The sequence below is a fragment of the Mesorhizobium sangaii genome (assembly GCF_014207355.1).
GTDB lineage: Bacteria > Pseudomonadota > Alphaproteobacteria > Rhizobiales > Rhizobiaceae > Mesorhizobium > Mesorhizobium sangaii.
The window spans coordinates 149,738-205,629 of sequence record NZ_JACHEF010000003.1 but is presented as its reverse complement, the minus strand read 5'-3'; the positions used below and the strand labels follow the sequence as shown (position 1 = coordinate 205,629).

At 63.0% G+C, this 55,892-nt stretch carries 53 protein-coding genes and 1 pseudogene (2 of these 54 running past the window's edge); 27 read left to right on the top strand and 27 right to left on the bottom strand.

Translation table 11 applies throughout. The features are described 5' to 3' along the window. On the top strand, positions 1 to 247 hold the final stretch of the coding sequence (locus tag HNQ71_RS16020; protein WP_184873535.1) for a DUF1638 domain-containing protein. The gene continues 386 nt to the left of window position 1, outside the view; the window shows 247 of its 633 coding nt (coding positions 387-633); its start codon lies beyond the left edge, outside the window; the stop codon is at positions 245 to 247. On the opposite strand, the gene HNQ71_RS16015 is transcribed toward HNQ71_RS16020, so the two are convergent. After that, on the bottom strand, positions 244 to 1,167 hold the full coding sequence (locus tag HNQ71_RS16015; RefSeq protein ID WP_184873534.1) for an NAD-dependent epimerase/dehydratase family protein: 924 nt from the start codon (positions 1,165 to 1,167) through the stop codon (positions 244 to 246). The two genes, HNQ71_RS16020 and HNQ71_RS16015, sit on opposite strands and share 4 nt — an antisense overlap. A gap of 122 nt (positions 1,168 to 1,289) precedes the next feature. Here HNQ71_RS16015 and HNQ71_RS16010 point away from each other — a divergent pair, with 122 nt between their 5' ends. The 6 genes from HNQ71_RS16010 to HNQ71_RS15985 all read left to right on the top strand — a co-directional run bounded on the left by HNQ71_RS16010 (position 1,290) and on the right by HNQ71_RS15985 (position 5,987). Then, positions 1,290 to 1,865, top strand: coding sequence for a DUF4893 domain-containing protein (locus HNQ71_RS16010; RefSeq protein ID WP_184873533.1), 576 nt, complete (start codon positions 1,290 to 1,292; stop codon positions 1,863 to 1,865). An 86-nt stretch (positions 1,866 to 1,951) separates the two neighbouring features. Beyond that, positions 1,952 to 2,734 carry a formyl transferase gene (locus HNQ71_RS16005; protein WP_184873532.1) on the top strand — a complete coding sequence of 261 codons (783 nt, stop codon included), beginning with the start codon at positions 1,952 to 1,954 and terminating at the stop codon, positions 2,732 to 2,734. A 202-nt stretch (positions 2,735 to 2,936) separates the two neighbouring features. Beyond that, complete coding sequence (locus tag HNQ71_RS16000) at positions 2,937 to 3,239, top strand: virulence factor (protein WP_184873531.1); 303 nt, start codon at positions 2,937 to 2,939, stop codon at positions 3,237 to 3,239. Beyond that, a complete protein-coding gene (locus tag HNQ71_RS15995; RefSeq protein WP_184873530.1) occupies positions 3,232 to 3,843 on the top strand; it encodes a methylenetetrahydrofolate reductase C-terminal domain-containing protein in 612 nt (203 codons plus the stop codon). Before HNQ71_RS16000 ends, HNQ71_RS15995 begins: the two co-directional genes overlap by 8 nt. Continuing rightward, entirely contained in the window at positions 3,840 to 4,931 is a 1,092-nt protein-coding gene (locus tag HNQ71_RS15990; protein WP_184873529.1) for a methylenetetrahydrofolate reductase, read from the top strand. Before HNQ71_RS15995 ends, HNQ71_RS15990 begins: the two co-directional genes overlap by 4 nt. Positions 4,932 to 5,012: 81 nt before the next feature. Continuing rightward, positions 5,013 to 5,987: a methyltetrahydrofolate cobalamin methyltransferase gene (locus tag HNQ71_RS15985; RefSeq protein WP_184873528.1), complete on the top strand. Its 975-nt coding sequence runs from the start codon at positions 5,013 to 5,015 to the stop codon at positions 5,985 to 5,987. Positions 5,988 to 6,066: 79 nt separating this feature from the next. Here the strand turns inward: HNQ71_RS15985 and HNQ71_RS15980 are convergent, their stop codons facing one another. Further along, on the bottom strand, positions 6,067 to 6,309 hold the full coding sequence (locus tag HNQ71_RS15980; protein ID WP_246461590.1) for a hypothetical protein: 243 nt from the start codon (positions 6,307 to 6,309) through the stop codon (positions 6,067 to 6,069). 89 nt (positions 6,310 to 6,398) lie between these two features. Here HNQ71_RS15980 and HNQ71_RS15975 point away from each other — a divergent pair, with 89 nt between their 5' ends. The 3 genes from HNQ71_RS15975 to HNQ71_RS15965 all read left to right on the top strand — a co-directional run bounded on the left by HNQ71_RS15975 (position 6,399) and on the right by HNQ71_RS15965 (position 10,039). Beyond that, positions 6,399 to 8,468, top strand: coding sequence for an ASKHA domain-containing protein (locus HNQ71_RS15975; protein ID WP_184873526.1), 2,070 nt, complete (start codon positions 6,399 to 6,401; stop codon positions 8,466 to 8,468). Between the two features lie 186 nt (positions 8,469 to 8,654). Continuing rightward, the gene (locus HNQ71_RS15970; RefSeq protein WP_184873525.1) at positions 8,655 to 8,840 is read left to right on the top strand and encodes a hypothetical protein; all 186 of its coding nucleotides are present in this window, start codon (positions 8,655 to 8,657) and stop codon (positions 8,838 to 8,840) included. A gap of 245 nt (positions 8,841 to 9,085) precedes the next feature. After that, entirely contained in the window at positions 9,086 to 10,039 is a 954-nt protein-coding gene (locus tag HNQ71_RS15965; protein WP_184873524.1) for an alpha/beta hydrolase fold domain-containing protein, read from the top strand. A 3-nt stretch (positions 10,040 to 10,042) separates the two neighbouring features. Here HNQ71_RS15965 and HNQ71_RS15960 read toward each other — a convergent pair whose 3' ends face one another. Then, the gene (locus HNQ71_RS15960; RefSeq protein ID WP_095087339.1) at positions 10,043 to 10,942 is read right to left on the bottom strand and encodes a LysR substrate-binding domain-containing protein; all 900 of its coding nucleotides are present in this window, start codon (positions 10,940 to 10,942) and stop codon (positions 10,043 to 10,045) included. A 220-nt stretch (positions 10,943 to 11,162) separates the two neighbouring features. On the opposite strand from HNQ71_RS15960, the gene HNQ71_RS15955 reads away from it, so the two are divergent. From HNQ71_RS15955 to HNQ71_RS15950, 3 genes are all read left to right on the top strand, one after another. Beyond that, positions 11,163 to 11,348: a hypothetical protein gene (locus tag HNQ71_RS15955; protein ID WP_184874366.1), complete on the top strand. Its 186-nt coding sequence runs from the start codon at positions 11,163 to 11,165 to the stop codon at positions 11,346 to 11,348. A 339-nt stretch (positions 11,349 to 11,687) separates the two neighbouring features. Then, positions 11,688 to 11,822, top strand: a complete 135-nt coding sequence (locus HNQ71_RS35505; protein ID WP_013894968.1) for a hypothetical protein — start codon at positions 11,688 to 11,690, stop codon at positions 11,820 to 11,822. Between the two features lie 347 nt (positions 11,823 to 12,169). Beyond that, positions 12,170 to 13,108 (top strand): GlxA family transcriptional regulator, encoded by a 939-nt coding sequence (locus HNQ71_RS15950; protein ID WP_425352300.1) that lies wholly within the window; start codon positions 12,170 to 12,172, stop codon positions 13,106 to 13,108. A 16-nt stretch (positions 13,109 to 13,124) separates the two neighbouring features. Here the strand turns inward: HNQ71_RS15950 and HNQ71_RS15945 are convergent, their stop codons facing one another. From HNQ71_RS15945 to HNQ71_RS15875, 15 genes are all read right to left on the bottom strand, one after another. Further along, entirely contained in the window at positions 13,125 to 13,916 is a 792-nt protein-coding gene (locus HNQ71_RS15945; RefSeq protein WP_184873523.1) for an ATP-binding cassette domain-containing protein, read from the bottom strand. Then, on the bottom strand, positions 13,913 to 14,686 hold the full coding sequence (locus HNQ71_RS15940; protein WP_184873522.1) for an ABC transporter permease: 774 nt from the start codon (positions 14,684 to 14,686) through the stop codon (positions 13,913 to 13,915). Before HNQ71_RS15940 ends, HNQ71_RS15945 begins: the two co-directional genes overlap by 4 nt. An 89-nt stretch (positions 14,687 to 14,775) precedes the next feature. After that, the gene (locus tag HNQ71_RS15935) at positions 14,776 to 15,726 is read right to left on the bottom strand and encodes an ABC transporter substrate-binding protein (RefSeq protein ID WP_184873521.1); all 951 of its coding nucleotides are present in this window, start codon (positions 15,724 to 15,726) and stop codon (positions 14,776 to 14,778) included. 161 nt (positions 15,727 to 15,887) lie between these two features. Further along, complete coding sequence (locus HNQ71_RS15930; protein ID WP_184873520.1) at positions 15,888 to 16,232, bottom strand: peptidase inhibitor family I36 protein; 345 nt, start codon at positions 16,230 to 16,232, stop codon at positions 15,888 to 15,890. Positions 16,233 to 16,319: 87 nt separating this feature from the next. Next, a complete protein-coding gene (locus HNQ71_RS15925) occupies positions 16,320 to 17,168 on the bottom strand; it encodes a DUF1194 domain-containing protein (protein ID WP_184873519.1) in 849 nt (282 codons plus the stop codon). Between the two features lie 95 nt (positions 17,169 to 17,263). Then, a complete protein-coding gene (locus tag HNQ71_RS15920) occupies positions 17,264 to 19,825 on the bottom strand; it encodes a GcvT family protein (protein ID WP_184873518.1) in 2,562 nt (853 codons plus the stop codon). Between the two features lie 160 nt (positions 19,826 to 19,985). Then, positions 19,986 to 20,744 (bottom strand): FkbM family methyltransferase, encoded by a 759-nt coding sequence (locus HNQ71_RS15915; RefSeq protein WP_184873517.1) that lies wholly within the window; start codon positions 20,742 to 20,744, stop codon positions 19,986 to 19,988. After that, positions 20,741 to 21,973 carry a hypothetical protein gene (locus tag HNQ71_RS15910; RefSeq protein ID WP_184873516.1) on the bottom strand — a complete coding sequence of 411 codons (1,233 nt, stop codon included), beginning with the start codon at positions 21,971 to 21,973 and terminating at the stop codon, positions 20,741 to 20,743. Before HNQ71_RS15910 ends, HNQ71_RS15915 begins: the two co-directional genes overlap by 4 nt. A 23-nt stretch (positions 21,974 to 21,996) precedes the next feature. Beyond that, positions 21,997 to 23,427: an aspartate aminotransferase family protein gene (locus tag HNQ71_RS15905; RefSeq protein WP_184874365.1), complete on the bottom strand. Its 1,431-nt coding sequence runs from the start codon at positions 23,425 to 23,427 to the stop codon at positions 21,997 to 21,999. A gap of 104 nt (positions 23,428 to 23,531) precedes the next feature. After that, positions 23,532 to 24,539 (bottom strand): NAD-dependent epimerase/dehydratase family protein, encoded by a 1,008-nt coding sequence (locus HNQ71_RS15900; RefSeq protein WP_184873515.1) that lies wholly within the window; start codon positions 24,537 to 24,539, stop codon positions 23,532 to 23,534. After that, complete coding sequence (locus HNQ71_RS15895) at positions 24,536 to 24,967, bottom strand: EamA family transporter (protein WP_184873514.1); 432 nt, start codon at positions 24,965 to 24,967, stop codon at positions 24,536 to 24,538. The genes HNQ71_RS15900 and HNQ71_RS15895 overlap by 4 nt, the downstream gene beginning before the upstream one ends. Before the next feature lie 124 nt (positions 24,968 to 25,091). Further along, entirely contained in the window at positions 25,092 to 26,444 is a 1,353-nt protein-coding gene (locus tag HNQ71_RS15890) for an FAD-binding oxidoreductase (RefSeq protein ID WP_184873513.1), read from the bottom strand. Positions 26,445 to 26,446: 2 nt separating this feature from the next. Further along, positions 26,447 to 27,880 carry a UbiA family prenyltransferase gene (locus HNQ71_RS15885; RefSeq protein WP_184873512.1) on the bottom strand — a complete coding sequence of 478 codons (1,434 nt, stop codon included), beginning with the start codon at positions 27,878 to 27,880 and terminating at the stop codon, positions 26,447 to 26,449. A gap of 227 nt (positions 27,881 to 28,107) precedes the next feature. Next, positions 28,108 to 28,371 carry a hypothetical protein gene (locus HNQ71_RS15880; protein ID WP_167392187.1) on the bottom strand — a complete coding sequence of 88 codons (264 nt, stop codon included), beginning with the start codon at positions 28,369 to 28,371 and terminating at the stop codon, positions 28,108 to 28,110. Positions 28,372 to 28,547: 176 nt separating this feature from the next. Continuing rightward, entirely contained in the window at positions 28,548 to 31,037 is a 2,490-nt protein-coding gene (locus HNQ71_RS15875) for a mechanosensitive ion channel family protein (protein WP_184873511.1), read from the bottom strand. Positions 31,038 to 31,244: 207 nt separating this feature from the next. Here HNQ71_RS15875 and HNQ71_RS15870 point away from each other — a divergent pair, with 207 nt between their 5' ends. The 5 genes from HNQ71_RS15870 (at position 31,245) to HNQ71_RS15850 (ending at position 38,014) form a co-directional block, all read left to right on the top strand. After that, the gene (locus tag HNQ71_RS15870; protein WP_184873510.1) at positions 31,245 to 32,504 is read left to right on the top strand and encodes a sarcosine oxidase subunit beta; all 1,260 of its coding nucleotides are present in this window, start codon (positions 31,245 to 31,247) and stop codon (positions 32,502 to 32,504) included. 10 nt (positions 32,505 to 32,514) lie between these two features. Next, the gene (locus tag HNQ71_RS15865; protein ID WP_184873509.1) at positions 32,515 to 32,811 is read left to right on the top strand and encodes a sarcosine oxidase subunit delta; all 297 of its coding nucleotides are present in this window, start codon (positions 32,515 to 32,517) and stop codon (positions 32,809 to 32,811) included. Further along, positions 32,808 to 35,816 (top strand): sarcosine oxidase subunit alpha, encoded by a 3,009-nt coding sequence (locus tag HNQ71_RS15860; RefSeq protein WP_184873508.1) that lies wholly within the window; start codon positions 32,808 to 32,810, stop codon positions 35,814 to 35,816. Before HNQ71_RS15865 ends, HNQ71_RS15860 begins: the two co-directional genes overlap by 4 nt. Next, positions 35,809 to 36,396: a sarcosine oxidase subunit gamma gene (locus HNQ71_RS15855; RefSeq protein WP_184873507.1), complete on the top strand. Its 588-nt coding sequence runs from the start codon at positions 35,809 to 35,811 to the stop codon at positions 36,394 to 36,396. The genes HNQ71_RS15860 and HNQ71_RS15855 overlap by 8 nt, the downstream gene beginning before the upstream one ends. Before the next feature lie 175 nt (positions 36,397 to 36,571). Next, a complete protein-coding gene (locus tag HNQ71_RS15850) occupies positions 36,572 to 38,014 on the top strand; it encodes an MFS transporter (RefSeq protein ID WP_184873506.1) in 1,443 nt (480 codons plus the stop codon). A gap of 42 nt (positions 38,015 to 38,056) precedes the next feature. On the opposite strand, the gene HNQ71_RS15845 is transcribed toward HNQ71_RS15850, so the two are convergent. Next, entirely contained in the window at positions 38,057 to 38,761 is a 705-nt protein-coding gene (locus HNQ71_RS15845) for a nitroreductase (RefSeq protein WP_184873505.1), read from the bottom strand. A gap of 225 nt (positions 38,762 to 38,986) precedes the next feature. Between HNQ71_RS15845 and HNQ71_RS15840 the strand changes: the two genes are divergently transcribed. From HNQ71_RS15840 to HNQ71_RS15820, 5 genes are all read left to right on the top strand, one after another. Beyond that, positions 38,987 to 39,529, top strand: a complete 543-nt coding sequence (locus HNQ71_RS15840) for a cupin domain-containing protein (protein WP_184874364.1) — start codon at positions 38,987 to 38,989, stop codon at positions 39,527 to 39,529. Between the two features lie 102 nt (positions 39,530 to 39,631). Next, positions 39,632 to 42,085 carry a GcvT family protein gene (locus HNQ71_RS15835; protein WP_184873504.1) on the top strand — a complete coding sequence of 818 codons (2,454 nt, stop codon included), beginning with the start codon at positions 39,632 to 39,634 and terminating at the stop codon, positions 42,083 to 42,085. Further along, complete coding sequence (locus HNQ71_RS15830) at positions 42,082 to 42,987, top strand: homocysteine S-methyltransferase family protein (protein ID WP_184873503.1); 906 nt, start codon at positions 42,082 to 42,084, stop codon at positions 42,985 to 42,987. Before HNQ71_RS15835 ends, HNQ71_RS15830 begins: the two co-directional genes overlap by 4 nt. Beyond that, on the top strand, positions 42,980 to 44,161 hold the full coding sequence (locus tag HNQ71_RS15825) for a pyridoxal phosphate-dependent aminotransferase (RefSeq protein ID WP_184873502.1): 1,182 nt from the start codon (positions 42,980 to 42,982) through the stop codon (positions 44,159 to 44,161). Before HNQ71_RS15830 ends, HNQ71_RS15825 begins: the two co-directional genes overlap by 8 nt. Next, positions 44,158 to 46,608: a GcvT family protein gene (locus HNQ71_RS15820; protein WP_184873501.1), complete on the top strand. Its 2,451-nt coding sequence runs from the start codon at positions 44,158 to 44,160 to the stop codon at positions 46,606 to 46,608. Before HNQ71_RS15825 ends, HNQ71_RS15820 begins: the two co-directional genes overlap by 4 nt. Positions 46,609 to 46,653: 45 nt before the next feature. Here HNQ71_RS15820 and HNQ71_RS15815 read toward each other — a convergent pair whose 3' ends face one another. Genes HNQ71_RS15815 through HNQ71_RS15785 form a run of 7 tightly spaced genes read right to left on the bottom strand, consistent with a single transcriptional unit; the run spans position 46,654 to position 53,215 of the window. Further along, positions 46,654 to 47,241, bottom strand: coding sequence for an NAD(P)H-dependent oxidoreductase (locus HNQ71_RS15815; RefSeq protein ID WP_184873500.1), 588 nt, complete (start codon positions 47,239 to 47,241; stop codon positions 46,654 to 46,656). Then, positions 47,241 to 47,822: an NAD(P)H-dependent oxidoreductase gene (locus HNQ71_RS15810; protein WP_184873499.1), complete on the bottom strand. Its 582-nt coding sequence runs from the start codon at positions 47,820 to 47,822 to the stop codon at positions 47,241 to 47,243. The genes HNQ71_RS15815 and HNQ71_RS15810 overlap by 1 nt, the downstream gene beginning before the upstream one ends. After that, complete coding sequence (locus tag HNQ71_RS15805; protein WP_184874363.1) at positions 47,822 to 49,225, bottom strand: FAD-binding oxidoreductase; 1,404 nt, start codon at positions 49,223 to 49,225, stop codon at positions 47,822 to 47,824. Before HNQ71_RS15805 ends, HNQ71_RS15810 begins: the two co-directional genes overlap by 1 nt. Further along, positions 49,225 to 50,526 carry a cytosine deaminase gene (locus HNQ71_RS15800; RefSeq protein WP_184873498.1) on the bottom strand — a complete coding sequence of 434 codons (1,302 nt, stop codon included), beginning with the start codon at positions 50,524 to 50,526 and terminating at the stop codon, positions 49,225 to 49,227. Before HNQ71_RS15800 ends, HNQ71_RS15805 begins: the two co-directional genes overlap by 1 nt. Positions 50,527 to 50,530: 4 nt before the next feature. Further along, positions 50,531 to 51,382, bottom strand: coding sequence for an ABC transporter permease (locus tag HNQ71_RS15795; RefSeq protein WP_184873497.1), 852 nt, complete (start codon positions 51,380 to 51,382; stop codon positions 50,531 to 50,533). Further along, positions 51,369 to 52,199, bottom strand: a complete 831-nt coding sequence (locus tag HNQ71_RS15790) for an ABC transporter ATP-binding protein (protein ID WP_184873496.1) — start codon at positions 52,197 to 52,199, stop codon at positions 51,369 to 51,371. The genes HNQ71_RS15795 and HNQ71_RS15790 overlap by 14 nt, the downstream gene beginning before the upstream one ends. Positions 52,200 to 52,210: 11 nt before the next feature. Then, a complete protein-coding gene (locus tag HNQ71_RS15785) occupies positions 52,211 to 53,215 on the bottom strand; it encodes an ABC transporter substrate-binding protein (RefSeq protein WP_095087295.1) in 1,005 nt (334 codons plus the stop codon). A 265-nt stretch (positions 53,216 to 53,480) separates the two neighbouring features. Between HNQ71_RS15785 and HNQ71_RS15780 the strand changes: the two genes are divergently transcribed. The 4 genes and pseudogenes from HNQ71_RS15780 to HNQ71_RS15765 all read left to right on the top strand — a co-directional run bounded on the left by HNQ71_RS15780 (position 53,481) and on the right by HNQ71_RS15765 (position 55,440). Next, the gene (locus HNQ71_RS15780; protein ID WP_184873495.1) at positions 53,481 to 53,864 is read left to right on the top strand and encodes a RidA family protein; all 384 of its coding nucleotides are present in this window, start codon (positions 53,481 to 53,483) and stop codon (positions 53,862 to 53,864) included. 54 nt (positions 53,865 to 53,918) lie between these two features. Continuing rightward, positions 53,919 to 54,722: a creatininase family protein gene (locus tag HNQ71_RS15775; protein WP_184873494.1), complete on the top strand. Its 804-nt coding sequence runs from the start codon at positions 53,919 to 53,921 to the stop codon at positions 54,720 to 54,722. Between the two features lie 168 nt (positions 54,723 to 54,890). After that, the gene (locus tag HNQ71_RS15770; protein ID WP_184873493.1) at positions 54,891 to 55,145 is read left to right on the top strand and encodes a type II toxin-antitoxin system ParD family antitoxin; all 255 of its coding nucleotides are present in this window, start codon (positions 54,891 to 54,893) and stop codon (positions 55,143 to 55,145) included. Then, a pseudogene (locus HNQ71_RS15765) lies at positions 55,145 to 55,440 on the top strand (type II toxin-antitoxin system RelE/ParE family toxin). The gene HNQ71_RS15770 and the pseudogene HNQ71_RS15765 overlap by 1 nt, the downstream one beginning before the upstream one ends. A gap of 27 nt (positions 55,441 to 55,467) precedes the next feature. Here the strand turns inward: HNQ71_RS15765 and HNQ71_RS15760 are convergent. After that, positions 55,468 to 55,892: the 3' portion of a tyrosine phosphatase family protein gene (locus HNQ71_RS15760; RefSeq protein ID WP_184873492.1), read on the bottom strand. 85 nt of this gene lie beyond the right edge of the window; only the last 425 of its 510 coding nucleotides appear in the window; its start codon lies beyond the right edge, outside the window; the stop codon is at positions 55,468 to 55,470.

The following is a 55,892-nucleotide window of genomic DNA, read 5'->3' as shown; positions in this document are numbered from 1 at the left end:
TTTCCTGTGCCGTCAGTTCGACGCCTTCTTCATGAAGCCGCTCGGCCTCGACAAGCACCCGGAGCTGATCAAGGACTATTTCGGCAATTACGAGAAGCTGATCTACCTCGCCCAGACCAACGATGCGGAGTTGGACAAGGTGGCGGAAAAAGCCGCAAAACTGCTCGGCCTCGCCTATGAGCGCCGCGCAACCGGCTATGGCGACCTGACGGCCGGAATGGCACAGGCCGCGCTACACGCCGGCTAGGCGGTTCCCACTTCCGCCCGCAGCTCCGCAAGCACATCGGCAAAGCTTGTCCTGCAGACGAACCCCAGCCTGTCGCTTGCCCGCGAGGCGTCATAGACGCGGTCGATGGAGGCAAACATCGTCCAGCTTTTTCGCGCATAGAGCGCCGGAAATTCCGGAAAATAGCGCGCGACGACCGACGGGGCGTCGGCGATCAGTGCCGCGCAATCATCGGGCCGGAAAGGCGTCGGCGCCGACACGATGAAAATGTCGAAACCCAGCTGCTGCGCCTTTTCGAGGGCAAGGATGTGGGCAGCGGCCGCGTCCTCTACCGTCAACCGGCGAAACAGCAGTTCATTGGCCTTGGTGTTGGCATCCGACTGTTCGATTGCATGCGCCATGTCGTCGGCTTCGGGAAAGAAGCGGGCGGTGCGCAGCACCACCACCGGCAGGCCATGCTGGATATGATAGAGGCGGCAGAGATGTTCGGCCGAAAGCTTGGTGACGCCGTAGATGTTGCGCGGCTCGGGCGACATCGCTTCCGTCAGCCAGGCGGCCTTGCGAGCGCCACCCTTGAACCCGTCGCGTATCGCCTGCGAAATCATCAGCGAGGTCGTCGACGTGAAGACGAAACGCTCCACGCCGGACACCACCGCTGCATCGAGCAGGTTCAGCGTGCCTTGCACGTTGGTGGCGACAAAATCGCTGTTGGCGCGGTTCTCGATATTGGGCTTATGCAGCGCACCGCTGTGGATGATCGCCTCGATCCGGTTGTCACGGGCAGTGCGTAGGACAAGATCACGATCGGCGATCGAGCCGACTATCTGGGTCTCCCTCGATGGAACGGGATCGAGGCCGGTGACATCGTGGCCAAGGGCCCGCAGGCGCGGCGCCAGCGCGCTGCCCAGCCAACCCGACGATCCCGTGAGCAAGATTCGCATTCGTCACACTATGATTTTTGACCGTGACGCTGTTAAGCACGGATGACAGGCGCCAGCGACCCGATAAGTTATGCACCAGGTCCGCAGCGGCGCTGCTCGAGACGTCAACCGGGAGGCCTCCTATGATCCTTCGTCCACTGATCGCCGCTGTCGGTCTGCTCTGCTTCACCCTTCCCGCGCTTGCCGATGGTGAGGTACAGAAACTGATCACCGCCGCCGACAAGACACGGCTCGACAGATATGGCGAGACCCGCAAGGCGGCGCTGGCCGAAGCGAAAGCGGGAGATCCCGCCGAGGTCAAGCAGCTCGACGCCTTGCTGGCAAAACCGATGGTGGCGTTTTCCGACAAGGACCTGACCGGCAACTGGCAGTGCCGCACCATCAAGGCAGGCGGTTTGAGCCCGCTCGTCATCTATGGCTGGTTCAAATGCAAGGTGACCGACGATGGTTCCGGCTGGCGGCTTGAAAAGATCAGCGGCTCGCAGCGAACCCAGGGCCGCTTTTTCGACGATGGCGAGAAGCGCGCCATCTATCTCGGCTCCGGCTCCGTCAACAACGATCGGGCAAAGCCTTATGGCAACGGCCCACAGACCGACCAGGTCGGCTATGCCTTCCGCACCGGTGCCGGCGAATGGCGCATCGAACTTCCCGCGCCCTACTACGAATCGAAGCTCGACATCATCGAGTTCAAGCGCTGAGCGTGGTCATCAAGATTTAACCCCATTCCGGCACAAATCCGGCCAGCATGCGGCAGCCGGCCGCGTGCAAGGCAGGAAAGCGGGCCATGTCTTCACCGGTTGGAACCAGTGCGTCGATCGTCGTCGTGACCGGCGGCGGCCAGCATGTCTGGGCCATGATCAACGCAATCGCCGATCGCGTCGGTCCTGTCAGCGTCATTCTCGAGACCCCTGAATCCAAAAAGCAATTGCTGCGTGGTCGGGCTCGCCGCCAGGGTTGGGTCTCGGCCATGGGCCAGCTTGGCACGATGGTGCTGAGCAGGGTGGGCAAGCGGCTGCTGGCTCGCCATGGCGCGCGATTGATCGCCGAGGAGAGACTGGAGGTTGAGCCGCGACCAGGCCAGGAGATTATCCAGGTGGCCTCGGCCAATGGGCCTGAGTGCCTGCAGGCGATCCAAAAGATCCAGCCAGGCGTCGTGCTGCTCAACGGTTGCCGACTGATCTCGGCCGAGATGCTGCGCAAAATGCCCTGCCCGGTGCTCAACTATCACGCCGGCATCACGCCGAAATATCGCGGCATGAATGGCGGCTATTGGGCTCTGGCATCAGGTGATGCGCAGAATTTCGGCACCACCGTGCATCTGGTCGATGCCGGCGTCGATACGGGCGCGGTGTTGAAACAGGTGCGCGCTCAGCCCAAACGCGGCGACAGCATTTCAAGCTACGCGCTACGCCAGGCGGCGTTTTCGCGCGACATCTGCGTCGAAGCGGTCAGCGATGTGCTGGCCGGAAAACTTACCACCATCGACCCGGGCCTGTCATCGAAACAATGGTATCACCCGACGATCTGGTTCTACCTCTGGACCGGCCTCAGAACCGGAATCTGGTAGGTCTCGTCAGCCCGGAGCCGGACAAGGCCAGACGGCTTTTCGGCACGCCGACCCTGCCGCCGGTGCGCCCCGCGAACGAATAAACGCACCTTTCATTTTACGACATCCGAATGCGTCGCTTTTGAATGCGCGCGCGTCGTCCCATAACAAGCGGCCCAACTGCGCTTCCGGCAATGCTCGCTCCATCGAGGAGTGAGAATTCATGGCCGATCTGATCGTCGTCTACTGGCGCGACATCCCTGCCCAGGTCATCGTCAAGAAGGGCCGGCAGAACGCCAAGCGCGAACTGCCGCTGCGCTTCACCGAAGCGATCGACATGTGCGCCATGCGCACCGGCGCCGGCGGCACCGACGACTATCTGGCCGAATGGCGCAAGGCCGATCCTGTTCCGGTCGGCGATGATCTCGAAGCCGAGGTCGAAAAGGCTTTCCAGGACATCGACACGAAATACGACCGTGAGCGGCTGGTCGCTCTGGTCAAGTCGGGCGGCAAAGACAATGTCTGACACCCAGCCAACGGTTACCCAGGCCACTCTGGTCAAAAAGGCAGCGCCGAAATCCGACTACAAGCCGGCCGACGTGTCGCCGCAGCGCCGCGTGCAGCGTTCCTTCGCGGTCAGATTGTGGTCTGTGCGGCATTCGCGATTGCTCGAATGGTTCTATGCCAGATTCGCCGACATGTTCCTGCTCCTCCACCCCTTGTGGAAGGGCATCGGCTACGGTCGTGTCGAAGGGCCGGTCAAATTTGTCGAGAAGCGCGTCAAGGGCTTCATGTTCGACTGCCGCATGTGCGGCCAATGCATATTGTCCTCGACCGGCATGTCGTGCCCGATGAACTGCCCCAAGCAATTGCGCAACGGCCCGTGCGGCGGCGTGCGCGCCAACGGCAATTGCGAGGTCGAGCCTGACATGCCCTGCGTCTGGGTCAAGGCCTGGGAAGGCTCGCAAAACATGGTCCACAACGACAGGATCCTGACCGTGCAGAAGCCGGTCGATCAGTCGCTGCGCGAAACCTCGGCCTGGCTGCGAGTTACAGCGCAGGCGGCCGCCGCGCGCGAAGCCGCCGCTGCCGCCAAGAATGGGGCGGCAAACACCGGGGCATCGGCATGATCGGAAGCCAGCGCGACGAGAACCCGGCCGGCATCCATCTGCCGCTCGATCCCCTGCCCGGCCACACCTCGCGCGGCCGGCTGGAACGTGTCCTGCGGCGTGGTGAATTCGCGGTCACCACCGAACTCAACCCGCCCGACAGTGCCGACCCGGAAGACGTCTACAACCGGGCGAAGATATTCGACGGCTGGGTCGATGCCATCAACGCCGTCGACGCTTCGGGCGCCAACTGCCACATGTCGTCGGTCGGCATCTGTGCGCTTTTGACCCGCATGGGCTATGCGCCGATCATGCAAATCGCCTGCCGCGACAAGAACCGCATCGCCATCCAGGGCGACGTGCTGGGCGGGGCCGCGATGGGCGTCGCCAACATGCTGTGCCTGACCGGCGATGGCGTGCAGGCCGGCGACCAGCCCGGCGCCAAGCCGGTCTTCGACCTCGATTGCATGTCGCTCCTGGAAACCTGCCGCATCATGCGCGACAACGGCAAGTTCCTGTCCGGGCGCAAGCTGACGACGCCACCGCAGCTTTTCCTTGGAGCGGCGATCAATCCGTTCGCACCGCCGATCGACTTCCGTCCGCATCGGCTGGGCAAGAAGATCGCCGCCGGCGCGCAATTCGTGCAGAGCCAGTATTGTTTCGACGTGCCGATGTTCCGCACCTACATGCAGAAGGTGCGCGACCTCGGTTACACCGAACAGTGCTTCATCCTGGTTGGGGTCGGACCGCTGGCCTCGGCCAAGACGGCCAAGTGGATCCGCTCCAACGTGCCGGGCATTCACATCCCCGATTCGGTCATCAAGCGGCTGGAGGGCGCGCAGGACCAGAAGAAGGAAGGCAAGCAGCTCTGCATCGACATCATCAACGAGGTGAAGGAAATCTCCGGCGTCTCCGGCGTCCATGTCATGGCCTATCGCCAGGAGGAATATGTCGCCGAGATCGTCGATGAATCGGGCGTGCTGAAGGGCCGCCAGCCGTGGAAACGCGAAATCCGTCGCGACGACCAGATGGTCGCCGACCGGCTCGGGCACATACTGCACGACGACATTACCGAAACGCAGGTGGACATGGTGAAGACCGCGCACTGACGGCGCGGACGACCACCCGTTCGCTTGAACGAAACCAGACAACGATATAAAGAAATCTTTATATCACGGCGGAGAGAATTCATGACCCGGACGATCGTCGCCTCGGCGACACGAGAAATCATCATCGGCTTCGACCAGCCATTCTGCGTGATTGGCGAACGCATCAATCCGACCGGCCGCAAGAAGCTGGCCGCCGAGATGATCGTGGGCAATTTCGAGACGGTCATCAGGGATGCGCTCGAGCAAGCAGCCTGTGGCGCCACCATGCTCGACGTCAACGCCGGCGTCACCTCGGTCAACCCCAACGAGACCGAACCCGGCCTGCTGGTGCAGACGCTGGAGATCGTCCAGGGCCTGGTCGACCTGCCTTTGTCGATCGACTCGTCGGTCACCGCCGCGATCGAGGCAGCGTTGAAGGTCGCCAAGGGCCGGCCGCTGGTCAACTCCGTCACCGGCGAGGAAGAAAAGCTCGAGGCCATCCTGCCGCTGGTCAAGAAGTACAACGTCCCTGTCGTCGCCATCTCCAACGACGAGACCGGCATTTCGATGGATCCGGATGTGCGTTTCGCCGTCGCCAAGAAGATCGTGCAGCGCTGCGCCGATTTCGGCATTCCCGCGCATGACGTCGTCGTCGACCCGCTGGTGATGCCGATCGGCGCGCTCGGCGATGCCGGCCGCCAGGTGTTCGCGCTGCTGCGTCGCCTGCGCGAAGAGCTCAAGGTCAACACCACCTGCGGCCTCTCCAACATCTCCTTCGGCCTGCCGCACCGCCACGGCATCAATGCCGCTTTCATTCCGATGGTGATAGGCGCCGGCATGACGAGCGCCATCATGAACCCCGTGCGTCCGCAGGAAATGGAAGCCGTGCGCGGTGCCAATGTGCTCAACGGCACCGACGAGAACTGCACCAACTGGATTCGCACCTACAAGGACTACAAGCCGGCCGAAGGCGGCCAGGCGGTGGCCGCCCCGACGCAAGTCAATGCGCCGGGCGAAGGCGCCGGCAATGGTGGACGCCGCCGTGGCGGCCGTGAAGCCCGGATGGGTCGGGGATAAGCGCGCAATCGTGGACCGTCCTGCAAACCTCACCGAACCGATCGTGCAGATGATGCCGTCGGGACGGTGTGCGTTTCGGTCAGGCCGTGCCCACAATGGCGTCGAACAGCACCATTCCCGCCCACGATCCGAAAATGCCGGTCAGCCCGCCGACAATGAAGTCGTCGTCGGCTGCCGGCCAGAACCCATGGAGCAGCAGGGCTCCGACAATCGCGCCGACGATACCGGACGCCAGATATTGCGGATTGCGCAGCCATGGGCCGCGCAGCAGGCGCACCATGGTAAAAGCGGTTATTATGGCGGACAGGAGGAGATCGGACATGATTGGCCTCTGGACCATCAAACACTCCGCCCATTAGTCAAACGATCCGTTAGACGGCATCGACAATCGTCATCGAGACGCGTGCAAGCATGAATTCACCTGCCAACATCACCGATCCGCTCGTGCTGTTCATGCCGTCGGGCAAGCGCGGCCGGTTTCCTGTCGGCACGCCGGTGCTCGATGCCGCGCGCCAGCTCGGCGTCTATGTCGAAAGCGTCTGTGGCGGTCGCGCCACCTGTGGGCGCTGCCAGATCGAAGTGCAGGAAGGCAATTTCGCCAAGCATAAGATCGTCTCCTCCAACGACCACATCACACCCAAGGGCGCCAAGGAAGAGCGCTATGAGCGCGTCCGTGGCCTGCCCGAACGACGGCGCCTATCCTGCTCGGCGCAGATTCTCGGCGACCTCGTCATCGACGTGCCGCAGGACACGGTCATCAACGCGCAAACCATCCGCAAGGATGCCGACACCAGGGTGATCGCCCGCGATGCGGCGATCCGCATGTGCTATGTCGAGATCGAAGAGCCCGACATGCACAAGCCGCTCGGCGATCTCGACCGCCTCAAGATCGCCCTGATGAAGGACTGGAACCTCAAGAGCCTGGACTTCGATTTTTATCTTTTGCCGCAAGTGCAAGGCATTCTGCGCAAGGGCAACTGGACCGCCACCGCTGCCATCTACAAGGACGCCGACTCGGAGACCGCACGGGTCATCGCTTTGTGGCCGGGCCTCAAGAACGAAGCCTATGGGCTGGCCTGCGATATCGGCTCGACTACCATTGCCATGCATCTGGTGTCGCTGCTGTCGGGCCGCGTCGCCGCCTCGTCGGGCACGTCGAACCCGCAGATCCGCTTCGGCGAGGATCTGATGAGCCGCGTCTCCTATGTGATGATGAACCCCGACGGTCGCGAGGGCATGACGGTCGCCGTGCGCGAAGCGATCTCAGGTCTGGTCGACAAGGTCTGCGCCGAAGGCAATGTCCAGCGCAACGACATCCTGGATTCCGTCTTCGTCGGCAATCCGATCATGCACCATCTGTTCCTCGGCATCGACCCGACCGAGCTTGGCGGCGCGCCCTTCGCGCTGGCCGTTTCGGGCGCGGTGCACGTCAAGGCCTCCGATATCGGCCTGAAGCTCAACCAGGGCGCCCGGCTCTACATGCTGCCTTGCATCGCCGGCCATGTCGGTGCCGATGCGGCGGCGGTGACGCTGTCGGAAGGCCCGCATCGCCAGGACGAGATGATGCTGATCGTCGACGTCGGCACCAATGCCGAGATCGTGCTTGGCAACCGCACGCGCGTCGTCGCCGCCTCCTCGCCTACCGGCCCCGCCTTCGAGGGCGCGGAAATCTCCGGCGGCCAGCGCGCAGCGCCCGGTGCCATCGAGCGCGTGCGCATCGATCCCGACACGCTGGAGCCGAAATATCGCGTCATCGGCTCGGAATTGTGGTCCGACGAGCCGGGCTTCCTCGACAGTGTGCAGGCGACCGGCGTCACCGGCATCTGCGGCTCCGGCATCATCGAGGTGGTCGCGGAGATGTATCTCTCCGGCATCATCTCCGAGGACGGCGTCATTGATGGCGGGCTTGCCGCCCGCTCGCCGCGCGTCACCGCCAATGGCCGCACCTTCTCCTACGTGCTGAAGGAAGGCGAGCCGAAGATCACCATCACCCAGACCGACGTGCGCGCCATCCAGCTCGCCAAGGCAGCGCTTTATGCGGGCACCAAGCTGTTGATGGAAAAGCAGAACACCGATCATGTCGACCGCATCCATTTCGCCGGCGCCTTCGGCTCTTTCATCGATCCGAAATACGCCATGGTGCTGGGGCTGATCCCGGATTGCGATCTGGACAAGGTCTCGGCTGTCGGCAACGCCGCCGGCGCCGGTGCCCGCATGGCGCTGCTCAACCGCGGCTATCGTCGCGAGATCGAGGACACGGTCAGCAAGATCGAGAAGATCGAGACCGCGCTGGAACCGAAATTCCAGGAGCATTTCGTCTACGCCATGGCGCTGCCCAACAAGGTCGATCCTTTCCCGAAACTATCGGCGGCGGTGAAACTGCCGCCGCGCAAGACGGTCAGCGAGGACGGCGTCGCCGGCGACGCCGCACCGCGCCGGCGTTCGCGCGAAGGTCACGCGGCCCGGCGCGGCAGGGAGTAAGCGGTCGCGCCCAGGCCGACAGCCGCCAAACTCATTTGTATGCAAATGTTTCCGGATCTGCCTGATCCGGAAACCAAAGCGTTGTTTTCGTGAAATCCGCTGGAAACATGCACGGCGCATTTAAGCCGGCGTCGAAGGCCGGCCGGAAATGTCTTCCTGCCGCGGTGACCTTCCGGAGAAACCAAGATGTCGATGTTCGAAAGCCTCGGCCGTTATGGTGCGGCCATCAAGTTTGCCCACGACAGGAAGAAGTCGATCCGGGCCATGAACAGCCTGCCGCCGCATGTCCAGAAGGACATAGGTTGGCCGGCATCGCCGCCGAACGACCCGCAGGCCGCGCTCATCTCGCTGCTTCTGGGTACGGCGCGCTGATGACATTCGCCGACAAATGCAAGCTGCTCGTCAGGCGTCGGAGCCCCCATGCGGCCTCGGCGCCTGGCAACACCCGGCTGCGCGCCGCGCTTCTGTTGCGGCGTTGACCGCCGACGCAAGCACCACGGCGCGGATCACACCACTGTGTAGACATCGCGTAAAACTTGACATTTTCGGCCACGGTACGATCTTCGCCAGAGAGGGGAATTCTCTTAGTCGGCTGCCGCCGAAGTTCGTGTATCCGCATGCCAAGTTTGAAAAGCCACGTCGTGTCCTTCGTGCTCCGGCACAGTCGCAAGAAGGCGTTTTCCAGCCCGGAAAACCTGCAGCGCTGGATCGCTGCCGCGCGCAAGTCCGAGAACCACCAGCCGCCCGCCGCGCTGCATCAGCGTCTCGATATCGGGATGCATACGGTCGATGGCTTTCCAGTCTATGAGATCGCCCCCAAGGCCGGAGAGCAGAAGCGGATGCTTTATCTGCACGGCGGCGCCTATGTCTTTGAAATCACGCCCTATCACTGGCACCTGATCGCCGACATGGCCGACCGGCTGGGCTACGGTATCACCGTGCCGATCTATCCGATCGCTCCCGAACACGATTTCCACGCCATGTTCGGCATGGTCGGCGATGTCTACCGCCAGATGCTCGACGAGACGGAGGCCGAGGATATCGTCTTCATGGGCGATTCCGCCGGCGGCAACATGGCCGTCGTGCTGACCATGATGGCCGCGGAACAGGCCCTGCCCCTGCCGTCGCGCCATGTACTGATTTCGCCCGGCCTCGACATGTCGCTTTCCAACCCAGAAGTGTTCGAGGCCGAACGCCGCGACCCCTGGCTGGGCATTTCGGGCGGGATGGAGGCTGTCCGGCTCTACAGCGCCGGCTTCGATCGCAGCGACTGGCACATCAGCCCGCTCTATGGCGACCTCTCGGTGCTGCCGAAAACGCTACTGTTGACCGGTTCGCACGATTTGCTCAGCCCAGACAATCTGATCTTCGCGCAAAAGGCGCGCGCCGCCGGCGTCGAAGTGGAGGTTGTCTACGAGGAAGGCATGTTCCACGTCTGGCCGCTGATCGACATGCCGGAATCACGCCGCGCCCGCCAGCACATCGCCGCTTTTCTTGCCGGGAGCCGCTCGCCAATCACGCAAGACGGCAGGATAAGGTTCGAAGCGCCCTCCGCCGAAGCGGCGGAGTAGCGATCAGAACTTGCCGGTTTCCCGGAACACTTCGAAGGTCGCGCGGATATGGTCGGCGACGGCCTTGACCGGCGCGCTGGCGTCCGGCGCCACCACCATCGCGAGATTGTAAGTGCCGATGTCGGGCATGCCGTCCTTGGGGCAGAGTTCGACCATGTCGTTGCCGAGGAATGACTTCGGCAGCGGCGCCACAGCGAGATCGGACATGATCGCGGCGCGCTGGCCGGCCGTGTGTGCGCTCATATAGGCGATGCGGTAGTTGCGGCCTTCGCGTCCAAGCGCTTCAAGTGCGCCGGCCCGCCAGGCGCAGCCCTCTTCCCAAAGCGATACCGGCAAGGGTTCGCGCAGATGCGCGCAGCCGCCCTTGGCACCGGCCCAGACGATCGGCTCTGTGAGCAGCACCTCGGCACCGAGCGCACTGGTCTTGTAGGAGTTGGTCAAGAGCGTGATGTCGAGCGCCCGGTCGTCCATGCGCCGGCGCAGATTGCTGCTCTGGTCGATGGTGACATCGACGGCGATCGACGGATGCGATTGCGCGAAACGCTTCAGCACATGCGGCAGCACGCGCTCGCCATAGTCATCCGGCGAACCAAGCCGGACAACGCCGACAATCTCGGGAATGATGAATTTCGACACCACCTCGCGGTTGATCGACAGCAGCCTGCGGGCATAGCCGAGCAGCATTTCGCCATCCGTCGTGAGCGACACCGAGCGGGCGTCGCGCGCGAACACCGAGCGGCCGAGAATGTCCTCCAGCTTCTTGATCTGCATGGAGACAGCCGACGGCGTGCGGAAGACGGCATTGGCGGCGGTGGTGAAGCTGCCTGTCTCGGCAATCGCCACGAAAGTGCGCAAAACGTCGAGATCGAGGAGAGGCAGTGGATGATTGAGTGGGGCGTTCATGGGAAGCGACCTTCAATTTTTCTGATACAAAGGATCATTCCATTTCGTTTGATTGAACATCAGATTGGGACGATAGTCAACACCATCGAGGCAGGACGCATTGGAAGTGGCCACGGAAACGACCACGACACAAACCTGCAATCGACATGAAATGCGGTTGAAACAAAAGCGACGTAACCATCTCACCGTCTGGCATCTGCCAGCACCAAAGGAGAAAGAAATGTCTATCCTGTCGTCCATCGGTCGGATCGCGACCGAATTCAGCGCAGCCCGCGCCCGCTACCAGACCGAACGTGCTATCCACTCTCTGCCGATCGAACTGCAGAAGGACATCGGCTGGCCTGAAGCTGCCGACACCAAGACCGGCATTCGCAACGGCGTCGGATCCTGGGCTGGAGCAAAGTAAATCGTGTGTACCATGTACTGAAGGCCTGCCGCGCGGCCCGCCCGGCAGGCCTTCTCTGTTTTATTTGTATTCAAACGAGTTTTGGAGCCATGTCGCCAGCGCATGACGCATATGAGCAAGCCGCATAGCGACCCAGTTTCCCAATTAGTCCCTTGTAAACAATTGCAAATTTCGAGCATGTTGCCCAAATTTGTCGCAATCGGTGTCGCATTTCATAACAAGCGCTTCGCTTTTGCGATTTAGTTTTTTCTTACACAAGCCTATATCAGCGTCAGCAAACGAGCTGCCCCACTCCATCAAGCGAAGGCGACCCGTCTGAGCAACCGAATGGAGATGATCATGAAGCTTTTTGCCCGCCTCTTCGCCCGCCGCGAAATGAACCTGACCACCGCTCTCGAGCGTCAGCGCCTCGCCAACACCATGCCCGGCCAAACCGGCGCGATGGCTGCGGCGCGTCTCGGCTTCGTCGCCTGAACCTTTTTGCAGGCAGCGCTTCCCTGCCGCTGCTTTAAAACTGCAACGCCGCCTGGTTCCTCCCAAGGCGGCGTTTTTGTTTCCGCCGCAAGGCGTAATCTGGCTGTTCCTGAACAGTTGGGCGTCTCGTGCAGGCCTCGCTGAACACCCGATTGCCCATTTGCGACCCATGTCGCAAATTTAATCGTGTCCTGGCCGCGTAGCCGATTGACAGACATGGTTTTTCCTGATGTCGCTATGCTAATCGCGACATCCTGTTCGCGCCATGGCTGCGTGAGGTTCCCTTGAACGCCGTAAAGCATCCGATCAAGCGATCGTTTGTATTCTTTCTTATTCCCGATTTCACCATGATCGCGTTTGCGACCGCGCTCGACCCGTTGCGCTCGGCCAACCGCATGCTTGGCTATGAGGCCTATCGCTGGCGCCTCGCCAGTATCGACGGCAAGCCGGTGCGCGCCTCGAACGGGGTCGAATGCGCGGTCAACACCTCGCTGGAGGAAGAGCGCAAGAAGATGGCGGGCCCTGACCGGCCGAACATGGCCATCGTCTGCAGCGGCGTCAATGTCGAGCGCTACCAGAACAAGTCGGCCTTCGCGTGGCTGCGCGAGGAGTACAATCGCGGCGTCGCCGTCGGCGGCCTGTGCACGGGCGCGCATATTCTCGCCGCCGCGGGCCTGCTGTCCAACAAGCGCTGCGCCATCCACTGGGAGAACCTGCCGGGCTTTTCAGAGGCGTTCCCGAAGGCCAATGTCTTTGCCGACCTCTTCGAGATCGATCAGAATATCTACACCTGCGCCGGCGGCACCGCGGCGCTCGACATGATGCTGAAGCTGATCGGCGACGATTTCGACGAAAACCTCGTCAACCGCGTCTGCGAGCAGGTGCTGACGGACCGCGTTCGCAGCCCGACCGACCGCCAGCGCCTGCCGCTGCGCGCCCGCCTCGGCGTACAGAACTCGAAGGTGCTGACCATCATCGAACTGATGGAGGCGAACCTGTCCGAGCCGCTGTCGCTGATCGAGATCGCCGACCATGTCGACCTGTCGCGCCGCCAGATCGAGCGGCTGTTCCGCACCGAGATGGGACGGTCCCCTGCCCGCTACTATCTGGAAATCCGGCTCGACCGCGCCAGGCATCTGCTGATCCAGTCGTCGATGCCGGTGGTCGAGGTGGCGGTCGCCTGCGGCTTCGTCTCGGCCTCGCATTTCTCCAAATGCTACCGCGAGCTCTATGCCCGATCGCCGCAGCAGGAGCGCGTCGACCGCAAGCAGTTGCTGGCGGCCTGAGCCGGCACAAGGTTACCTAGGCGCTCTGCGCCTGCGCCGTGCGCATTGCCTCGACGCGGATATCCTCGGTCAGCCGTGCCTTTAGCGCCGAGAATTCCGGGCTGGTCTTCAGCGTGTAGTGGCGCGGATGCGGCAGGTCGATGGCGACATCCGACTTGACGCGGCCGGGTCGGGCAGTCATTAAGATCACCCGCGACGCCATGAAGATCGCCTCCTCGATGTCGTGCGTGACGAACAGCACCGTTTTCTTGCGACGCTCCCAGATGCCGAGCAGCAGCTCCTGCATCAACCCGCGTGTCTGGTTGTCGAGCGCGCCGAACGGCTCGTCGAGCAACAGGATCTCGGGATCGTTGGCCAAAGCGCGGGCGATCGCCGTGCGCTGCTGCATGCCGCCGGAAAGCTGCTTCGGCCAGTGGTTCTCAAACCCTTTCAGCCCGACGAGATCGACATAGGAAGCAACGATCCCATCACGCTCTTTCTCGGCCATGCCGCGCTCGCGCAGGCCGAAGGCGATGTTCTCGGCCACCGTCAGCCAGGGAAACAGCGTGTAGGACTGGAAGACCATGCCGCGATCCGGCCCCGGCCGGGTCACTGCCTTGCCGTCGAGCAGCACCCGGCCTTCGCTTGGCGCTTCCAGCCCGGCGACAATTCTGAGCAGTGTCGACTTTCCGCAGCCCGATGGACCCAGGATGGTGATGAAGTCATTGGCCGCGACCGCAAGGTCGACCGGCATCAGCGCCTTGACCGGCTCCCCGCCGCGTACGCCGGCGAACGTGCGCGAAACGCCTTCGATGAGAAGCTTGCTCACGCCAGGCTCCACGGAAAGAGCCAGCGGTTGAAGGCCTTGAAGGCGAAGTCGGACAACAGTCCGATCAGCCCGATGACGATGATGCCGAAGATGATCTGCCCCGTCGCCAGCCGCGACTGGCTGTTGATGATCATGTAACCGATGCCGGAGGACGAGCCGATCAGCTCGGCGACGATGACATAGGTCCATGCCCAGCCGAGCACCAGCCGCAACGTCTCGGCGATCTCGGGCGCATTGGCCGGCATGATCACACGGCTGACGATGCCGTTGTTGGTGGAGCCCAGCGTATAGGCAGCCTCGACCAGGTCGCGCCGCGTGCTGCCGACCTTGACCGCGATGATCAGGATGATCTGGAACACCGAGCCGACGAAGATGACGAGCAATTTTTCCAGTTCGCCAATGCCGGCCCACAGGATGAGCAGCGGGATAAAAGCCGAGGCCGGCAGGTAGCGGGCAAAGGAGACGAATGGCTCCAGAAACGCCTCCACCGGCTTCCAGGCGCCCATGGCAATGCCGAGCGGCACCGCGACCACCGAGGCCAGCAGGAAGCCGCCGAAGACGCGCCAGATGGTGATCAGTATGTCGAGCCAGAAACGATCCTCGACCAGCAGCCGCCAGCCATCCCGCAGCATCGACAGCGGATCGGCGAGGAAGATGCGATTGACGTGGCCGCCAAACGTGATCCACGCCCAGAAGGCAACGAACAGCACGAAGAAGGAAATGCCGAACACCGTTCGGATGCCCGGCGAGACTGGATGCAAGGGGCGCATCTTCAAATCGTCCCCATCTTCAAATCGTCACTTGTCCAGGAGAAAACGGCGGCGCTCGGCGCCGCCGCCAGATGACGAAGGCCGGACTGTCAGTTCGACACCGCGCTGGTGTCGGCGAGCGTAGTGACGTCTGGCGCTTCCTTGATCAGCCCCATCTGCAGCAGAAGATCGCCGGCGGTCTTGGAAAAGTCCTGGAATTCCTTGGTGAAGAACTGTTTGTTCTCGGCCTTGTCGGCCCATTTCAGGTACTTCGCCGAATCCTCGAATTCCTTGGCCGACTGCTTCACGTCGGCGCCCATGATCTCGTAGGATTTCTGCGGATCGCTCTTGATCAGGTCGAGCGCTTCGAAATAGCTGTCGGCAAGTGCTTTGGCGGCACCGGGATTGGCCTTGAGGAACTCGGGCGTGCAGCCGACCGTGTCGAGCACCATCGGGTAGTCGAGCGTCGTCGCCAGGATATGGCCCTGGTCGGATTTGCCGCGCACCGCCGAGATGAACGGTTCATAGGTGACGGCGGCGTCGTTCTGGCCGGCGAGGAAGGCCTGCGCCGCCGCGTCCGGCTCCAGATTGACGACGGTCACATCCTTGGTCGACATGCCGTTCTTGTTCAGCACCCAGGCGAGCATGAAATAGGGCGACGTGCCCGGTGCCGAGGACGCGACATTCTTGCCCTTGAGGTCGGCGACGGTCTTGATGTCGTTGCGGGCGACGATACCGTCGGCGCCATAGGACTTGTCGAGCTGGAAGATCTGCTTGGTGGTGACGCCGCTGGCGTTCCAGACCAGCCAGGTCTCGACCGTGGTGGCGGCGCATTGCAGGTCGCCGCTGGCGATGGCGAGCGGCCGGCTCGCTTGCGGCACCTTCTTCAAGGTCACGTCGAGGCCGTGCTTCTCGAACAGGCCTGCCTGCTTGGCAAGCGTCAGCGGCGCGAAGCCGGTCCAGCCGCTGATGCCGATGGTGACCGATGTGGCAGCCATCGCCGGTGCCGACAAGCCGGCGGCAAGTGTCAATGTTGCGGCAAGAACGGCGATCCTGGTCATGTCAGTTCCCCTTTTGTTTTCTCTGAGGAAATTGTGTCACAGAGGCCAATCGGCTTGTCAATGAACAGGATGGTGAGGTGCAACGCGGACCAGTGCCGATAGCCACTGGATCGCCCGCCTGCCGCCGAAATGGCATCAGGCGCCAGAAATCCGGCATGCATTCAGTAGTCGTCGCAATAACACTCCGCCGACGAGATGCGGTCGTTCCACTCGCTGCCGCCGAAATTACGGACCCTGCGCCTGATCTCGATCGAACGGCCGCCCATCCGCGAGTCTTCATAGGCAACCAGCGTGCAACCACGGCGGACGATCACCGACGACACACGGTCGTTCCAGAACTGACCGCCGCGAAAATTCACGGAATCGTCGGACCCAATGCCGATAGACCGCCCGCGAAAATTTGCATGCTCGAACATGATGCAGGCGGGCTCATCATTGTATTGGGCGCTGGCGCCGTCAGCAAAAAGCACGGAAGCGACGGCAGTCAGGATGGCAAGACGTTTCATCTGGTGTTTCCTCGGTTCTGCCCGCAGCCCCGCCGCCCAATGGCGCAGCCTCGCCAGTTTGCCATTGCTTCGTCTGGAGAGGCAAGTCTAGCGGCTGTCGAACATCCAGCTGCGGTTGCGCCACATTTTCTCCCCGACCAGGCAGTCGCTGGCGGGCGCGTCCTGCGCCAATACAACTGGAGGATGCGCGGCTTCTTCCGCCGCCCATTGCGGTGAGGCCGGGCCGGCAAGCTCCAGCACCAGCTTGCGGCGGATGGCTTCGGGAAATTGCGTCCAGTCGTTGACCGGGATCATGAAGGCTCCAGGACCGCCGATGACGCAGTCACTGTAATAGCGATCGAGATTGTTGACGTCGTAGACGCCGGAAAAGCCGCCTCGGGTCATCAGCGGCAGCCCGTTGATGACGATGCCTTGCTTGACCAGCCCGTCGCGGGTGAGGTTGACCGGCGCGCCCTGGTTGTTGGGACCGTCACCCGAAATGTCGATGACCCGCTTGTCTCCCTGGTAGCCGCTTTCAGCGAAAAGATCGCTGCCGAACTCCAGCGCGCCTGAGATCGAGGTGCGCCGTGCGCTGCCGGGCGGCTGGGCCGACAATTGCGCAACCACACGCTCTGCGTCGGCGCGATCGGCGATCACCGTCCACGGCACGATGACGCGCTGCCAGGTGGTCCCGGCCCACTCGACATAGGTGACCGCGATCTTGCCATGGGCGCCGTCGGCGATCGCCTGCAGCACGTTGTCGTGTGTCAGCGCCGCCGCGTAGCCGTGACGTTGGATCTCGAGTTCGTCGGGCGACATCGACAGCGAAACATCGACGGCCAGCACCAGCTCGACATCGACCGGTTCATCCGCGAGGGACACCGGCGTCAGCCAGAGCATCAGTGCCATCGCGGCGCTGCCCGACAAGACATGTCTTGCACATGAAAAAGCAGACATGCCCGCAAGGGTAAGCGAGAATCGTCCGATTAAAAAGTGAAAAGCCCGGCCAAGAGCCGGGCTTCGCGTTCACGCTGTTTCGCGCTTGCCGGTACTCAGCTGCGCGGCTTGAGGTTTTCCGGATCGTAGAGCGGCTTGTAGCCGACCGCGGCGACTTCGACCGGATAGGTCTCACCGAAATACTCGATGGCGAGCTTGCGGCCTTCCTGGGCATACGCCCACGGCAGATAGGCGAGACCGATGTTCTTGCCGATGGTCGGCCCATAGGCCATCGAGGTCGTGAACGACCGGCGGCCGAGTTCGTCGACCAGCGTTTCGCCCGTCTTCGGGTCCATCACCGGCATCGTGCCGACGGGATAGCGGGCAACGCCTTTCGAATCGACATGTTCGGTCATCACCAGCGTGCACAGCGTGGCCGGCTGGTGCTCGCGCGCGCGGTACTCGACATGCCTGGCCTTGCCGCAGAAATCGTTCTCCTTGACCTTCGGTCGGGCTAGATCGGCTTCGAGCAGATTGTACTCGGTCAGCAGGTCGGCATTCTGCAGGCGCAGGCTCTTTTCCATGCGGCGCGTGTTGGCATAGGTTTCGACGCCAAAGGGCATCACGCCGGTCGAGCGCAGCGCGTCCCAGACGGCGAGACCATCCTCGTAGCGCATATGCAGTTCCCAACCCTGCTCGCCGACATAGGAGATGCGGAAGGCGGTGACGTCCTTGCCGCCGATCCGGACCGGCTTGATCGCCGCGAACGGGAAGTTTTCAAGCGAGAGCCCGTCCGGATTCTCGACCACCTTCTGCAAGGTCGCCCGGGCATTCGGACCCCAGATGCCGATAGTAACGAATTTCTCGGTCACATCCGTGATGGTGACGTCGAAACCTTTGTCCTGCGCGGTTCGACGCATGTACTGGAAGTCGCGCGGGCCGGCGTCCGCCCCGTCGATCAAACGACAGCGGTCGGCCATGCGAATGACGGTAAAGTCGGCGCGCACCATGCCTTCCTCGTCGAGGAAGTGGGTGTAGATGCCCTTGCCGATGTTGTTGTCGCCGCCGATCTTGGCCGCGCACAGCCATTCCAGCAACGCCACATGGTCAGGCCCTTCGACGTCATACATCGAGAAGTGCGACAGGTTGACGATGCCGCAATCCTCGCTCATGGCGAGGTGTTCGGCATTGGAGACGCGCCAGAAATGGCGGTTGTCCCACTCGTTCTCGCGCACCGGCACGCGGTTGCCGTATTTCTCCAAAAGATACTCGTTGGCGGCATAGCCGTGCGCGCGTTCCCAGCCGCCCAGTTCCATGAAATAGCCGCCGAGTTCCTTCTCACGCTCCCAGAACGGCGAGCGCCTGATGTTGCGGGCTTTGGAGAATGGTTCGCGCGGATGCACCGCCGGATTGTAGACTTTCATCGCCGTTTCGGTGCAGCGGTCCCAGATGAACTGCTCCTTCGTCTGGTGCGGATAGAAGCGCGCATAGTCGATGGCGTGATGGTCGATCGCCGTGCGGCCATCGGTCATCCAGTCAGCGATCAGTTTGCCCATGCCAGGACCGTCCTTGACCCAGATGGCGACGGCATACCACAGGCCCCTCACCTTCTGGCTTTCGCCCATCGAGGGGCCGCCATCCGCAGTCACCTGCAAGAGACCGTTGAAGGAATGGCTCTCGTTGTAGCCGAGTTCGCCCAGGATCGGCGTCAGCTCCATGGCGCGTTCGAGCGGCCCCAGAATTTGCTCCATGTCGAGATCGCGCTGCGACGGTGAAAGCCGGGCCTGGTCCTTCTCCAGCAGGTCGCGCGGATGGCAAAGGCGCGGATTGGTCTCTTCGTAATAGCCCCATTCGATCTGCCCGCCCTCGGCGGTCTTGGGATCGCCGGTGTCGCGCATATAGGCCGAATTGCCCTGGTCGCGCAGCAGCGGCCAGCCGATCTCCTTGCCGGTGCCGGCGAACTCGTTGTACGGGCCGAAGAAGGTCAACGGATGGTCGATCGGCATGACCGGCAGATCCTCGCCAACCATCTCCGCGATCAGCCGGCCCCAGATGCCGGCACAGACCACGACGTAATCGGCCTCGATGGTGCCGCGATCGGTCACCACGCCGGTGATGCGGCCGTCCTTGACGATGAGCGACTTTGCCGGCGTGTTGGCGAAGGATTTGAGCTTGCCGGACGCTTCCGCCTGGTCGACCAGCTTGCCCGCGACGGTCTGCGAGCGCGGGATGACGAGACCGGCATCGGGATCCCACAGGCCGCCCTGCACCATCGCTTCTTCGATCAGCGGAAACTTCTGCTTGATCTCGGCCGGTTCGATCAGACGGGCGCGCGTGCCAAAGGCCTTGGCCGAGGCGATCTTGCGCTTGATCTCCTCCATGCGGCCGTCGTCGCCGACGCGAGCCACTTCGAGGCCGCCGATGCGCGCGTAGTGGCCCATCTTCTCGTAGAAATCGATTGAGTACAGGGTCGTCCAGCACGACAGGAAATCATGGCTGGTCGTGTAGCAGAAGTCGGAGGCATGCGCCGTCGAGCCGATGTCGGTCGGGATGCCGGACTTGTCGATGCCGACAATATCGTCCCAGCCGCGTTCGATCAGGTGATGGGCGATCGATGCGCCGACAATGCCGCCCAGGCCAACGATGACGACCTTCGCCTTTTTCGGAAACTCTGCCATTGCCCGCGACTCCAAAGTGATAAAGCGGGCGGACTATAGGGCGGAGCGGTGGCGCTGATGAAGCCTGTTTGCGACATTGGCAAAAAGCCGAGCGACCAGACAGCCGAATGGTTCACATCAGGCGCCTAGGGCGGTTTTCTATTTCTGCCGGAAGATCAGTTCAGGCGAAGGCCCACACATCCTCGGCCTGGAAGCCCACCTGATAGCCTGACGTCTTCAACTTGACCACGACCTGGCCGATCTCGGCCGCCGGCAGCGCGCCGACCTCGACCTTGATCATGCCTGGGCGATAGCGCTTGAGGTCAAGCTGTTCGAAGACCACCCAGTCGGCGCCCTCGCAATCGACGAGGAAAGCATCGATATGGCTGATGCCGTTGCGGTCGAGCAGGGTTTGCAGCGTTTCCGACGGCACCTCGATATCCCTGAGATGCGGCGCGAACTTGTTGAAATTGGCATCGGCCTCGCCCCAGGCATTCTTGCCCGACATCAGATTGGTGTCGGTCACCGACGAGCAGCCGATGAACTCGATCGGCAACGTGCCGGCCTCGAGTGCGGCGGCATCGAAGGTGTGGACTGTGATCGTGCCCTTCGCCTTGGTGACGGCCACTGGCTCGATGATGAACCGGCTCGTGTCGGGATAGTTGGCGCGCAGCCGTTTCTGATTGTACGGGATCGGCTCGACCAGCATGGCGCGTGCACCAGCTATGCGGTGCAGCCACGGCGTGACGTCATCGAACAGCGCGCCGTCGCAGGCGCCGACATTGACCATCTGGAACGGACGCCCTGATCCGCCGAAGCGCGCCTTCAGCGCCGCCTTGGCCAGGAATTTCGTGCCGCGCAGCGATGGCCCGCGATCGAGAAGCCCAACGGGAAGACCGAGCGACAGGGCAACGCGCGCCAGGTTGGATACGGAACTCATGACTTCTCTCCGGGAATGACGTGCATGGCGTTGCGATGCTGGCCACGCGTCACTGTCGCCCACAGCGCCATCAGCGGCGTCGCCAGCAGCAGGAACGGCGGGATCAGATTGGGGAAATAGATGCGGGTGTCGTGGATCGGGAACACGGCGAATTTCGCCAACACACCGAGCACCAGTGCTGCAAACAGGATGCCGGCGCGACGCTCGAGGCCAAAGCCGGCGCGGCCGGCCGTGTACCAGCCGGCCAAAGCCAGCACCGACACGCCGACCCAACTGTTCAGGCTGACGGCACGCAACAGCGATGTCGCAAACGCCCGCAGATAGGCAGCGATCGAGAAGGGCGGCTCGAAACCGTCCATATTGTAGTGCTGCTCGATGCTGGAGAACCACAGATGCGGCCACCAGCCGGGGTGATGGGCCCAGTGCGAAATGACGAAATAGGCGACGAAGGACGCGGCGAAGCCTGCCAGCGCGCCCCATGCCTTCTGCCGGAACACGACCAGCAACACCGCGAAAATGGCAAGGAAAACAATGTTGTCCGGCCGCGCCATGAAGGCGAGGAAGAGCAGGATCGCCGTAGCCGCCTCGCGGCCGCGGACATAGGCGTAAAGCCCACCGAGGAACAGTGCCGAGCACAACAGATCAGGCGTCGAGGCGCGCGCCGCGTCGCCGAAGTCGGCCATGATCAGCACCGCACCGACCAGAGGCGCCAGCGCCAGTGCCCGCTCCGAGCGCAGCCAGAGCAGCGCGATCGCGCCGAACAACAGCACGGACAACACCGAAATCAGCCGCATCGCCTCGACCGGCGACATCACCGAGCTCATCGTCGACAGGATCTCGGCATAGAGGAACTTGATCCGGTACATGCCGAGCAGAGAATGGAAGTCGGCGGCATTCTCCGCCATATGGCTGCGGAAGCCGCCGCCATCATCGGTCAGCATCTTGTAGTCGCCCGCCGACACGCCGGCCTTGACGGTGCTGTAGGCATAGTCGTGCAGTGCCTGCGCATCGGGATAGGTGCCTTCATCGGCGATGGCGAGATAGGGCAGCATGTCCCAGTTGGCGTCCGGCATCACCCATGCCGTGAACGCCGTCAACAGGATGTAGAGCGCGAAAGCCGCCGCACCGATGGGTGCCGCCAACCGCGCATATGTCCCCTCGCCCCACGCCAGGCCGGCCTCGGTGAGCCGGTCGAGTGGGTTTTTCGCAAGGGGAGACTTGGTCAGCATGATATTGCTCAGCGAACTTCGCTTTAACGGACTTGGCTTTTGACAAAATCCTTCACGATCGACACGATGCCGCGCGACAGCAGGCTGTCGAAGGCATCGACGAAGCGGTCGACGTGCTCGCGCTGGCAGATCAGCGGCGGCTCGAGCCGGATGACGTTGCGATTGTATTCGGTGAAGGCGACGAGCACGTCGTAGTCACGCAGCAAGAGCGCGCCGACGAAGCCGGACAGCGAGCCTTTCAGCTTGTCGTCGAGCACGCTGACGATCGGCCGCAGCACCATCGGCAAGGTCTGCGAGAAGTCGTGGAACTCCAGGCCGACCATGAAACCTTTGCCGCGCACGTCCTTGATGATCTTAGGATATTTGTCCTTGAGCGCCTGCAGCCGCTGCAGCAGGTAATCGCCGGTAACGGCGGCGTTGTCGATCAGCCCCTCGTCGTAGAGCACGTTGAGCCCCTCGATCGAGGTGACGCAGGCCTCGCCCATGCCGCCGAAGGTCGCCATCGCATGGATCATCGCCGTCTTCGGCGTGCCGTAAGCCTTCATGTAGACCTCGCGCCTGGCAATCATCGCACCGACCGCCGCCTTGCCTGCACCAAGCGACTTGGCCAGCGCCGTCACGTCAGGAATGACGCCGTAATGCTCGAAGGCATAGAAGCGGCCCGAGCGGCCATAGCCACACTGTACTTCGTCGGCGACCCACAGCACTCCATACTGGTTGCAGAGCGCGCGCAGATTCTGCCAGTATTCGGCCGGCGCCTGGATGATGCCGCCGCCGCCCTGGATGGTTTCGAGCACGATGACGCCAACCTCCGGGTCGGAGCGGAACAAGCGCTCGACCGCTTCGATGTCGGCAAAGGGGATGCGGACTGTATTGTCCGCCATCTTGAAGTCGGCGCGATAAAGCTGGCCGTCGGTGATGCCCAGAACGCCCTTGGTCTTGCCGTGAAAGGAATTCTCGGCATAGACGATTTTCGGCCGCTTCGGGCCTGCGGCGCGCTCGGCGAGCTTGACCGCCGCTTCCATCGCCTCTGAGCCTGACGAGCCGAGGAACACCATGTCGAGATCGCCGGGTGAGCATTTGGCGATGTTGTGCGCCAGGGCCGCCGCATACTGCGACATGAAGGCGATGGCGATCTCCTGGCGCTTCTCCTCCTGGAATTTTTTCCGCGCTTCCAGTATGCGCGGATGGTTGTGGCCGAAGGCCAGCGAACCGAAGCCACCGAAGAAGTCGAGGATCTTGCGACCGTTCTGGTCGATGTAGAACATGCCCTCGGCACGCTCGATCTTGATCTTGTGGAAGCCGAGCAGCTTCATGAAATGCAGCTGGCCGGGATTGAGATGCGCCTTGAACAGGTCGGTCATCACAGCGACGTCCATCGCCTTGGCCTGCTCGACGCTGATCAGGTCGGGCTTGGCGATGGTGGCGGGCGACAGCGCCGGCGCGCTGACCATGGTGCGCGCGCTCGTCTGTTCGGGCTTGGCCATGACGGTCATTTCAATCTCCTGTCTGCGCGTACGACCAGGATCGTGCGCAACGAAAGCTGTTTTGCGAGCCGCTATTCGGCAGGCACGTGTTTGGTGGCGACGGCGTGACCGGCCTTCTTGGCGCGGTACTCGCTGTAGGCGGCGATCAGCATGTCCTCGTCGCGATATTGCGGTACCCAGCCGAGCTGGCGCTCGGCCTTGGAAACATCGAGCACGCACTCTTCGTCGGCGATCAGATATTGCTCCGGATCCATGATCGGCATGTTCATCAGGTCGAGCAGGTCGAGCGTGCGCTTGACCGCCCAGCCCGGCGTCGGGATCAGGATCGATTTCGAACCGGCGTGCCTGATCAGGTCGCCGAGCAGTTTCTTGACGGGCGGGGGGTTGAGCGAGCCCAGATTATAGGCCTCGTTTGGCACCCCGGCCTTCCAGGCGGCGCGCGCGGCCTCGGCGCAGTCGAACACCGAGATGAACTGATAGGGGTTTCTGCCCGAACCGATCATCGGCACCGGAAAACTCCAGTCGATCAGCTTGAACAGTTTTTCCAGAATGCCGAGCCGGCCGGGGCCGATGATCAGGCGCGGGCGAAACAGCGAGATCGACATGCCACGCTTGCGCCATTCGGCAGCCAGTTCCTCGGTCTTCTGCTTCGACCAGCCATATTCGCCAAGCGGCGCGACCGGATGCTCCTCGGTCATCGGCTGGGTGACCGTGTGGCCGTAGATCATGTCGGTCGTGTAATGGACGAGCTTGGGTGCGGCGGCCTTGTCCATCGCCTGCATGATGTGCTCGGTGCCATGGAAATTGACTGGAAAGAAGAAATCGTGCCGCTTGGCGCGCACCTGGATCGGCGACAGCATCTTGGCCGACAAATTGTAGACCATGTCGTCGGCCTTCAGCCCAACCGCGGTAACCGACGCCGGATCGGTGACATCGCACTTGATAAAGCGGACATTGCGGTAGTGCGGCAGGTCGCTCCTGGCGATGTCGGCGACGACAACCTCTTCGCCATCGGCGACAAGCTTCGGGGCAAGGTAGCGACCGACGAAACCGTCACCACCGAAAATCACATGTCTCATCGAATAATCTCGCTGCGAATCTTGTCGGAGGAAAGCGAAGCCGTTTGAGCCTCATTCCCGCGCCCGCTTTGCGCGATCAGCACCGTGCCGACGCAGATGCAGGCGATGCCGGCGATGCGCCAGCCATTGAGATCCTCGCGGAAGACGAAGTAGGCGAAGATGGCGACGGCGACGTAGGCGAGGCTGAGGAACGGATAGGCGAAGGAAAGCTCGACCTTGGACAGCACGTAGAGGTGCGAGGCCATCGAGATGACGAAGGTGCAGAGGCCCAGGAACACCCAGGGGCTGAAGACGATCTGCAACAGCTTGACCAGGGGATTGACGCCCTCGAACGAGATCGGCCCGAGCGACATCATGCCTTGCTTCAGCATCAGCTGCGCAGCGGCATTCGTCATGACGGTAAAGAGAATGAAGACGATGTATTTCATGTGTTCCCAACCACCCCTTCACGCTTCCTATTACAAACCCGCAAACATTTCGTGAAGCTGCGAGACTGTTTTGAGTGAATCGTCAGTTTAATGATTTGATAACCAACAATTACTCAGATTTTATCTATTCCGCCGCCTCGACCGTACCGCGCCGCGTATCGAGCTTCCTAGCCGTCCGAGCCCAGAATGACGACATGAAGGCGGGATCGCGCAATGCCTCCAGCCGCTGCCATTCGGGGAAGGACGAAGCGAAGATGTCGGCGCCCATGCGGGCATCCTTGTAGGGGTTGACCGCGCCGCCGGCCTCGACCGCGATGCGGTCGAGTTCCCGCAGCAGCGCGAGCGTTGCCGCTCCCCTGTTGGGGAAATCCAGCGTCAGCGTATAGCCGGAACGCGGGAACGACAGCAGCGCCGGCGAGCGGATCGAGCCGAACCGCTTCAGCACCGTGAGGAACGACCCCTGCCCGGCCCGCCTTGCAGCCGCCAGCAGCGCCCGCACCGCCTCGCGCGCCGTCTCTTCCGGCACCACGCTCTGGTGCTGGAAAAGCCCTTTCGGTCCGTAAAGGCGGTTCCAATCACGCACGCCGTCAAGCGGAAAGAAGAAGCCCTGGTATCCGACCTGGCGCGGCGCTGCGGACCGGCCCTTCTTCCACCGGTAGGCGGCGTTGAAGGCGGTCAGGAACCGCCGGTTGAGGACATTGAACGGCGGCTGGACCGGCACCGATAGTGAGCCGCCGGCGCGCGCGGCCGAATGCGAGCCGTGCTCGGCGTGATTGCCCGTGAACAGCAGGCCGCGACCGCTGTTGCGGCCGCTGGCCAACTGATCGATCCAGGCGACCGCATATTCATTGGCCTGGTCGGCCGCCTCGGCCAGACCGAAAAACTCGCCGAGATCGCGAAACGGCGTCGCCGTCTCGATGATGTCGAGCGAAGGCACCCGCATCAGCCGGATCGAGGCCGACAGGATGAGGCCGGTGAGCCCCATGCCGCCGATCGTCGCCCGAAACAGCCGCGCGTTGTCGGTCGCCGAACAGCGACGGGTCTTTCCGTCGGACCTGAGCAGCGTCAAGGCCTCGACATGGCAGCCGAAGGTGCCGCGCCGATGATGGTTCTTGCCATGCACGTCATTGGCGATGGCGCCGCCGAGCGTGACGAATTGCGTGCCTGGAACAACCGCCGGGAAGAAGCCGTAAGGGGCAGCGTGTGCGATGATGTCGGACAACAGCACACCGGCATCGGCTTCAAGAACGCCTGTCTCGGCATTGAAGGCGCGGATGCTGTTCAGGGACCGCATGTCGACGACCGTACCGGCCTCGTTCTGGCAGGAATCGCCATAGGAACGGCCATTGCCATAGGCGAGCAGCGACGCTGGCTTCGCCTGGCCGCCTTTCAGCAGCGCAATGCCATTGTCGACATCGATCGCGCGCGGCGCCGGCGGTGTGGCAAGGCCAAAGCTCTGGAAGCGTTCGGCGGCCATTCCTACCAGCCCCCGATGACCAGCATCACCGCACCGATCAGCACCACGATCTGGCTGCGCCAGTCGCGGATGATGAAGACGACGGGGTCGTCATGCATCTCGTCGCGGCGCGCCAGGATCCAGACGCGCATGGTGAGATAAAGTACGATCGGCGCCAGCGGCCAGATCAGCCAAGGATGCGGATAAAGCTCACGCACCGCGACGCTGTCCATGTAGAGCGCCAGCACCAGCGCCGAGGAGAAGGCCGAAGCCATTCCGGCCTGGGCGACGATCTCCTGGTCCTCGGTGCGATAGCCGCGGCCGGCAATGCGTTCGCCGGGCGGAATGGCCGTGGTGCGCAGTTCGACGAAGCGTTTCACCAGCGCCAGCGACAGGAAGAAGAAGATCGAGAAGGCGAGCAGCCAGAACGAGACGTCGACGCCGGTCGCGGCCGCACCCGCCAGGACACGGATCGTGTAGAGACCGGCAAGCGTCAGCACATCGACAAGCAGCATGCGCTTGAACGACAGCGAATAGGCTGTCGTGACCGCCATGTAGCCACCAAGCACGGCCAGGAATTCGGGCGACAAAAGCAACCCGGTGCCGATGCCGATCGCCAGCAGCACCGTGATCGCGCCAAGGCCGAACGGAATCGACAGCGCGCCGCTGGCGAACGGCCGGTTGCGCTTGGTGGCGTGCTTGCGGTCGAGCGCAAGGTCGAAGAAATCGTTGAGAATGTAGATGGCCGAGGCCACCGCGCTGAACGAAACGAATGCCAGCATGCATTCCCAGATCATGTCGGTGTTGAAGTATTCATGCGACAGCACCATCGGCACGGCGATCAGCGAGTTCTTGAGCCACTGATGCACGCGCAACATCTTGACGACGGTCCGCAACGTCGGCTTCAGCGTCGGCATCGTCTCGGCGCCGTGTGCTGCCTGCCAGCGCGCGGCATGGCGGTCGGGCGCCACGACGATTGCCGTGCGCGCGACGTCGAAGACCTGGAGGTCGTGGCGGCTGTTGCCGGCATAATCGAAGCCGCCGTCGCCATAGGCCGCGATCAGTGAGGCGCGCTTCCTGCCGGAGGTCAGATTGTCGAAACCGTCGGTAGCCAGCACCCGGTCGAAAATGCCGAGATGGGTAGCGATGGCGTCGGCGAATTTGCGCGGCGTGCCGGTCGCCAGCACGATCTTGCGGCCTTCGGCGTGCTCGGTGCGGAGGCGGCAGAGCAACGCCTCGCGATAGGGCAGCGATGCCGGGTCGATGTCGATGCGCTGGGCGATCGCCTGCTTCAACCGGGCCGGCCCGCGGGCGGCCCAGAAAGGCACGAGGAAGATATAGAGCGGGTTCTTCTTGAGGAGGATGAACAGCCCTTCCCACAACAGGTCGGTGGCAATCAGCGTGCCGTCGAGATCGACCGCAAACGGTATTGCGTTCCTGTCCGACCGCGCATCCATAGCCCGTCCTGCCCTGCCACCGTATGATCCGGAAAACCGGAGCCTCGTTGCGCGCCGCGTTTCGGCGTCTTGAAGCTGATATAGCCGGGAACGGCATAGCGAACGTTAAAACGCCCGGATGCAGGCGGTTGTCGCGGCGGTATTTCCAGCGTCATTGTTAAGCAAACGCTACCGCAAACAATAAAAGGCCGGGCAAATGCCCGGCCTTTTCCGTCATGTCGCCGGAATTACTTGATGCGGGCAACGCCGCCCGAGATTTCGACGGTTTCGGAGCCGGTGAGAGCTTCGAGATCGCCATTGGGCAAGGTGACGAAGCAGCCGTTCGGGCAGAATTCAACGGTTTCGCCAGCGGCCAGCGCAAGGTCGGATTTGCTGCCGCCCTCCGTCACGATCAGCGTGCGGGTCTCGGCGTCCTTGTTGACCGCGCTGGCGGCATGGGTCGAGCCGATGGCAGCGGCCAAAGCGACGGCAGCGACGAGAGACTTCCACATGTTGCAATATCGGTGTTCCCACCGCCTCTGTTGCATTTCGCAAGGCATTTTCGCCTTTGCATGGGAGCTTATATGAGATGGAAGCTGAACCGCAACTGAATGCCGCATTCATGCCGCAATTGGCTTTGGCCGGTTGCGAGCGCGCCCGTTCAAGGGCCAGTTGACTGACTACACCCCTAGTCCGGATCGGGCTTGCGCACCTTGCGTCCCGTTTTGGCGAGCTTTCTTGCTTCGGCCGCGGCTTCCACCTTGGCCTGTTCCTGTTCGGCAAAGTCGGCCTCGATCTTGTCGTCGTCGGTCGGCCAGGCCTCTGGCTTGCGCACCTCGACGACAGCGCGTGGCGTCGAGGGAATCTCGATATGCTCGCCGTTGAATTTCTCGAGCACGGCAAAGCGGATGTCGTTCTGCGCGATATTGCCGTTCATCACATCGGCCAGGAACACGCGGATCTCGAATTCAAGTGCGGCCGCACCGAAATTGGAAAACAGCACGAAAGGTTCCGGGTTCTTCAGCACCATGGGGTGGCTGCGTGCGATGTCCAGCAGGATGGCATGAACCTGTTTGACGTCGCTGCCATAGGCGACGCCGACCTTGATGTCGACGCGGCCAAGCTTGTTGCGATGCGTCCAGTTGCCGACGGCGTTGTTGATCAGGTTCGAATTGGGCAGGATTACCGACTGCCGCTGGAACGTCTCGATCTCGGTGGCGCGCACGCTGATCTTCTTGACGGTGCCGCTGACGTCGCCGGCGACAATCCAGTCACCGACCTTGAAGGGCCGCTCGGCCAAAAGGATCAGGCCGGAGACGAAATTGGACACCACATTCTGCAGGCCAAAGCCGATGCCGAGGGAAAGAGCACCGGCGACCAGCGCGAGATTGGACAGGTCAATGCCTGCAGCCGAGATGCCGACGAGTGCCGCCAGCGCAACACCGGAGTAACCGACCGCCAGCCGGATCGAGTTGCGCACCCCGGTATCGACCTTGCCGCGCGCCATCACTGAACCGTCGAGCCAGCCCTGGAACCAGCGCGTCAGGAAATAGCCAATGATGAAGACGACGATGCCGGAAAGGATGCCGGTGACCGAAATCGTCACCGAACCGACGGTGATCCCGGTTGCCAGCCTGTAGGCCCAGGCCTCGATGTCGCCGGGCTGGAAACCCCACATCAACAGGATCAGCGGCAGGAAGACCAGCACGATCATCAAGTTGATGGCTACGCTGACGGCGAGGCCGAGTTGATCGAGGGCGGCGTCATCGTAACTCGAATTGGCCGACAGCCAGCGCCCAACGGAAGTGTCGGCGAAAGCGCCCTCCTCGCCGATCGCCCGCGCCGACAGGAAGCCGATATAGGAAGTGATGAGGATGGTGCCGGTGACCAACACCTGCACCGAGACAAAGATGGCAAGGCCAATATAGCCGAGCAAGGACGCAGCGATGGTGAACAGACCAAGCGCAAGCGCCATGTAGCGCAGCCATGCCGGCCACGGACGCCAGCTTCCATCACGCGCCCTGAACGGCCGCAGCATCGCCATCAGGATCAGGATCACGCCAAAGATGATCGTGGCGCCGAAACTCCGGGCGATGGTCAGCGACAGCGGCGAGCCCATCTTGTCGTTGACGATGGACAGGAAATAGTTGACGCCGATGACCACTGCCATGGCGGTCGTCAGCCGCACCAGCCAGCGCGCCGGGCCGGTTTCGACGGGAATGAGCCGCCAGTTCGGCAGCCGCGGCTCGAGCGCCGCATTGGTCAGCCGGTTGACGCCGAACACCACGGCGATGACAGCCGCCAGCGCGTTCAGGAAGACCCCGATGTCGCCACGCAACACATTGTAATAGTTGAATAAGAATACCGTGGAGGCCAGGAATACGCTGACCGCCAGTGACGGCAGCAAAGTCGACCAGAACGCCACCGACAGACGGCTGAGGTAGGACGGTTCCTCGACCGTCGGGTCGGCTTCAAAGACCCGCCCGAACAGGCGCCTGCCCCCGACCAGCAGCACCAGCGCAAGTCCGAGCGCCACGAATGTCGCAGCCAGGATGGCCTTGAACTTGAACTTGAAAGCAAAGATCAGCCAGGACGACACCGCCTTGTACAGGTTGGCGTATTCGTCATGGGCGTCGGAGAAGACCTCAGGGCTCAGGGCATCGGACAGCACGTAGCGCTTGGTCAAAAGGTTGCGGAACAGCGCGCTGCGCATGTTGCCGATTTTGTCGACCAGCCCGCTGATGCGGATCGACAGGTTCTGCGCGCTGGCGACAACCGCGTTGATCTCGGCCTTTTCCGACGCCAGCGCCTGGCGTTCGCCGGTCACTATGTCGGGCTCCTGCGGCTGCCCCGCCGCAGGCGGCGGGCCCAGCACCTCAATCCGATTGTTGATGTCGGTGAGGCGCGATCGAAACGCCAGCGCACTGGTAAGTGCCGCACGCGACATGTCCTCCAGTTGCAGACGAATATCGACGAGTGAGGCATCGTCCTCACCGTCCTGCTGTATTTTCTTCTCGAGATCGTCAGTCTTGGCCGTCAGGCCCTGGATGACTTTCTGCTGATCGGTGATCAAACCGGCAGCGCCCTGACCGAGCGCTTGCGCCATCGCATCAAACGAAGGCGGCGCCGAGACGACAAGCGCTAGGATCAAAATGAGGCGAAGCAACCGGAAAAGCATGATTTGTTGGCGACTCACGAGCGGCAAAGGCATCTAAAAAGCCTGTCATTGATAAAGACGGCCATATCATGGGGCAAGCCGTCGCATCTGATCACTCGACTCATCCGATCGCGGGCGTCGGCCAGTCGAAAGGCGATGGCGCAATATTGGCTTTGCGGATGCGGCCTGCTCTATAGTCTGCCGCATCGCCCGAACCGGATGACAATGATGGCAGAGTACTCGGCCTTTTCGCTGCTCGCGAACGCGCTCAAGGGAAACAAGGACTGGAAGCCGGCCTGGCGCAAGCCGGATCCGAAGGCGTCCTATGATGTCATCATCATCGGCGGCGGCGGTCACGGGCTGGCAACCGCCTACTATCTCGCCAAGGAACACGGCATCACCAATGTCGCGGTGCTGGAAAAGGGCTGGCTCGGCTCCGGCAATGTCGGCCGCAACACGACGGCCGTGCGCTCGAACTATCTGCTGCCCGCCAACACCCGCTTCTACGAGCATTCGATGAAGATGTGGGAGAACCTGTCGCACGAACTCAATTACAATGTCATGTTCTCCCAGCGCGGCTGCCTGAACCTGGCGCACACGCCGGCCCAGTTCGACGATTATGCACGGCGCGGCAACGCCATGCGCCATCTCGGCGTCGATGCTGAATTGATGACGCCAGCGCAGATCAAACGCCTGATCCCGGCGCTCGATATCTCCGACAGCGCACGCTTCCCGGTGGTCGGCGGCCTGATGCAGCGGCGCGCCGGCACCGCCCGCCACGATGCGGTCGCCTGGGGCTATGCGCGCGGCGCCGACCGTCGCGGCGTCGACATCATCGAGAATTGCGAGGTCACCGGCTTCCTGCGCGACGGCGACCGCGTCACCGGCGTCACCACGTCGCGCGGCGATATCCGCGCCAGGAAGGTGGCCGTAGCGGTCGCAGGCAGCACCGGGCGAGTCATGCAGTTGGCGGGCGTCGAGACGATGCCGATCGAAAGCCACGTGCTGCAGGCCTTTGTCACCGAATCGCTAAAGCCCTTCATCGACACCGTCGTCACCTTCGGCATGGGCCATTTCTACATGTCGCAGTCGGACAAGGGCGGCCTCATCTATGGCGGCGACATCGACGGCTACAACAGCTATGCCCAGCGCGGCAACCTGCCCATCGTCGACGAGGTAATGAGCGAGATGCTGGCGCTGTTTCCGGGCCTTGCCCGCGTGCGCATGCTGCGCTCCTGGGGCGGCGTCTGCGACATGTCGATGGACGGCTCGCCGATCATCACCACCGGCCCCCTGCCCGGCATGTATCTCAACTGCGGCTGGTGCTATGGCGGCTTCAAGGCGACGCCGGCCTCGGGCTGGTGCTTTGCCTGGACCATCGCCAAGGATCAGCCGCACGACTTCAACGCCCCCTTCACGCTCGACCGCTTCCACCGCGGCCTGGTGATCGACGACAAGGGCCAGGGTGCAAACCCGCGGCTGCATTAGGTAAAGTCCCATGTTGATCACCTGTCCATATTGCGGCCCGCGCGACGTCGTCGAATTTACCTATCAAGGTGACGGCAACCGCGAGCGTCCCGACCCCGCCTCGCAGAATTTCGAGGCATGGAACGCCTATGTCTACGACCGGCTGAACCCGGCTGGCGATCACAACGAAATCTGGCAGCATTCCGGCGGTTGCCGCGCGCATCTCAGGGTCGTGCGCAATACGCTGACGCATGAGATTTTGAGCGTCGCCTTCATACGCGGCGCCCACACCTCGACCGCGCGCCGCAAGGCGGAGGACAAATCATGAGCCCGCGCCGCACCGACACCGGCGGCCGCATCGACCGGCTGAAAACCATCCGCTTCACCTTCGACGGAGCGGCCTATACCGGCCATGCCGGCGACACGCTGGCGTCGGCGCTGCTGGCCAAGGGCGTCACCCTCTATGGGCGTTCATTCAAATACCACCGCCCGCGCGGCCTGCTCACCGCAGGCGTCGAAGAGCCCAACGCGCTGGTGACAGTGCTGAAGGGCGAGGTTCGCGAGCCCAACATTCCGGCGACCATGGTCGAGATCCATGACGGGCTGGTCGCCATCAGCCAGAACCGCTTTCCCTCGCTTGCCTGGGACATCAACGCCGTCAACCAGCTCGGCGGCAAGATCCTGTCGGCCGGTTTCTATTACAAAACCTTCATGGGGCCGGTGATCGGTCCGCTCAAGGGCACACGCTTCTGGATGTTCTGCGAGCATTTCATCCGCCGCGCCGCCGGTCTCGGCAGCGCCGGATCGGCGAAGGACCCGGCCCGCTACGAACGCATGAACGCCTTTTGCGACGTGCTGGTGGTCGGCTCCGGCCCGGCCGGGCTGATGGCCGCCAAGGCCGCTGCCGATCAGGGCGCCCGGGTCATGCTGGCTGATCTTGAGCCGCGGTTCGGCGGCTCTGCCAACTGGTCGGGCGAAACCATCGATGGCGCACCGGCCGCCGACTGGGCCCGCCGCACCGTCGCCCAGCTCGAAGCCCGCGACAATGTCCGGCTTTTGCCGCGCACCACGGTCTGGGGCTACTACGACAACAACACGCTTGCCGCGCTCGAAAGGGTCAGCGACCACAAGGAACAGCCCGGCAAGGGCGAGCCGCGCCATCGCTATTGGGCGATCCGCGCCCGCTCCGTGGTGCTTGCCACCGGCGCCTTCGAGCGGCCACTGGTGTTCCCCGGCAATGACAGGCCGGGCGTGATGCTGGCGCATGCCGCCGAGCGCTACGCCAACGAGTTCGGCGTGCTGCCGGGCGAACGGATCGCGCTGTTCACCAACAATGACAGCGCCTACCGAACGGCCGTCGCCTTGAAGAAGGCGGGTGCCTCGGTCGTCGCCATTGTCGACGTCAGGCCAGAGCCTTCAGCCGAGATGCGCAAGCTGGCCGCCGAAGCCGAGGCCGAGATCTTCGCCGGCCATGCGGTCATCGCCACCGAGGGCGGCAAGGCGCTGTCCGGCCTCAAGCTGCAACGCTTCGACATGGCCAATGGCTCGCTCACCGGCGACGCCCGCAGCATCCATGCCGATTGCCTGCTGATGTCGGGCGGCTGGTCGCCGACCATCCATCTGGCCAGCCAAGCCGGCGCCAAGGCCGAGTGGAACGCCGCGCGGCAGGCTTTCCTGCCGCCGAAGCCGACGCAGCAATGGCCAACGCAGCACTGGATTGGCGCCGGCGCCTTCACCGGCAGTTTTTCCACCACCGAAGCCATCGCCGAAGGCCGCGCCGCCGGCCTTGCCGCGGCCGGTGGAACCAGCACGCCGGCGGCGTTGCCCACTGTCGAAGCCGTTCCTGGCGACCCCGATCCGGCGCCGGTGTTCGAGATCAGGGCCAAGGGCAAGAGCTTTGTCGATTTCCAGCACGACGTGACTGCGGAGGATGTGCGGCTGGCGCATCGCGAAGGCTTTGTCTCGGTCGAGCACCTGAAGCGCTACACCACGCTCGGCATGGCGACCGACCAAGGCAAGAGCTCCAATGTTCCAGGCCTTGCCATCATGGCCGAGGCGCTGGGCAAGCCGATCCCCGAGGTCGGCACGACGCGCTTCCGCCCGCCCTTTGCGCCCGTATCGATCGGCTCGCTGGCGGCGGAACGCTTCGGCGACCTGAAACCCGAGCGGCTGACGCCGATGCATGACTGGCATCTCGCCAATGGCGCGACGATGTATTCCGCCGGTCTCTGGTACCGTCCGATGATCTACGGCCATGCCGGGGAGACGGTCGAGCAGGCCTATGTGCGCGAAGCCAAGGCGACGCGTGACAGCGCCGGCATCGTCGATGTGTCGACACTGGGCAAGATCGCCGTGCAAGGGCCCGACGCCGCCGCATTCCTCGACCGCGTCTACACCAACATGTTTTCGACACTGGCGGTCGGCAAGGCCCGCTACGGGCTGATGCTGCGCGAGGACGGCCTCGCCTTCGACGACGGCACCACCTGGCGGCTGGGCGAGCAGGATTTCCTGATGACCACCACCACGGCCAACGCCGGCAAGGTGATGCAGCATCTGGAGTATTTCCTCGACGTGATCTGGCCGGAGCTCAAGGTGCACGTCACCTCGGTGACCGACGAATGGGCGGGCGCCGCGATCGGCGGACCGAAGGCCAGGCAAATCCTGGCTGCTTGCGTCACCGGCACATCGGTCGACAACGCCACCTTGCCCTTCATGGGCATTGTGCGCGGCGAGATATCGGGTGTCCCGGTGATGATCTGCCGGCTCTCATTCTCCGGGGAAATGGCCTTCGAGGTCTATTCCGGTGCCGGCCATGGCACCCATGTCTGGGAGGCGCTGATCGAGGCCGGCAAGCCGTTCGGGCTGATCACCTACGGGCTCGAGGCGCTGGGCACGATGCGCATCGAAAAGGGCCATGTCACCGGCGCCGAGATCGACGGCCGCACCACCGCGCGCGACCTGCATCTCGACTGGATGCTGTCGAAGAAAAAGCCGTTCATCGGCTCGGCGATGATGGACCGCGAGGGCCTGATCGCGTCTGACCGTCTGGAACTCGTCGGCCTGATCGCTCTCGACAACCGGCCACTCAATGGCGGCGCGCACATCGTAGAGCAACTCGATGAGGCCAATCCACACGGCTCGATCGGCCACATCACCGCCTGCTGCTATTCGCCGGCGCTCGGCAAGCACATTGCGCTGGCGCTGGTCAAGGGCGGCAAGGCAAGGCACGGTACGCGCGCCAATGTCTCCGATCCGTTACGCAACCGGTTCGGACCGGTCGAGATCGTCTCCAACCATTTCTTCGATCCGGACGGGAGCCGCATGCATGGTTGAGCGACAATCACCGCTCGAGCCGGAGTTTCACATTGGCTCGCATGGCAATTTCGAACACGGCGTCGAGATCATCCTGACCGAGACCGGGCCCGGCTCGATCGTGCAACTGGCAGCCTGGCCGGGTGAGGAGAAGAAGCTGATTGCCGCCATCCGTACCGTCACCGGGCTTGCGTTGCCCGATGGCGCCGGCGGCGGCCTGAGCGACGGCATGAAGTCGGTTTTCGGCTTCGCACCGGGAAAATTCACCGTTGCCGATGAAGCCGAAGGCCTGGCCGGCGCCTTTGCCAAGGCGGTTACCCCGGCCATCGGCACGGTGACCGACCTTTCGCATGGTCGCACCGCCATTCGCATCGCCGGGCCGAAGGCCGAATGGGTGCTGGCGAAATTCTTCGCCATCGACTTCGCGCTGCCGGCCTTTCCGGTCGGCGCCGGCCGCTCGACCGCCCATCACGACGTCTTCGCCCAGATCCAGCGCACCGGCTCCGACCAGTTCGACATCTATGTCTTCCGGTCGTTCGCACGCTCGTTCTGGAAGGCGCTCTGCCATGCCAGCGAGGAAGTCGGCTACGAGGTGCAATAGGCAGCGCGGCCGGATGGCCGCGTCGCCTCTGCTTCTGGCATCAAGGCCAGCCGGTTCTGCCGCTAGAGAATCGCGCCGCGGGCCGCCATGATGGGAAACGTGGCCGCCAGACCGGCCCAAGGGATATGAAAATCCCGTCTCAGACTCGGCACATTCGTTTGGTTCGAACATCCCCATGACCGCAGAAATATCCGCCGGCGCCACCGATCGCGCCGATGTGTCGGCCAGAGCCTTGCTCCTGCTGCCACTGACGGTTGCCTGCGGCGTCTTCATGACCAGCCTCGACCAGAATGTCGTGGTGACGGCGCTGCCCGGTATCGGCGAAAGCCTCGGCCGCCCGCCCAGCCAGCTCGGCCTGCTGATCACCGTCTATGTCGCCAGCCTGATCATCTCGATGCCGCTTGGCGGCTGGGCCGCCGATCGCTTCGGCCTTCGCAATGTCTATTGCTTTGCCTTGCTGGTGTTCGCCACCGCGTCGGCCCTGTGCGGGCTGTCCGACAATATCTGGATGCTGGTCGGCGCCCGCGCGCTGCAAGGGTTCGGCGGCGCTTTGATGGGAACGCTCGGCCAGGTCGTCATCCTGCAGACCTTTCCGCGCAGCCGCACGCTGAAGATCAACATGTACATCTCGCTGGCCGGCCAGTCCGGGCCGCTGGTCGGCCCGCTCGTCGGCGGCGCGCTGACCACCTACATTTCCTGGCGCTGGATCTTCTTCATCAACGTGCCGTTCGCGCTGGCGGCGGCTTTCCTTGCCGCCTCGCTGTTTCCGACAGTGACCAAGCCGGTGCGCACGCCGTTCGATTTTCCGGGCTTTCTGCTGGTCGGCAGCGGCATGGTGCTGCTGGTCTTCGGCATGGATTCACTTGCCGCCAAGGACGCTGCCGGGAGCGTCATCGCCGGTGAACTGGCGCTGGCGCTCGTCATCCTGACCATTGCCTCGTTCTACTGCCTGCGCGTGCGCAATCCGCTGCTCGATCTCAAGCTCCTGCGCATCCGCACCTTCCGCATCTCCTTCCTGACCGGCGGCGGCCTGGACACGATCGGCCTCAGCTCGGTCGTCTTCCTGCTGCCTCTGATGTTCCAGCTCGGCTTCGGCATGAGCGCGGTGCAGGCGGGATCTCTGACTTTCGTTGCCGCGGTCGGTTCGGTGGCGATGCGCTTCTTCATGCCGCGTGTCCTCAACCGTTTCGGCTTCCGCCGCGTGCTGGTCTGCAACACGCCGATCGTCGCCGCCATGGTCGCCGGCTTTGCCTTGATGCAGGCAACCACACCGGTCTGGATCGTGCTTGCCTACATCTTCGTCTTCGGAGTCTTCCGCTCCGCGCAATGGGCGTCGACCGGCAACCTCGCCTATTCCGACATCGCCCCCGAGCAACTCGCCCGCTTCAGCGCGCTCTATTACATCCTGTGGCAGCTCGCGGTGGCGATCAGCGTCGGCCTCGCCGCCGCGGCACTGTCGTTTCTCGCCGGCGGAGGTCCGGCGATCGCCAACGATTTTCGGATCCTGTTCGTGATCGAGGGCGTCATCACGCTGTGCGCGCTGCTCGCCTATCTCAAGCTGACGCCGCAGGACGGCGCCCATGTCAGCGGTCACGGCGCACAGATGAACACGGAATAGTGCTGGACGCCCAGTTGGCCGGTTCTGGCCAAGGCGGCCGGCTTACTCGCTGAACGTCACCCACTCTTCCAGCGGTACGCGGTCAGTGCGGAAGGTGTTTTCGGGTTTGGAAATGTCCTCATGGCCAAGCGCCATGCCGCAGACGACGATCTCCTCGTCGGGAATATTGAGCACCGGCCTGATCTGCCGGTGATAGGGGGCGAACGCCGCTTGTGGGCAGGTGTGCAAACCCCTGCCCCGCGCCGCGACCATGATGTTTTGCAAGAACATGCCGTAGTCGATCCATGAACCCTGGTTGAGCCGGCGGTCGATTGTGAAGATCATGCCGACCGGCGCGTCGAAGAAGACGAAGTTGCGGTCGTGCTGGGCGCGCATCTTGTCGACCTCGCGGCGGCCGATGCCGAGCGCGCCATAGAGCCCGAAGCCGTTGGCGCGTCGTCGTGTCAGATAGGGCTCGAAGAACTGGGTCGGATAGTAGCGGTACTCGTCCCAATCGGCCTTTTCGGCGCGGATGCCCGAGTTGAGGATGGCGTCGGTGATCTGCTGCTTGGTCTCGCCCTTGGTGACGTAGACCTTCCACGGCTGCATGTTGGTGCCGGATGGAGCGCGCGCCGCAACCGACAGAATGGCGCGGATGGTGTCGTCGTCGATCATGTCGGGCAGGAATGCGCGCACCGAGCGGCGCGACAGGATCGCCTCGTCGACAATCTCGGCCTCGTCCGCAATTCGGGTGTTCTTTTCAAGCATGGGCCGTCCTTTAACCCTCGTCTCGACCAGACGTCCCCACTCGCCGTTCGTGCCCGAGCCTTTGCATGAACCGCCAAAATCCTGCAAGCAAATCTTGAGCATCTGTGAAAATCCACTTGATTTTTTCATGAGCTTCATTTCTCATGAAATTCGGATGCAAATTTTCATGAAGTGAGCGTTTTGCCTTCACCTATCGCACGAACATTGCAGGGACCTGACGAACGCGTGCTGGCCGGCGATATCAGGGCGCTGCGCAAGGCGCGCGGGCTTACGCTTGCCGAGATCGGCCTGAAGCTTGGCCGTTCCGTCGGCTGGGTCAGCCAGGTCGAGCGTGGTCTGTCGACGCCATCGCTCAGCGACCTCAGAGCCTTCGCTGAACTGTTCGGCGTGCCGATCAGCCTGTTCTTCAGCCATGACGTGCCGGTCGAAAGCGAGCGTGGCGTTGTTGTGCGTGCCGGCAGGCGCCGCACGCTTGGCACAAGCGAATCCGGCCTGGTGGAGGAGCTTCTGTCGCCCGATCTCGGCGGTAGCTTCGAGATGGTGCGTTCGGTCTTCGCGCCGGGCGCGGAGCTGAAGACCGAGGCGCGCCGGCCGACTGAGGAGGCCGGATACGTCGCGTCGGGACTGTTCGACATCGAGATATCGGGCGTCTGGCATCGGCTCGGCGAAGGCGACTCCTTTCGCTTCGAAGGCAAGCCCTACCGCTGGCGCAATCCGGGTACCGAGCCGGCAGTTGTCATCTGGGTGGTTGCGCCACCAGTCTATTGAATGCATGTCGCCCAAAGCGTGCAGCGGCTTGGGACAACGACAGGCATCAAAAACAAAAAATGGAAAGCGCAACGCGCTTTGGGTTTTGTCAGGGAGAAGAACATGGCCGGTTTGCCGAGCACGGCACGCGTGGTGATCATCGGAGGGGGTGCCGTCGGCACGTCCGCGCTCTATCATCTCGCCAAAGCGGGCTGGACCGACTGCGTGCTGCTCGAAAAGAACGAGCTGACCTCCGGCTCGACCTGGCATGCCGCCGGCAATGTGCCGACCTTCTCCTCGTCCTGGTCGCTAATGAACATGCAGCGCTATTCGACCGAGCTCTATCGCGGGCTGGCCGAAGCGGTCGACTATCCCATGAACTACCACGTCACCGGTTCGGTGCGCCTCGCCCACTCGGTCGAGCGCATGCAGGAGTTCCAGCGCGCAAAGGGCATGGGCCGCTATCAGGGCATGGACATCGACGTCGTTGGCGTCGACGAGATCAAACGCCGCTACCCCTTCATCGAGACGCATGATCTGAAAGGCGCGCTCTACGATCCGAGCGACGGGGACATCGATCCGGCGCAGTTGACCCAGGCGCTGGCCAAGGGCGCGCGCGACATGGGCGCCAGGATCATCCGCTTCTGTCCGGTCACCGGCGTGCGCCGCGAGAACGATGAATGGGTGGTCGAGACAGCGCAAGGCGAAATCCGCTGCGAGATCGTCGTCAATGCCGCCGGCTACCGCGCCGCCGAAGTCGGCAAGATGTTCGGCCGCGAGGTGCCGATGATGGTGATGAGCCATCAGTACATATTGTTCGAGGAAATCCCCGAACTGGCGGCCTGGTCGAAGGAGCAGGGCAAGAAACTGCCGCTGCTGCGCGACGTCGACACCTCCTACTATCTGCGCCAGGAAAAGAACGGCATGAATCTCGGCCCCTATGAGCGCAACTGCCGCGCGCATTGGGCGACCCACAATGATCCGATGCCGGAGGACTTTTCCTTCCAGTTGTTCCCCGACGACCTCGACCGGCTCGAACATTATCTGGCCGATGCCGTCGCCCGCGTGCCGATCCTGGGCACCGCCGGCCTGTCCAAGGTCATCAACGGTCCGATCCCCTATACGCCGGACGGCAATCCGCTGATCGGGCCGATGCCCGGCGTTCCCAACGCCTTCGAGGCGTGCGTCTTCACCTTCGGCATCGCCCAGGGCGGCGGCGCCGGCAAGGTGCTGGCCGAATGGGTGACACAGGGCCAGACCGAATGGGACATGTGGTCGTGCGATCCACGCCGTTTCACCTCCTTTGCTGCCGCGCCGGACTATTGCGTCGCCAAGGGCATGGAGATTTACGGCAACGAATACGCCATCCAGTTCCCGCGCCATGCCTGGCCGGAGGGCCGTGATCGCAAGCTGTCGCCGATCCATGATCGCATCAAGGCCCTCGGCGCCCGCTTCGATGCCTATAATGGCTGGGAACGCGCCACCTGGTATGCCAAGGATGGCGACGACATTTCCGAGGAAGCGACGCTGACCTTCCGTCGCGAAGGACCGTGGCACAATCGCGTCCGCGAGGAATGCCTGGCCGTCCGCGACGCGGCCGGCATCCTTGACCTGCCGGGCTTCTCGCGCTTCAACCTCGACGGCCCGGGTGCTGCCGAATGGTTGAGCCTGCAGGTCACCGGGCTGGTGCCGAAGCCCGGCCGCATCGGCCTCGTCTATTTCGCGGACGACGAGGGCCGCATCGTCACCGAAATGTCGGTCGTGCGCCATGATGAGAACCTGATGACGCTGATCACCGCGGCGGTCGCGCAATGGCATGATTTCGAGTGGCTGAAATCCCGCATGCCCAAAGGTGCGCCGTTCAGGCTGATCGACCGCACCGAGGAATTTTCCACCCAGATCCTGGCCGGCCCGAACTCGCGAAAAATCCTCGCCGCTGTCTGCAGCGCCGACCTTGCTTTGCCGTGGCTGACACACCAAGAGACGAAGATCGCCGGCCGCTGGGCGAAGCTGGTGCGCGTCTCCTTCGCCGGCGAACTCGGCTGGGAAATCCACACCAGGGTCGACGACACCGCGGCCATCTTTGATGCCATCTGCGCGGTCGGAGAGCAGCATGGCCTGAGACCATTCGGCATGTACGCGCTGGATTCGCTCCGGCTCGAAAAAGGCTACCGCACCTGGAAGGGTGACCTGACGACCGACTATTCGATCCTCCAAGGCGGATTGGAGCGCTTCGTCAAATGGGACAAGCCGGATTTCCGCGGCAAGGCGGCACTGCTGAACGAGAAGCAGCAAGGCGTGAAGAAGCGTTTCGTCACGCTGGTCGTCGAGAACCCCGGTGACTGCGACGCCCCTTCTGTTTCCACACTCTGGCACGAAGGCAAGATCGTCGGCGAAACGACATCGGGCGGCTGGGGTCATAGGATCGACAAGTCGATCGCGCTCGGCATGCTGCGCGCCGATCTGGCGGAGCCGGGAACAAGGATCGAGGTCGAAATCTTCGGCGACCGATTTCAGGCGGTCGTGCAGAAGGACGAGCCTTTGTGGGATCCGAAGAACGAGAGGCTGCGCGCATGAAGAAGATCATCCTCACGGATGGCGGCATGGGCCAGGAATTGGTCCGCCGCAGCAAATCCGAGCCGACGCCACTATGGTCGGCCAGAGTACTGATCGACGAGCCGGATCTCGTGCGCGACCTGCACGCGGAATTTATCCGTGCCGGCGCCCGCGTCATCACCATAAACACCTATTCGGCGACACCCGAACGCCTGGCGCGCGAGGGCGCGGAAGAGCTCTTCAAGCCACTGCAGAAGCGCGGCATCGAGCTTGCAAGGCAGGCCTGCGACCAGGCCGGCGAGGCAACCATCGCCGGCTGCCTGTCACCGCTTTTCGGCAGCTACGCGCCCGCGCTGACCATTTCATATCAGGATACGCTCGATATCTATCGCCGCATCGTTGCCGAGCAGGCGGATGGCGTCGACCTGTTCCTCTGCGAGACCATGGCGTCTACCGAGGAGGCGGGTGCGGCCGTCACCGCCGCGTCGGAAAGCGGCAAACCCATATGGGTATCGTGGACACTGGCCGATCACGGCAAGCCACGCCTGCGCAGTGGCGAGACAATAGCCGCTGCGGCAAGCGCGCTCGACGGCCTGACTGTCGCCGCGCGGCTGCTTAACTGCTGCCGGCCGGAAGCGATCGCCGCGGCTTTGCCTGAACTGATCGAACTCGGCGGCCCGGTCGGCGCCTATGCCAATGGCTTCACCTCCACCGAAGCGCTCAAGCACGGCGGCACCGTCGATGTGCTGCATGCCCGCCACGACCTCGGTCCGGATGCCTATGCCGACCAGGCCATCGGCTGGGTGGAGGCCGGCGCGAGCATTGTCGGCGGCTGCTGCGAAGTCGGACCGCCACATATCGCCGCGCTGCGCGACCGGCTCGAACAGGCCGGCTACGAAATTTCGGGAGATATACATGCCTAGACCATCATCGCGCATCTCCGGCATCGTGCCTTCGGGCAAGGATGGCTGGGAAGTCCATTTCGCCGCCTGGACCCGCAAGGAGGCCGGCGAAGACATCATTATGTTGTCGGTCGGCGACCATGATTTCGATACGCCTTCGGAAACGATCGAAGCCTGTGTGGCAGCGGTTCGCGGCAGCAATCACCACTACACCCCGCTTCCCGGCCTGCCACGCCTGCGCAAGGCAATGGCGGCGGCCTCGAGCGCCTGCACCGGCGTCGAGACGACACCGGACCAGGTCATCGCCACGCCGGGCGGCCAGGCCGCACTCTACGCGGCCGTGCAGGCCGTTCTCGACCAGGGCGATCATGCCATCGTGGTGGCGCCCTACTACGCCACCTATCCCAACACGTTCAGCGCCGCCGGCGCCAGCTTCACCGTGGTCGAGACACCGGCCGAGGACGGCTTCCAGCCTCATGCCGACATGATCCGCGCAGCACTTCGGCCGAACACCCGCGCAATCCTGATCAACACGCCGAACAACCCGACCGGTGCGGTCTATTCGCGCGAGCGGCTGGAACAGCTGGCCGAGGTCTGCAGGGAGCATGATCTCTGGCTGTTATCCGACGAGGTCTACTGGACGCTGGGGGGCGGTGAGCACGTCTCGCCGCGTTCGTTGCCTGGCATGGCCGAGCGCACTCTGGTCATCAATTCCATGTCGAAGAGCCACGGCATGACCGGCTGGCGCATGGGCTGGCTGACGGGTCCGCAAGAGATGATCTCGCTGCTGGTCAATCTCAATCTGGTGACGACCTATGGCTTGCCGGCCTTCATCTCGATTGCCTGCTCCGAAGCGCTCGAGAACCGCTATGGCGTCAAGGAAATCGCCGAACGCTACGCTGCGCGGCGCACAGTCTTGCTCGACGCCGTGCGTGGCATGAACGATGTCACCGTGCGCGGTTCTGAAGGCGGTATGTACGTCATGCTCGACATATCGGCCGTCGAACCCGACGACGAGAAATTCGCCTGGGCCTTGCTCGAGAGGGAAAAGGTCGGCGTGATGCCCGGCTCCAGCTTCGGCGAGGCCGCCGCCGGCCACATTCGCATCAGCCTTTGCCAGCCGGAGCCCGTGCTGCAGGAAGCAGCACTTCGGCTGCGCCGTTTTGCTTCCAGCTATCGCCGCGAGGCCGCATGACCGCCAAGGCCATCCCCACCAAGGCAAGAGCGGTCATCATAGGCGGCGGCGTCTCCGGCTGTTCGGTCGCCTATCATCTGGCCAAGCTCGGCTGGACCGACATCGTGCTCCTGGAGCGCAAGCAGCTGACGTCGGGCACGACCTGGCACGCTGCCGGCCTGATCGGCCAGTTGCGCGGCTCGCAGAACATGACCCGGCTGGCGAAATATTCGGCCGACCTATACGTCAAGCTGGAAGCCGAAACCGAGGTCGGCACCGGAATGCGGCAGGTCGGCTCGATCACCGTCGCGCTGACCGAGGAGCGCAAGCACGAAATCTACCGGCAGGCCTCGCTTGCCCGTGCCTTCGACGTCGACGTGCGCGAAATTTCGCCCAATGAAGTCAAGGAGATGTACCCGCATCTCAATGTCTCCGACGTCGTTGGCGCCGTGCATCTGCCGCTCGACGGCCAGTGCGACCCCGCCAACATTGCGATGGCGCTGGCCAAGGGCGCGCGCCAGCGCGGCGCCACCATCGTCGAGAATGTCAAGGTCACCAAGGTCCAAACCAAGGCCGGTCGCGTCACCGGCGTGTCGTGGGCGCAAGGCGAGGATCAAGGCACGATCGAAGCCGACATTGTCGTCAACTGTGCAGGTATGTGGGCGCGTGAGCTTGGCGCCCAGAATGGCGTCACTATCCCGCTGCATGCCTGCGAGCACTTTTACCTCGTCACCGAGCCGATCCCCGGCCTCTCTCGCCTGCCGGTGCTGCGCGTGCCGGACGAATGCGCCTACTACAAGGAAGACGCCGGCAAGATGATGCTCGGCGCCTTCGAGCCGGTGGCCAAGCCCTGGGGCATGGACGGCATCCGCGAGGATTTCTGCTTCGACCAGTTGCCCGAGGACATGGACCATTTCGAGCCGATCCTCGAAATGGGCGTCAACCGCATGCCGATGCTGGCGACCGCCGGCATCCACACCTTCTTCAACGGTCCCGAAAGCTTCACCCCCGACGACCGCTACTATCTTGGCGAGGCGCCGGAACTGTCCGGCTACTGGATGGCGACCGGCTACAACTCGATCGGCATCGTCTCCTCCGGCGGCGCCGGCATGGCGCTGGCGCAGTGGATCAATGACGGCGAAGCACCCTTTGATCTGTGGGAAGTCGACATTCGCCGCGCCCAGCCGTTCCAGAAGAACCGCCGCTATTTGAAGGAGCGCGTCTCCGAAACGCTCGGCCTGCTCTACGCCGACCATTTCCCCTATCGGCAGATGGCGACATCGCGCAATGTCCGTCGCTCACCCCTGCATGAGCATCTCAAGGCGCGTGGCGCCGTCTTCGGCGAGGTCGCCGGATGGGAGCGTGCCAACTGGTTTGCCCGTGACGGTCAGGAACGCGAATACCGCTATTCCTGGAAACGGCAGAACTGGTTCGACAACCAGCGCGAGGAACATCTGGCGGTCAGGAACAAGGTCGGTCTTTTCGACATGACCTCGTTCGGCAAGATCCGGGTCGAGGGCCGTGACGCCTGTGCTTTCCTGCAAAAGCTCTGCGCCAACGACATGGATGTGGCGCCGGGCAAGATCGTTTACACGCAGATGCTAAACCAGCGCGGCGGCATCGAGAGCGACCTCACCGTCTCGCGGCTGTCCGAGACAGCCTACTTCCTCGTCGTCCCCGGCGCGACGCTGCAGCGCGACCTCGCCTGGCTGCGCAAGCACCTGACCGACGAGTTCGTGGTCGTCACCGACGTAACGGCGACCGAAGCCGTGCTCTGCCTGATGGGGCCGGACTCGCGAAAGCTGATCCAGAAGGTCAGCCCGAACGATTTCTCCAACGAAGCCAACCCGTTCGGGACGTTTCAGGAGATCGAGATCGGCATGGGCCTGGCCCGCGCCCATCGCGTCACCTATGTCGGTGAACTCGGCTGGGAGCTCTATGTCTCGACCGACCAGGCAGCCCATGTCTTCGAGGCGATCGACGAGGCCGGCGCCGATGTCGGCCTGAAGCTGTGCGGCCTGCACACGCTGGATTCCTGCCGCATCGAAAAGGCCTTCCGGCATTTCGGCCACGACATCACTGATGAGGACAATGTGCTGGAAGCAGGCCTCGGCTTTGCCGTGAAGACGGCCAAGAGCGACTTCATCGGTCGCGATGCGGTGCTGCGGAAGAAGGAGGCCGGCCTGTCACGCCGGCTGGTGCAGTTCCGGTTGAAGGAGCCGCAACCCCTGCTCTTCCACAACGAGGCGATACTGCGCGACGGCAAGATCGTCGGTCCGATCACCTCGGGCAATTACGGCCATCATCTTGGCGGCGCCATTGGGCTGGGCTATGTGCCGTGCCAGGGCGAGAGCGAGGCGGATGTGCTGGCCTCGTCTTACGAGATCGAGATCGCCGGCGAGCGTTTTGCTGCGGAAGCCTCGCTGAAGCCGATGTATGACCCGAAGTCGGAGCGGACGAGGATGTAAGCGCTTATCCTTCTCCCCGTAAACGGAGAGAAGGACGCTAACCCCTCAAAACCGCTCCAGCTTCGCCCGTACCTTCGCCAGAAACGAAGCCCGCGTTTGTGGCGTCGAGGCATCCATGAGGTAGTGCGCCAGGAAGAAGGTCCGGCAGCGCGTCGCGCACAGCGCTCGCATGCCGCGCAGCAGGGTCTTGCGTCCGGGCTGGCCGACGACGACGCTCCACCAGGTCGGCGCACCGCAGGTTGTGATGACACCGACCTTGGTCACATGCGTCATCAGCGACTTGATCCGCCCCTTGCCCGCCGGCAGCTTGAAGGCGACGTCCGTCGCCCACACCCGGTCGAGCCACCCCTTCAGCATCGCCGGCAGCCCGTACCACCAGGTCGGATAGACGAACAGGATCGCTTCGGCCCAGTTGAGCAGCTCGATATGCGGCTTCAGCGCCGGATCCTGCGGCGCCTGTTCATTGTAGGAACGCCGTTCGTCGCAGCCCATCACCGGGTCGAATTTTTCCGCATAGAGGTCGAGCAGCCGCACCTCCCAGCCTCGCGCCTTCAGCACCTCGACGGCAGTGTCACGGATCGCCGCGCAAAAGCTCTCCGGCACCGGATGGCAGTAGACCACCAGTGCCCGCATCAGAAGGCGTCCATGCCGGCCGCGACCTTGGCCATGAAGGCCTTGCGCGTCTCAATGGTCGACAGGTTCATCGCATAATGCGCGAGATAGCTCACCGGCGCACCGGGCTTTACGGTGGCGCGCAGCATGCGCTTGACAAGCTTGCGCGGCGGGTCGCCCATCAGCATGGCGCGGAACCGGCTGCCGCCATAGGTGGTCACCGCCGCGACCTTGATGATGTTGTGCAGCGACGGCTGCACCTTGCCGTTGACCAGCTTGAACGACACGCCAGGCAGGAAGACGCGATCGAAGAAACCTTTCAGGACCGCCGGAAAGCCATAGTTCCAGACCGGATAGGAAAGCACCAGCGCTTCGGCGCGCAGCAGGCGCTCGACATAGGGCGCCACAGGGTCGGCCGGGCCGCGCTCATTGTGGTAGTCCAGCCGCTCCTGGCGCGTCAGCCGCGGATCGAAATCCTCGGCGTAGAGATCGCAGTCGTCGACCTTGTGGCCCGCCGCCGTCAGCCGCTCGACGATCATCCGGTGCAGGCCGGCATTGAAGCTGGTCTCGACCGGATGGGCGTGGAGGACGAGGATGTTCATCAGCCGGCCTTTTGCAGCCCCTTGAACAGGAATGTCCGGCCCGAACGGTAGTCATAGTCCGGGTTCTCCCAGGCGATCATCTTGCCGGGGTTGAGCAGGCCTTGCGGATCGGTCTCGCGCTTGAAGGCAAGCTGCACCGCGTCCGTCTGCTTCATGCCGCCCTCTTCCAGCGTGTAGCGGTGCGGGTTGAAGATCGGGCAGCCATTCTCCTCGTGCAGGCGCACGATTTCGTCGAGCCGCGCTTCGGTGGTGAACTTGACCAGCGGCAGGCCGAAGCAGGTGATGTTGCCGTCCAGCCGCACGAATTCCAGATGCGAAAAAACCTCGCCAGGAAACATCGCGTCCATCTTCTCGACCAGCGCCAACTGGTTGGGGAAGGGATAGAGCGATTGCAGGTAGGTGATCGAGGGATCGACGCGCAGCGCCCTGAGCGTGGTGTGGTTCCAGGCCAGCTCATAGGCGGGCGGCAGGCCCTTCTTGTCCTCCGGCGTCACTGTGGCGGCATTGAAAATAACCTCTCCGCCGGCACGGCGAGTGAAGGCCAGGAAGGCATCGAGCCCATGCTGCGCCACCATGACGACACAGATGCTCTGCCCTTCCCCGAGGAACTTCTGGTGCCGCTTGAAATAGAGCTGCGGCACGGGCGCCGCTATCGGCGTGATCAGCTTGGTCAGGATGCCGTCCTGGCAAGCCAGCGCATTGCCATAGCGGGCCGCCGCCATGAAGCTGTCGAAACCGACGATGACATCGATCCAGTCATAGGCTGATGTCAGCGGCATCTCGACTTCGGTGATGATGCCGTTGGTGCCATAGGCGTGGGTCACCTTGTGCAGATCCTCGCCGGTGAGTTCGAGCGCCTTCGGCTCGGCCTCCATGGTCACCACGCGCAGGCGAAGCACATTGCCGAAATCGCGCAGGCCACCGAAATTGATCGAACCGACGCCGCCCGAACCGCCGGCGATGAAACCGCCGATCGAGGCGGTGTTGTAGGTGGAGGGCGACAGCCGGAGTTCCTGGCCGGAATGCGCCCGCGTTGCCTTGTCGATGTCCGCCAGGACCGCACCTGGCCCGGTCACCACGCGTCCCGGCGCGATCGACTTGATTTGGTTCATCTCGGCAAGGTTGAGCACCACGCCACCGGAGAGCGGCATCGCCTGCCCATAATTGCCGGTGCCGCTGCCGCGCGGTGTCACCGGCACGCCATGCCTGTGGCAGGCCGCAAGCACTCGGATCAGCTCGGCCTCGTTCTTCGGCGTCACGATCAGGTCGCCGGTGACATGGTCGAGCTGCTGCTTCAGCACCGGGCTGTACCAGTAGAAGTCGCGGCTCTTCTGCTGGACGATGGCCGGATTGTCGTCGAGCTTCAGCCCGTCGAGATCGCGTTTGAGCGCCGAAACGTCCATCATTCCACCATTAGTTCATCGAGTTCGGCATAGTCGGGCAATTGCCGGTCGATCGCGCGCCCGCCGCGCACGACGATGCGATCCGATTCGGGCCGCGACAGCAATTCCGTCCAGCTCCTGCCTTTGAACACGATGAAGTCGGCATCACCGCCGGTGGCAAGCGTGCCGAAACCGTCGAGCCGCATCACCTTGGCCGGTGTCGCGGTGACCGCTTGCGGCCAGTCGGCGACCGGATGATCGAAATGCAGGATGCGCGTCGCCATGCGATAGACCTCAAGCATGTCGAGATCGCCATAGGCATAGAACGGGTCACGCGTGTTGTCGGAAGCAACGGCAACTGGAATGCCACGCGTCTTCATCTCGTGCAGCAGCGTCACGCCGCGCCAGCGCGGCGTGGTGTGGTCGCCGCGCCGGTCCTGCAAATAGAGATTGCACATCGGCAGCGACACGACCGCGAGCCCGGCCTTCGCCACCTTGTCCAGCGTGTCGAGCACGTCGAGATCGGGCTGGCGCGCCAGCGAGCAGCAATGGCCGACGAGGATGTTGCCCTCGAAGCCGTTCCACAGTGCCGCCTCGGCGATCTTCTTCAGCGAGATCGCGGCGATGTCGTCGGTCTCGTCGGCATGGAAATCGAGATCGAGGCCATGCTTGATCGCTTGCGCGAAGACATGGTCTAGCAGCTCTTCCAGATCCGGCACCATATAGGTGACGACACCGAGAACACCCTTGGCCGCGGCGACCCTTTTTGCCAGCCTGTCGAACCATTTTTTGTCGCGCACGCCCTCGATGCCGATCAGGCACGCGCCCTGCAGTTCGATGCGGCCGCGCCATGTCTCGCGCATCGTTTCGAACACCGGCCAGGAGATTTCCTCTTGCGGGGCGACGCTGTCGAGATGGGTGCGCAGTGCCCTGGTGCCATGCGCGTAGGCCGAGCGCAGCGAGAAATCCATGCGCCGCGCCACGTCCTCGGCGTTCCAGCGCGCGGCACGGTCGGCGCCGGTGGCGTTCAGCGCGCCCATGAAGGTGCCGTCGGGATTGGGCTTTCTCGGCCAGATATGGCCCTTGTCGATATGCGTATGGCAGTCGACGAAGCACGGCAAGATGATGCGGCCGCCAAGGTCTATGGCGTCCACTGGCACTGCTGTACGGCCATGCGCGTTGATGCTGGAAATCCTGCCGTCGGCGACAGCGATGTCCGCAAGCGCAAAGCCATCGCTGTCGAAAGCAGTGGTGAATCCCGGCGTCAGGGACGCGTGAACCCGTGCGTTGGCGAGGCGGTAGGAACCTGTGTTCGGTACCAAGGAACTACCGCTCCTGCTTCAGCGCGCTTTCGTGCCAGCGCCTTAGAATGAGATGCGAAATCAGCGACAGAACGAGGAAGATCACGATGCCGGTGAGCGAGATCAGGAACAGCGCCGCGAACAGCCGCGGCGCGTTGAGCCGATAACCGGCTTCGATGATGCGTGAGGCAAGCCCCGACGACTGCCCGGTAGCGCCGGCGACGAATTCGGCCACCACGGCGCCGATCAGAGACAGGCCGCCGGCGATCTTCAGCCCGCCCAGGAAATACGGCATCGCCGCGGGCAATCTGAGATAGCGCAACTGCTGCCAGCGCGTCGCGCCATTGAGCTTGAACATGTCGCGCAGGTTGCGGTCGACCGAATTGAGGCCGAGCGTGGTGTTGGAGAGGATCGGAAAGAAGGCGACGATCCAGGCGCAGAGCAGGAGCTTCGTCGTCTGGTTGTCGACATAGATGTTGATCAGCGGGAAGATCGCCACGATCGGCGTCACCTGCAGCACGATGGCGAACGGGAAGAACGACATCTCGACCCATTTCGATTGCGCGAACAACACCGCCAGTCCGACCCCGCCGACAACAGCGAGGAGCAGGCTGAGGAAGGTGATGCGCAAGGTGACCAGCAGGGCGGAAAACAGCAGGCCGGCATCGTTGTAGAGCGTCCACAGCACGACGCCGGGGCGCGGCAGGATGTATTGCGGGATCTCGTTCCACACGCAGATGCGATCCCATAGCCAGATCGCCAGGATCATGATCGCCAGTGGCAACACCCAGCGGCCAATCCGTTCGAGCCGCTCCTGGCGCACGCGGCGCGCTTCCTCGGGATCGAGTTTAAGCACGCCCTCGTCAATGGCCGTCATGATGCGCGCCTGCTGTTGAATTGATGGCCTTGACCAACACGTCGGAGGCCTGCCGGCACAACGCCGCATAGTCGGGCGAGGTCCGAAACGCCTCGTCGCGCGGATAGGCTGCCTCGATTGGGAGTTCGTCGAACACCCTGCCCGGCCGCGCCGCCATGACGACGACACGGTTGGAGAGGAACACGCTTTCGAAGACGCTGTGGGTGACGAAGACGACGGTGAAGCGCTCGTCCTGCCACAACTCCAGAAGATCGTTGTTGAGCTTGAAGCGGGTGATCTCGTCGAGCGCGGCGAACGGTTCGTCCATCAACAGCACCCGCGGTTTCGTCACCATGGCGCGCGCGATCGAGACACGCATCTTCATGCCGCCAGACAGTTCACGCGGCACCGCGTCTTCGAAGCCGGTCAGGTGCACCCGCGCCAACATTTCCGTCACCGCCGGCGCCGCCTTGGCGCGGGAAACGCCTTTCAGCCTGAGCGGCAGCCAGACATTGTCGAAGACGCTGGCCCAGGGCAGCAGCGTCGGCTCCTGGAAGACGAAGCCGATGTTCGAGCGGTCAAGCGAGCCGCCGCCGCGCCAGTCAAGCACGCCGGAGGTCGGCGTCGACAGGCCTGCGATTAGCCGCAGCGCCGTCGACTTGCCGCAACCCGACGGTCCGAGCAGGCTGAGGAAATCGCCTTCCCGGATCGTCAGGTCGACATCGCTGAGCGCCGTCACGCCGTTGGAAAAGACCTTGCCGACGCCGCGCAGCGCCAGCAATGTCGGAGCGACATCCGACGCGCTCGCCGGCGCTTGCGCCACATTCTCCTGCATCATGCCGGAACGGCCTACTTCTTGAGCTCGAGCCCGACGCCCTTGTTGACGAAGGTCAGCGTGTAGGCCTTCTTGATGTCGATGCCGGCTGGCGTGACCTTGGCCTTGACCATCTTGTCGTAGAAGCTCTGGATGCGCGCGTCGGTCATGGCGCCGATGCCGAGTTTTTCGGTGTCGCCTGAATCGGCAAGGCCGAACTTTTTCATCTGCTCGATCGAGAAGGCGATCTGCTCGTCGCTCATGTCAGGATTGTCTTTCTTGATCATGTCGTTGGCGGCCTTGTTGTCGCCGTAGAGATATTTGTACCAGCCCTTGGCCGAGCCATCGACGAAGCACTGGACCACCTCCGGCTTCTTGTCGATCGTGTCCTGCATCACCTCGATCGTCGTCGAGTAGGTGTCCCAGCCATAGTCGGCAAGCAGGAACTGGTTCGGTACGAAGCCGCCTTCCTTCTTGACCGCGAACGGCTCGGAGGTGACGTAGCCCTGCTGGATTGACTTCTTGTTGGCGAGGAACGGAGCGGTGTTGTAGGTGTAGGGTGCGCGCTTGGCGGCGTCGAAGCCGAGCTCGATGACCATCCACTGGAAGAAGGTCTGCACGCCCTCGTCGCCCAATATGTACTGGTCGGCATTCTTCAGATCTTCCCATTTGTCGAGCCCCTCGCCGGGGTGGGACATGATGACCTGCGGGTCCTTCTGGAAATCCGCCGCCACCACGCGCATCGGAATGCCTTGCTGGACGGCATCGAAGGCCGACAGCAGATTGCCACCCATGTAGAAATCGATCTTGCCGGCAAGCAGCATCGGCCGGCCGCTGACCTGCGGACCGCCCTGCATGATGGTGACGTCAAGGCCGCAAGCGGCGTAGGTGCCGTCAGCCACCGCCTGATAATATCCGCCATGTTCCGGCTCGGCCAACCAGTTGGTGCCGAAGGTGACTTTTTCATTCGCCGCGGCACCGAGCGTGCTGGCCGCAAGCAGGGCCACCACCGCCACCGAGATCTTCTGTTTTCCGTACATTAACATCACCCTTTGTTTGCTCCGGCACGCCACGCGCCAGGCTCGACACCAGAGATTCAAGAAGCAAGACACATGCCACCGGCGTCTTGCGCCGGGACCGCCCGCTTGCACCACAGCCATCTGCGAAAGCCGGACGGGTCGTGCTGCAACAGGTGCATCGTGCCTATTTTTTGAACGCCTGTCCACAATCGCCCCAGCGACATGCACCGCCATCTTGAAGGCATGGTGCATCCGGATTTAGGCTACCGACGAACCGGAGATTGCCATGTTCAAGTTCCTTACCCCGAAGTCGATCAAGCCGCCCTTTGCCCGCTACAGCCACGGCGTCGAGGTGCCCGCCGGCAAGCGGCTGGTGCTGTGCTCGGGTCAGGTCGCAATCACGGTGGACGACCAGATACCGGAAGATGCCGGCGCGCAGGCCGAACTCTGCTTCCGCAACATCGCGGCAGTGCTCGGAGAGGCCGGTCTGGGGCTGCAGGATATCGTCCGCATTAACGCCTACGTCACCGACCGCGTGCACCTGCGGCCGTATATGGATGTCCGCGACCGGCTGTTTTCCAGCCCGGCGCCGGCCTCGACGCTGATGATCGTCTCCGGCTTCGCCCGGCCGGAGTTCAAGGTCGAGGTCGAGGCCATCGCGGCTGGGTGATCGACAGGCCGCGCTTACCGCGCTAGGTCTGACCTACTATCGAAGAGGCGTGACATGACCGTTGCAAAAAGACGTGTGTGGTGGGGCGACTACCGCACGACCGAATACGCCTCGATCGATCCGGAGGCAACGATCGCCGTGCTGCCGCTGGCGGCGATCGAGCAGCATGGTCCGCATCTGCCGGTCTCGACCGACACTTCGATCATGAACGGCATGCTCGACACGGTGATTGCCCGCCTGCCAGAGGATCTCGACATCCGCATCCTGCCGGTTCAGGCGGTGGGCAAGTCGAACGAACATCTTCACGCACCGGGCACCCTCACCCTGCCGGCAACGACGCTGGTCGAGGCCTGGACCGAACTTGGCCTGTCGATCGCGCGGGCCGGCGTGCGCAAGCTGATCGTCGTCAATTCGCATGGCGGCAATGAAGAGATCATGGGCATCGTCACGCGCGAACTGCGCGTGCGCGAAAACATGCTGGCGGTGAAGACCAGCTGGCAGCGCTTTGGCCGCCCGGCCGGCATGTACACCGAGCTCGAGGACCGCCACGGCATCCATGGCGGCGATGTCGAGACGTCGTTGATGCTGCATTTCCGGCCGGATCTCGTCGACATGGGCAAGGCCGACAACTTCGTTTCCAGTGTCGCCAAGGCCGAAAAGGAATTTTCGCTGCTGCGCCACACCGGCACCCATGCCTTTGCCTGGATCGCCAGCGATCTCAACCCGAATGGCGTGGTCGGCGACGCCAGCATCGCCACGGCCGAGAAAGGCCGGTTGACATCAGAACATCAGGCCGACGGTTTCATCAGCCTGCTGCGCGATGTGCGTAAGGCGAAGCTTGCCGAGTGGCTGAGATAGCCTCCAACCAGTAGCCGGCGTCGAAAGGCAAGCGCTGTAATCGCTATCCCAGATCTCTTGAACAAACGAGGCGATGGAGGAGGCGGATCAGACAATCGGGCCTTCCCACAAGAGATTTTGACAAACTTTGCCAAAACGGATCATGCTGGACGGGATATGGAGGCTGATATGGCAACAATGAACGTATCATTGCCCGACTCGATGAAGGATTGGGTTGAGGCGCAAACCGAAACCGGCCGCTACGCCAACGCGAGCGACTATGTGCGCGATTTGATCCGTCGGGATCAGGAGCGCAATGACAAGATTACCGCCATGCAGCGCTTTGTCGATGATGGATTGAAGAGTGGCATCGGCAATCGATCCAGGGACGCACTTTTTACGGAGGCGGTTAAGCGCGCTGAAAAGTCACCCGGCAATGGGTAATGGGATTTCGCCTTTCTTCAGCCGCGGAAGAGGACATTGTCGGTATTGCCGAGCAAGAGGTGCGCCTGTTCGGGGCTTTGCAGGCCAGACAGTATCATGACGAGTTGTTCGCGATCTTGACCTGATCGCTGCCAGTCCCCGAATAGCACGGGAGCGGCTTGAATTGGCGCCACCGATGCGTGTCCATCCCTTCAAGGCCCATCTTGTCGTCTACCGGATCGAAGCCGACGGCGAGGTGTTTATTGTCCGGGTACGCCACGGACATGAAGATTGGGCGAATGAAGGCACTCGATAATCCAACAACGGTAGATAGGCAGGTTGGCTAGATATCGATCCTCAGCGCGAAGGGCGTTCCCTCAAAGGCGTCGGCGCCGCGCCCGATCGCTTGGATCGCCTCGATCATGCGGCCATTGCGGTCGAGCAACACATCGGCCACCGCAATCAGCCGCGGGTTGGGCGTTGCCGAGGGCGACAAAGCCCGCAGCGTCTGCGCCAGTTCGGCTTCGTCGCGCTTCGGCGCCAATGCTGCCGCGATGATGTAGGCAGATGCGGTCGAGCGGCTGATGCCGGCATAGCAATGCACGACCATCGGCTTTGCCTGGTCCCATCGGCGCGCGAAATCGAGCAGGTTGCGGACGTGCTCCTCGCCCGGCATGGTCATGCCGTCCTGCGCCACGGCAATATCGTGCATGACCAGATGCAGATGGTTTTCCCGGGCGATCGAGGCCGGGCGCACAACATCGGTTC

Bases quoted from the DNA above. Each gene is read 5' to 3' on its own strand.
- HNQ71_RS15805 (WP_184874363.1), bottom strand. From the start codon at position 49,225: ATGGACGTTTCGGCGCTCAAACGCGATCTCGACGGGCTGAAGCTCGAC.
- HNQ71_RS15990 (WP_184873529.1), top strand. From the start codon at position 3,840: ATGATCGGAAGCCAGCGCGACGAGAACCCGGCCGGCATCCATCTGCCG.
- HNQ71_RS16015 (WP_184873534.1), bottom strand. From the start codon at position 1,167: ATGCGAATCTTGCTCACGGGATCGTCGGGTTGGCTGGGCAGCGCGCTG.
- HNQ71_RS15880 (WP_167392187.1), bottom strand. From the start codon at position 28,371: ATGTGGAAGTCTCTCGTCGCTGCCGTCGCTTTGGCCGCTGCCATCGGC.
- HNQ71_RS15955 (WP_184874366.1), top strand. From the start codon at position 11,163: ATGTCTATCCTGTCGTCCATCGGTCGGATCGCGACCGAATTCAGCGCA.
- HNQ71_RS15905 (WP_184874365.1), bottom strand. From the start codon at position 23,427: ATGGTCAGCGCGCCGGCGCTGTCGCCCGCCACCATCGCCAAGCCCGAC.
- HNQ71_RS15920 (WP_184873518.1), bottom strand. From the start codon at position 19,825: ATGGCAGAGTTTCCGAAAAAGGCGAAGGTCGTCATCGTTGGCCTGGGC.
- HNQ71_RS15895 (WP_184873514.1), bottom strand. From the start codon at position 24,967: ATGAAATACATCGTCTTCATTCTCTTTACCGTCATGACGAATGCCGCT.
- HNQ71_RS15910 (WP_184873516.1), bottom strand. From the start codon at position 21,973: ATGCTGACCAAGTCTCCCCTTGCGAAAAACCCACTCGACCGGCTCACC.
- HNQ71_RS16000 (WP_184873531.1), top strand. From the start codon at position 2,937: ATGGCCGATCTGATCGTCGTCTACTGGCGCGACATCCCTGCCCAGGTC.
- HNQ71_RS15855 (WP_184873507.1), top strand. From the start codon at position 35,809: ATGGTTGAGCGACAATCACCGCTCGAGCCGGAGTTTCACATTGGCTCG.
- HNQ71_RS15875 (WP_184873511.1), bottom strand. From the start codon at position 31,037: ATGCTTTTCCGGTTGCTTCGCCTCATTTTGATCCTAGCGCTTGTCGTC.
- HNQ71_RS15980 (WP_246461590.1), bottom strand. From the start codon at position 6,309: ATGTCCGATCTCCTCCTGTCCGCCATAATAACCGCTTTTACCATGGTG.
- HNQ71_RS15995 (WP_184873530.1), top strand. From the start codon at position 3,232: ATGTCTGACACCCAGCCAACGGTTACCCAGGCCACTCTGGTCAAAAAG.
- HNQ71_RS15930 (WP_184873520.1), bottom strand. From the start codon at position 16,232: ATGAAACGTCTTGCCATCCTGACTGCCGTCGCTTCCGTGCTTTTTGCT.
- HNQ71_RS15870 (WP_184873510.1), top strand. From the start codon at position 31,245: ATGGCAGAGTACTCGGCCTTTTCGCTGCTCGCGAACGCGCTCAAGGGA.
- HNQ71_RS15795 (WP_184873497.1), bottom strand. From the start codon at position 51,382: ATGACGGCCATTGACGAGGGCGTGCTTAAACTCGATCCCGAGGAAGCG.
- HNQ71_RS15845 (WP_184873505.1), bottom strand. From the start codon at position 38,761: ATGCTTGAAAAGAACACCCGAATTGCGGACGAGGCCGAGATTGTCGAC.
- HNQ71_RS15810 (WP_184873499.1), bottom strand. From the start codon at position 47,822: ATGAACATCCTCGTCCTCCACGCCCATCCGGTCGAGACCAGCTTCAAT.
- HNQ71_RS15770 (WP_184873493.1), top strand. From the start codon at position 54,891: ATGGCAACAATGAACGTATCATTGCCCGACTCGATGAAGGATTGGGTT.
- HNQ71_RS15890 (WP_184873513.1), bottom strand. From the start codon at position 26,444: ATGGCCGCCGAACGCTTCCAGAGCTTTGGCCTTGCCACACCGCCGGCG.
- HNQ71_RS15850 (WP_184873506.1), top strand. From the start codon at position 36,572: ATGACCGCAGAAATATCCGCCGGCGCCACCGATCGCGCCGATGTGTCG.
- HNQ71_RS15885 (WP_184873512.1), bottom strand. From the start codon at position 27,880: ATGGATGCGCGGTCGGACAGGAACGCAATACCGTTTGCGGTCGATCTC.
- HNQ71_RS15950 (WP_425352300.1), top strand. From the start codon at position 12,170: ATGATCGCGTTTGCGACCGCGCTCGACCCGTTGCGCTCGGCCAACCGC.
- HNQ71_RS15970 (WP_184873525.1), top strand. From the start codon at position 8,655: ATGTCGATGTTCGAAAGCCTCGGCCGTTATGGTGCGGCCATCAAGTTT.
- HNQ71_RS15985 (WP_184873528.1), top strand. From the start codon at position 5,013: ATGACCCGGACGATCGTCGCCTCGGCGACACGAGAAATCATCATCGGC.
- HNQ71_RS35505 (WP_013894968.1), top strand. From the start codon at position 11,688: ATGAAGCTTTTTGCCCGCCTCTTCGCCCGCCGCGAAATGAACCTGACC.
- HNQ71_RS15935 (WP_184873521.1), bottom strand. From the start codon at position 15,726: ATGACCAGGATCGCCGTTCTTGCCGCAACATTGACACTTGCCGCCGGC.
- HNQ71_RS15815 (WP_184873500.1), bottom strand. From the start codon at position 47,241: ATGCGGGCACTGGTGGTCTACTGCCATCCGGTGCCGGAGAGCTTTTGC.
- HNQ71_RS15865 (WP_184873509.1), top strand. From the start codon at position 32,515: ATGTTGATCACCTGTCCATATTGCGGCCCGCGCGACGTCGTCGAATTT.
- HNQ71_RS15900 (WP_184873515.1), bottom strand. From the start codon at position 24,539: ATGAGACATGTGATTTTCGGTGGTGACGGTTTCGTCGGTCGCTACCTT.
- HNQ71_RS16005 (WP_184873532.1), top strand. From the start codon at position 1,952: ATGTCTTCACCGGTTGGAACCAGTGCGTCGATCGTCGTCGTGACCGGC.
- HNQ71_RS15825 (WP_184873502.1), top strand. From the start codon at position 42,980: ATGCCTAGACCATCATCGCGCATCTCCGGCATCGTGCCTTCGGGCAAG.
- HNQ71_RS15790 (WP_184873496.1), bottom strand. From the start codon at position 52,199: ATGATGCAGGAGAATGTGGCGCAAGCGCCGGCGAGCGCGTCGGATGTC.
- HNQ71_RS15835 (WP_184873504.1), top strand. From the start codon at position 39,632: ATGGCCGGTTTGCCGAGCACGGCACGCGTGGTGATCATCGGAGGGGGT.
- HNQ71_RS15860 (WP_184873508.1), top strand. From the start codon at position 32,808: ATGAGCCCGCGCCGCACCGACACCGGCGGCCGCATCGACCGGCTGAAA.
- HNQ71_RS15780 (WP_184873495.1), top strand. From the start codon at position 53,481: ATGTTCAAGTTCCTTACCCCGAAGTCGATCAAGCCGCCCTTTGCCCGC.
- HNQ71_RS15975 (WP_184873526.1), top strand. From the start codon at position 6,399: ATGAATTCACCTGCCAACATCACCGATCCGCTCGTGCTGTTCATGCCG.
- HNQ71_RS15830 (WP_184873503.1), top strand. From the start codon at position 42,082: ATGAAGAAGATCATCCTCACGGATGGCGGCATGGGCCAGGAATTGGTC.
- HNQ71_RS15940 (WP_184873522.1), bottom strand. From the start codon at position 14,686: ATGCGCCCCTTGCATCCAGTCTCGCCGGGCATCCGAACGGTGTTCGGC.
- HNQ71_RS15785 (WP_095087295.1), bottom strand. From the start codon at position 53,215: ATGTACGGAAAACAGAAGATCTCGGTGGCGGTGGTGGCCCTGCTTGCG.
- HNQ71_RS15775 (WP_184873494.1), top strand. From the start codon at position 53,919: ATGACCGTTGCAAAAAGACGTGTGTGGTGGGGCGACTACCGCACGACC.
- HNQ71_RS16010 (WP_184873533.1), top strand. From the start codon at position 1,290: ATGATCCTTCGTCCACTGATCGCCGCTGTCGGTCTGCTCTGCTTCACC.
- HNQ71_RS15965 (WP_184873524.1), top strand. From the start codon at position 9,086: ATGCCAAGTTTGAAAAGCCACGTCGTGTCCTTCGTGCTCCGGCACAGT.
- HNQ71_RS15960 (WP_095087339.1), bottom strand. From the start codon at position 10,942: ATGAACGCCCCACTCAATCATCCACTGCCTCTCCTCGATCTCGACGTT.
- HNQ71_RS15915 (WP_184873517.1), bottom strand. From the start codon at position 20,744: ATGAGTTCCGTATCCAACCTGGCGCGCGTTGCCCTGTCGCTCGGTCTT.
- HNQ71_RS15925 (WP_184873519.1), bottom strand. From the start codon at position 17,168: ATGTCTGCTTTTTCATGTGCAAGACATGTCTTGTCGGGCAGCGCCGCG.
- HNQ71_RS15820 (WP_184873501.1), top strand. From the start codon at position 44,158: ATGACCGCCAAGGCCATCCCCACCAAGGCAAGAGCGGTCATCATAGGC.